This is a genomic window from Syntrophorhabdaceae bacterium, from assembly GCA_036504895.1.
GTDB lineage: Bacteria > Desulfobacterota > Syntrophorhabdia > Syntrophorhabdales > Syntrophorhabdaceae > PNOM01.
Window position 1 is genome coordinate 1 of the sequence record DASXUJ010000111.1, and the last position, 53,114, is coordinate 53,114.

General features: G+C 54.4%; 53 protein-coding genes. 27 read left to right on the forward strand and 26 right to left on the reverse strand.

Annotated elements, in window-relative coordinates:
* The 5 genes from VGJ94_15915 to VGJ94_15935 form a co-directional block, all read left to right on the forward strand.
* The coding region (locus VGJ94_15915) for an adenine deaminase C-terminal domain-containing protein (GenBank protein ID HEY3278103.1) at positions 1–1,362 on the forward strand (1,362 nt) is incomplete at its 5' end.
* 51 nt (positions 1,363–1,413) lie between these two features.
* Positions 1,414–1,908 (forward strand): PEGA domain-containing protein, encoded by a 495-nt coding sequence (locus tag VGJ94_15920; GenBank protein ID HEY3278104.1) that lies wholly within the window; start codon positions 1,414–1,416, stop codon positions 1,906–1,908.
* Between the two features lie 586 nt (positions 1,909–2,494).
* Positions 2,495–3,706, forward strand: coding sequence for a hypothetical protein (locus tag VGJ94_15925; GenBank protein ID HEY3278105.1), 1,212 nt, complete (start codon positions 2,495–2,497; stop codon positions 3,704–3,706).
* Between the two features lie 190 nt (positions 3,707–3,896).
* Positions 3,897–4,160: a GlsB/YeaQ/YmgE family stress response membrane protein gene (locus VGJ94_15930; protein HEY3278106.1), complete on the forward strand. Its 264-nt coding sequence runs from the start codon at positions 3,897–3,899 to the stop codon at positions 4,158–4,160.
* A 115-nt stretch (positions 4,161–4,275) separates the two neighbouring features.
* The gene (locus VGJ94_15935; protein ID HEY3278107.1) at positions 4,276–5,274 is read left to right on the forward strand and encodes a DUF4126 domain-containing protein; all 999 of its coding nucleotides are present in this window, start codon (positions 4,276–4,278) and stop codon (positions 5,272–5,274) included.
* 241 nt (positions 5,275–5,515) lie between these two features.
* On the opposite strand, the gene VGJ94_15940 is transcribed toward VGJ94_15935, so the two are convergent.
* The 5 genes from VGJ94_15940 to VGJ94_15960 all read right to left on the reverse strand — a co-directional run bounded on the left by VGJ94_15940 (position 5,516) and on the right by VGJ94_15960 (position 8,438).
* Entirely contained in the window at positions 5,516–5,812 is a 297-nt protein-coding gene (locus tag VGJ94_15940; protein HEY3278108.1) for a hypothetical protein, read from the reverse strand.
* Positions 5,813–5,881: 69 nt separating this feature from the next.
* On the reverse strand, positions 5,882–6,583 hold the full coding sequence (locus VGJ94_15945) for a helix-hairpin-helix domain-containing protein (GenBank protein HEY3278109.1): 702 nt from the start codon (positions 6,581–6,583) through the stop codon (positions 5,882–5,884).
* Between the two features lie 297 nt (positions 6,584–6,880).
* The gene (locus VGJ94_15950) at positions 6,881–7,231 is read right to left on the reverse strand and encodes a hypothetical protein (protein ID HEY3278110.1); all 351 of its coding nucleotides are present in this window, start codon (positions 7,229–7,231) and stop codon (positions 6,881–6,883) included.
* A 3-nt stretch (positions 7,232–7,234) separates the two neighbouring features.
* Positions 7,235–7,477 (reverse strand): hypothetical protein, encoded by a 243-nt coding sequence (locus tag VGJ94_15955; protein ID HEY3278111.1) that lies wholly within the window; start codon positions 7,475–7,477, stop codon positions 7,235–7,237.
* Positions 7,478–8,060: 583 nt separating this feature from the next.
* Positions 8,061–8,438, reverse strand: coding sequence for a response regulator (locus VGJ94_15960; GenBank protein HEY3278112.1), 378 nt, complete (start codon positions 8,436–8,438; stop codon positions 8,061–8,063).
* 678 nt (positions 8,439–9,116) lie between these two features.
* Between VGJ94_15960 and VGJ94_15965 the strand changes: the two genes are divergently transcribed.
* Positions 9,117–10,310 carry a heparan-alpha-glucosaminide N-acetyltransferase domain-containing protein gene (locus VGJ94_15965; protein ID HEY3278113.1) on the forward strand — a complete coding sequence of 398 codons (1,194 nt, stop codon included), beginning with the start codon at positions 9,117–9,119 and terminating at the stop codon, positions 10,308–10,310.
* Here the strand turns inward: VGJ94_15965 and plsY are convergent.
* A complete protein-coding gene (gene plsY, locus VGJ94_15970) occupies positions 10,285–10,890 on the reverse strand; it encodes a glycerol-3-phosphate 1-O-acyltransferase PlsY (protein HEY3278114.1) in 606 nt (201 codons plus the stop codon). The genes VGJ94_15965 and plsY overlap by 26 nt on opposite strands.
* Positions 10,891–11,052: 162 nt before the next feature.
* Between plsY and VGJ94_15975 the strand changes: the two genes are divergently transcribed.
* On the forward strand, positions 11,053–11,733 hold the full coding sequence (locus VGJ94_15975; protein HEY3278115.1) for a nitroreductase family protein: 681 nt from the start codon (positions 11,053–11,055) through the stop codon (positions 11,731–11,733).
* A 26-nt stretch (positions 11,734–11,759) separates the two neighbouring features.
* Here VGJ94_15975 and cydB read toward each other — a convergent pair whose 3' ends face one another.
* The 3 genes from cydB to VGJ94_15990 all read right to left on the reverse strand — a co-directional run bounded on the left by cydB (position 11,760) and on the right by VGJ94_15990 (position 17,473).
* A complete protein-coding gene (cydB, locus tag VGJ94_15980) occupies positions 11,760–12,755 on the reverse strand; it encodes a cytochrome d ubiquinol oxidase subunit II (protein ID HEY3278116.1) in 996 nt (331 codons plus the stop codon).
* A 6-nt stretch (positions 12,756–12,761) separates the two neighbouring features.
* Positions 12,762–14,162: a cytochrome ubiquinol oxidase subunit I gene (locus VGJ94_15985; GenBank protein ID HEY3278117.1), complete on the reverse strand. Its 1,401-nt coding sequence runs from the start codon at positions 14,160–14,162 to the stop codon at positions 12,762–12,764.
* 137 nt (positions 14,163–14,299) lie between these two features.
* Positions 14,300–17,473 (reverse strand): PAS domain S-box protein, encoded by a 3,174-nt coding sequence (locus VGJ94_15990; GenBank protein ID HEY3278118.1) that lies wholly within the window; start codon positions 17,471–17,473, stop codon positions 14,300–14,302.
* Positions 17,474–17,838: 365 nt separating this feature from the next.
* On the opposite strand from VGJ94_15990, the gene VGJ94_15995 reads away from it, so the two are divergent.
* Both VGJ94_15995 and queC read left to right on the forward strand, forming a co-directional pair.
* Positions 17,839–18,552, forward strand: a complete 714-nt coding sequence (locus tag VGJ94_15995; protein HEY3278119.1) for a queuosine precursor transporter — start codon at positions 17,839–17,841, stop codon at positions 18,550–18,552.
* A 14-nt stretch (positions 18,553–18,566) separates the two neighbouring features.
* Complete coding sequence (queC, locus tag VGJ94_16000) at positions 18,567–19,259, forward strand: 7-cyano-7-deazaguanine synthase QueC (protein HEY3278120.1); 693 nt, start codon at positions 18,567–18,569, stop codon at positions 19,257–19,259.
* Between the two features lie 250 nt (positions 19,260–19,509).
* On the opposite strand, the gene VGJ94_16005 is transcribed toward queC, so the two are convergent.
* Both VGJ94_16005 and VGJ94_16010 read right to left on the reverse strand, forming a co-directional pair.
* On the reverse strand, positions 19,510–21,090 hold the full coding sequence (locus VGJ94_16005) for a sodium:solute symporter family protein (protein ID HEY3278121.1): 1,581 nt from the start codon (positions 21,088–21,090) through the stop codon (positions 19,510–19,512).
* Positions 21,091–21,097: 7 nt separating this feature from the next.
* Positions 21,098–21,280, reverse strand: a complete 183-nt coding sequence (locus VGJ94_16010) for a hypothetical protein (protein HEY3278122.1) — start codon at positions 21,278–21,280, stop codon at positions 21,098–21,100.
* Positions 21,281–21,845: 565 nt separating this feature from the next.
* Between VGJ94_16010 and VGJ94_16015 the strand changes: the two genes are divergently transcribed.
* The 3 genes from VGJ94_16015 (at position 21,846) to VGJ94_16025 (ending at position 24,499) form a co-directional block, all read left to right on the forward strand.
* Positions 21,846–22,652, forward strand: a complete 807-nt coding sequence (locus VGJ94_16015) for an endonuclease/exonuclease/phosphatase family protein (protein HEY3278123.1) — start codon at positions 21,846–21,848, stop codon at positions 22,650–22,652.
* A 15-nt stretch (positions 22,653–22,667) separates the two neighbouring features.
* Positions 22,668–23,099: a hypothetical protein gene (locus VGJ94_16020; GenBank protein ID HEY3278124.1), complete on the forward strand. Its 432-nt coding sequence runs from the start codon at positions 22,668–22,670 to the stop codon at positions 23,097–23,099.
* Positions 23,100–23,986: 887 nt separating this feature from the next.
* A complete protein-coding gene (locus VGJ94_16025) occupies positions 23,987–24,499 on the forward strand; it encodes a response regulator (protein ID HEY3278125.1) in 513 nt (170 codons plus the stop codon).
* Between the two features lie 30 nt (positions 24,500–24,529).
* On the opposite strand, the gene VGJ94_16030 is transcribed toward VGJ94_16025, so the two are convergent.
* From VGJ94_16030 to VGJ94_16085, 12 genes are all read right to left on the reverse strand, one after another.
* Entirely contained in the window at positions 24,530–25,237 is a 708-nt protein-coding gene (locus VGJ94_16030) for a general secretion pathway protein GspB (GenBank protein ID HEY3278126.1), read from the reverse strand.
* A gap of 2 nt (positions 25,238–25,239) precedes the next feature.
* Positions 25,240–26,877 carry an AAA family ATPase gene (locus VGJ94_16035; GenBank protein HEY3278127.1) on the reverse strand — a complete coding sequence of 546 codons (1,638 nt, stop codon included), beginning with the start codon at positions 26,875–26,877 and terminating at the stop codon, positions 25,240–25,242.
* A gap of 276 nt (positions 26,878–27,153) precedes the next feature.
* Positions 27,154–27,561, reverse strand: a complete 408-nt coding sequence (locus VGJ94_16040) for a F0F1 ATP synthase subunit epsilon (GenBank protein HEY3278128.1) — start codon at positions 27,559–27,561, stop codon at positions 27,154–27,156.
* A 2-nt stretch (positions 27,562–27,563) separates the two neighbouring features.
* On the reverse strand, positions 27,564–28,982 hold the full coding sequence (atpD, locus tag VGJ94_16045; GenBank protein ID HEY3278129.1) for a F0F1 ATP synthase subunit beta: 1,419 nt from the start codon (positions 28,980–28,982) through the stop codon (positions 27,564–27,566).
* Positions 28,983–28,997: 15 nt separating this feature from the next.
* Complete coding sequence (atpG, locus tag VGJ94_16050; protein HEY3278130.1) at positions 28,998–29,867, reverse strand: ATP synthase F1 subunit gamma; 870 nt, start codon at positions 29,865–29,867, stop codon at positions 28,998–29,000.
* A 17-nt stretch (positions 29,868–29,884) separates the two neighbouring features.
* Positions 29,885–31,393 (reverse strand): F0F1 ATP synthase subunit alpha, encoded by a 1,509-nt coding sequence (gene atpA / locus VGJ94_16055; GenBank protein ID HEY3278131.1) that lies wholly within the window; start codon positions 31,391–31,393, stop codon positions 29,885–29,887.
* Positions 31,394–31,398: 5 nt separating this feature from the next.
* Entirely contained in the window at positions 31,399–31,941 is a 543-nt protein-coding gene (atpH, locus tag VGJ94_16060; protein ID HEY3278132.1) for an ATP synthase F1 subunit delta, read from the reverse strand.
* On the reverse strand, positions 31,938–32,426 hold the full coding sequence (locus VGJ94_16065; GenBank protein ID HEY3278133.1) for an ATP synthase F0 subunit B: 489 nt from the start codon (positions 32,424–32,426) through the stop codon (positions 31,938–31,940). Before VGJ94_16065 ends, atpH begins: the two co-directional genes overlap by 4 nt.
* 2 nt (positions 32,427–32,428) lie before the next feature.
* Positions 32,429–32,854 (reverse strand): ATP synthase F0 subunit B, encoded by a 426-nt coding sequence (locus VGJ94_16070; GenBank protein ID HEY3278134.1) that lies wholly within the window; start codon positions 32,852–32,854, stop codon positions 32,429–32,431.
* A gap of 85 nt (positions 32,855–32,939) precedes the next feature.
* Complete coding sequence (locus VGJ94_16075) at positions 32,940–33,758, reverse strand: ParB/RepB/Spo0J family partition protein (protein ID HEY3278135.1); 819 nt, start codon at positions 33,756–33,758, stop codon at positions 32,940–32,942.
* Positions 33,759–34,523, reverse strand: a complete 765-nt coding sequence (locus tag VGJ94_16080) for an AAA family ATPase (GenBank protein ID HEY3278136.1) — start codon at positions 34,521–34,523, stop codon at positions 33,759–33,761. It lies immediately after the preceding gene.
* A gap of 158 nt (positions 34,524–34,681) precedes the next feature.
* Positions 34,682–35,317 (reverse strand): RsmG family class I SAM-dependent methyltransferase, encoded by a 636-nt coding sequence (locus VGJ94_16085; GenBank protein HEY3278137.1) that lies wholly within the window; start codon positions 35,315–35,317, stop codon positions 34,682–34,684.
* Positions 35,318–35,346: 29 nt separating this feature from the next.
* Here VGJ94_16085 and lptA point away from each other — a divergent pair, with 29 nt between their 5' ends.
* A complete protein-coding gene (gene lptA / locus VGJ94_16090; protein ID HEY3278138.1) occupies positions 35,347–37,047 on the forward strand; it encodes a lipopolysaccharide transport periplasmic protein LptA in 1,701 nt (566 codons plus the stop codon).
* Between the two features lie 78 nt (positions 37,048–37,125).
* Here lptA and trxA read toward each other — a convergent pair whose 3' ends face one another.
* Both trxA and VGJ94_16100 read right to left on the reverse strand, forming a co-directional pair.
* On the reverse strand, positions 37,126–37,452 hold the full coding sequence (gene trxA, locus VGJ94_16095; GenBank protein HEY3278139.1) for a thioredoxin: 327 nt from the start codon (positions 37,450–37,452) through the stop codon (positions 37,126–37,128).
* 88 nt (positions 37,453–37,540) lie between these two features.
* A complete protein-coding gene (locus VGJ94_16100; protein ID HEY3278140.1) occupies positions 37,541–37,723 on the reverse strand; it encodes an FmdB family zinc ribbon protein in 183 nt (60 codons plus the stop codon).
* Between the two features lie 249 nt (positions 37,724–37,972).
* Between VGJ94_16100 and VGJ94_16105 the strand changes: the two genes are divergently transcribed.
* From VGJ94_16105 to VGJ94_16160, 12 genes are all read left to right on the forward strand, one after another.
* The gene (locus VGJ94_16105; protein ID HEY3278141.1) at positions 37,973–39,010 is read left to right on the forward strand and encodes a LuxR C-terminal-related transcriptional regulator; all 1,038 of its coding nucleotides are present in this window, start codon (positions 37,973–37,975) and stop codon (positions 39,008–39,010) included.
* 234 nt (positions 39,011–39,244) lie between these two features.
* A complete protein-coding gene (locus tag VGJ94_16110) occupies positions 39,245–41,008 on the forward strand; it encodes a methyl-accepting chemotaxis protein (protein ID HEY3278142.1) in 1,764 nt (587 codons plus the stop codon).
* Positions 41,009–41,259: 251 nt separating this feature from the next.
* On the forward strand, positions 41,260–42,045 hold the full coding sequence (locus tag VGJ94_16115) for a class I SAM-dependent methyltransferase (protein HEY3278143.1): 786 nt from the start codon (positions 41,260–41,262) through the stop codon (positions 42,043–42,045).
* A 126-nt stretch (positions 42,046–42,171) separates the two neighbouring features.
* A complete protein-coding gene (locus VGJ94_16120; protein ID HEY3278144.1) occupies positions 42,172–42,354 on the forward strand; it encodes a hypothetical protein in 183 nt (60 codons plus the stop codon).
* A 61-nt stretch (positions 42,355–42,415) separates the two neighbouring features.
* Positions 42,416–42,949: a MerR family transcriptional regulator gene (locus VGJ94_16125; protein HEY3278145.1), complete on the forward strand. Its 534-nt coding sequence runs from the start codon at positions 42,416–42,418 to the stop codon at positions 42,947–42,949.
* 41 nt (positions 42,950–42,990) lie between these two features.
* Positions 42,991–43,911 carry a hypothetical protein gene (locus VGJ94_16130; protein HEY3278146.1) on the forward strand — a complete coding sequence of 307 codons (921 nt, stop codon included), beginning with the start codon at positions 42,991–42,993 and terminating at the stop codon, positions 43,909–43,911.
* Positions 43,912–44,187: 276 nt separating this feature from the next.
* Complete coding sequence (locus tag VGJ94_16135) at positions 44,188–44,448, forward strand: hypothetical protein (GenBank protein HEY3278147.1); 261 nt, start codon at positions 44,188–44,190, stop codon at positions 44,446–44,448.
* 110 nt (positions 44,449–44,558) lie between these two features.
* Positions 44,559–45,449, forward strand: a complete 891-nt coding sequence (locus tag VGJ94_16140; protein ID HEY3278148.1) for a hypothetical protein — start codon at positions 44,559–44,561, stop codon at positions 45,447–45,449.
* A 92-nt stretch (positions 45,450–45,541) separates the two neighbouring features.
* Positions 45,542–45,994 carry a pentapeptide repeat-containing protein gene (locus VGJ94_16145; protein ID HEY3278149.1) on the forward strand — a complete coding sequence of 151 codons (453 nt, stop codon included), beginning with the start codon at positions 45,542–45,544 and terminating at the stop codon, positions 45,992–45,994.
* Positions 45,995–46,091: 97 nt separating this feature from the next.
* Entirely contained in the window at positions 46,092–46,928 is an 837-nt protein-coding gene (locus tag VGJ94_16150) for a heme-binding protein (protein ID HEY3278150.1), read from the forward strand.
* A gap of 109 nt (positions 46,929–47,037) precedes the next feature.
* Positions 47,038–47,310: a hypothetical protein gene (locus tag VGJ94_16155; GenBank protein HEY3278151.1), complete on the forward strand. Its 273-nt coding sequence runs from the start codon at positions 47,038–47,040 to the stop codon at positions 47,308–47,310.
* A gap of 982 nt (positions 47,311–48,292) precedes the next feature.
* Positions 48,293–49,078, forward strand: a complete 786-nt coding sequence (locus tag VGJ94_16160) for a DNA/RNA helicase domain-containing protein (protein HEY3278152.1) — start codon at positions 48,293–48,295, stop codon at positions 49,076–49,078.
* A gap of 65 nt (positions 49,079–49,143) precedes the next feature.
* On the opposite strand, the gene VGJ94_16165 is transcribed toward VGJ94_16160, so the two are convergent.
* The gene (locus VGJ94_16165; protein ID HEY3278153.1) at positions 49,144–50,187 is read right to left on the reverse strand and encodes a CAP domain-containing protein; all 1,044 of its coding nucleotides are present in this window, start codon (positions 50,185–50,187) and stop codon (positions 49,144–49,146) included.
* A 651-nt stretch (positions 50,188–50,838) separates the two neighbouring features.
* Here VGJ94_16165 and VGJ94_16170 point away from each other — a divergent pair.
* Both VGJ94_16170 and VGJ94_16175 read left to right on the forward strand, forming a co-directional pair.
* Positions 50,839–51,693 carry a neutral zinc metallopeptidase gene (locus VGJ94_16170; GenBank protein ID HEY3278154.1) on the forward strand — a complete coding sequence of 285 codons (855 nt, stop codon included), beginning with the start codon at positions 50,839–50,841 and terminating at the stop codon, positions 51,691–51,693.
* 125 nt (positions 51,694–51,818) lie between these two features.
* Positions 51,819–52,310, forward strand: a complete 492-nt coding sequence (locus tag VGJ94_16175) for a hypothetical protein (GenBank protein ID HEY3278155.1) — start codon at positions 51,819–51,821, stop codon at positions 52,308–52,310.
* Positions 52,311–53,114: the final 804 nt, after the last annotated feature.

A 53,114-nucleotide genomic window follows, 5' to 3' on the forward strand; every position in this document is an offset into this window, starting at 1 on the left:
ACGAAAGGCTATCCCCTCAAGTGCTTTTTCGTCGCGCCGCCTTTGACTCCTCCTTTTCCTAAAATGGAGGGAGCGATAGGCATTTCGTTCAAGGATTTCTCCCGTCTTTTAAAACGGGATGATTTTTTGGGTATCGGCGAAGCGTACTGGACACGGGTAGTGGAAGGGGACGACAGGGTCCTCGCGCAAGCGGCCCTGGCCATATCGCTCGGGAAGAATATCGACGGCCATTCCGCCGGCGCCCGGGGCAAGAAGCTCATCGAATACCTGGTTACCGGGGTCACGTCTTGCCATGAATCAATCCAGATGGACGAGGTAATGGAGAAACTCCGGTTCGGCGTCTACAATATGGTAAGAGAAGGCTTCGTCCGCCAGGAGCTGCCCGAGCTTTACAAGATCAAGGACCTTCCGGTGGATATGCGAAGAATAATACTCACCTCAGATTTCTTCGATGCCGTGATGCTCACCGAAGAGGGGTACCTCGATTCGATCGCCCGAAAAGCGATAGGCTATGGATTTTCCCCTATAGAGACAATCAAGACCATGACTATCAATCCTGCCGATTATCTCGGTTTGCGACACGTGGGGGCCATTGCGCCGCTGCGTCACGCGGATATCCTCTTCCTCACCGACCTCGAGAAAATTTCGATAGACCGGGTTATGGCCATGGGTGAGGTGGTGGTGGAAAAAGGAGAATTCATCGGCAAGGCCCCCGAGCACCTTTTCCCTGCCCTCGTAATGAACACGATCAAAACCAGCAAGGTCACAGCGGACGACTTTCGCGTAAAGGCGCGCTCAAAGGACAATACCATCCGGGTGATCCAGGTGGCAAACCCCACCATCACGAGGGAAGTGACCCATCAACCGGAGGTAAGAAACGGGTTTATACAGAAAGACCTGAGAGAAGATATCATCCCAACCGCGGTGATCAACAGGACCAAGCCAAAGCAAATGGGAAAAGGCTTTATCAAAGGCACGGGCATTACGGACGGGGCCGTGGCCACCAGTATTATTTGGGATTCATGTAATATTTTTACCATAGGCAGCGACGAAGAGGACCTGAAGGCCGCGGTAAACCGTCTTATCGAGCTACAGGGAGGAATCGTGATCTCGAAGCACGGCAAAATTATCTTTGAGTTTCCCATGCCCGCCTTCGGCCTCATGCCCCTCATAAGCCTCAAGGAGATTGCGGCGAAAACAAGAGAGCTCCAGGGGAAACTCGAAGAGATCGGCGCCCGCCTGGAAAAACCTTTCCTCACGATCCAGACGATCCCCTTCACGGGCCTGCCGTTCCTAAGGATCACGGACAAGGGTCTGGCGGATATCAAGAGCAGGAAGCTGGTTTCCATATTTGTGAAGTGAGGCGGCCGAGGGAATGCAGGTTCTTTGCCCATGCATGATAGAGGAATTCCCATGATTGCCCGAAACCTTATCCTTCTCCTGTTTTGTGCGGCCCTGGCTGTAGGCTGCGGGACCTCGATCCTCAGGCAGGACATCCCGGTTACGACCAATCCCATGGGAGCGAAGATTTACGCAAACGGCAAGGACATGGGGAAAACTCCCGCCACCGTCTCCCTGGAGAGGACCCGAGAGCATGTCATCACCATCGTCAAGGAAGGATACCGGCAGGAGGACGTGGCAATCCGAAAACAATACCAGTCCGATAAGGTCTTCATGAAAGCCCTCCAGACAGGGTTCAACACCCAGATAGTCTCCAAAGACAACCACATGGCCGTAAACAGCGGATTCAACTCCGTCACCCAGCAGGAGCAGACAGGCGAAGCCTACACCCTGGTCCCGCCCGTAATAAAAATCACCCTCACCCCCAATTCAGCCCCGCCGGCTGTGAACTCCGGGTCCGAGCGAACCTCGCAAATTCTTCCTCCGGAACCTTCACCGCCCGAATGAGACGGGGAGCTACCCTAATCTCAAGTGCGCCTGCCTAAATGACAACTTCACAAGGAGTCCATCACGGTTACCAAAAGTTCGGTGGACTTTGAAGCCGATGCTCACCCGCTCTGTGGGGGAGGTGAGGATATTCGGCCGTTTGTTCGGCGGCAGCACCGGCCTGATAATATCTTTGGCAGGTCACTTTATTTATGGGACTGCACAACCCCGAAGAATAAAGAAAATCAAGCCAACCAGGCATAATCGATAAGCGACTCTCACGGTAATGCCTCCTAATCTCTGGGTGGCTGAAGACGCGCTCTATTTATCGATTATCATTCAAAACCTTGGATGTCCGGAGAAATTCTCACAACTCGGCTTCAGAAGACGTTACGGGAAGGTCCTACAAACCCGATAAGCCAAACCTCGTCTTCTACAGCAAATAGCCCTATTAAATTATTTAGCCGATCTGAAGTTGGCCAGTAAAAACTTCACGCAAGCGGTAACAGGAAATATCCTTTATCGTAGAAATAATCCCTCAGATAATGTAGATTTCATGCTGCACCTCAATATACAACATTGCCTCACCCGAGGGAGGAGTCGAATCATGAAAGCATGGTCCCGAACTATTCCAGCCGTAATCGCGTGCCTGTTGCTGGCGCCTTTGTGTGCATGGTCAGGTGAAACAGACATCAATAATGTAACCAACACGGTTCGCGAAGTCGAACAGTACAACTTCTCCATCCATATCCTGGCCATGCTGCTCGTCGGCTTCGGGTTTCTCATGGTCTTTGTCAGGAAATATGGGTATAGTGCGACTACCGGCACATTCCTCGTGGTGGCCTCGGCCATGCCGGTCTACCTTCTTGTCCGTTCTCTCGGTGTAATCTCCGCCGAAGCCATGCCTGCGACCAGCATTGCCGTCCTCCTTTTGGCCGAATTTGCTGCCGCGTCCGCCCTCATCGCAATGGGCGCCGTTCTTGGGCGTCTCCGGGTCTATCAGTACGCCCTCGTCGGCATTTTTGCCGTTTTGGCCTACATGGTCAATGAATGGCTGGTTCTTGACGGAGGGTTAGGGATTACGAAGGGTTTCGTGGACGCCGCGGGCTCCATAGTGATTCACGCCTTCGGCGCCTATTTCGGAATCGGGCTGACCGTTGCGCTTACCCGTAAGGCAAGCGTGGGAACGGCCATTGAGAGTGATGAAACATCGGACAGGTTTTCCATGCTGGGCTCCATGGTATTATGGATCTTCTGGCCAAGCTTCTGCAGCGCCGTGGTTCCCCACGGACAAATGCCGCTCACCGTTATTAACACGATCATGTCATTGTGCGGCGCTACCCTGATTACGTACCTCGCGAGTGTCCTCCTACGGAAAGGAAAGGTCTCGATTGCCGACATGGCCAACGCTGCGCTGGCAGGAGGAGTGGCCATAGGCGCTATGTGCAACCGTGTCTCCCCAGCCGGCGCCTTCGGCATCGGTCTTTTGGCCGGGGCCATTTGCGTGATAGGCTACGTCGTGATACAGCCGAGGGTGCAATCCCTGTTCAGGATCGTGGATACGTGCGGCGTTCATAATCTGCACGGCATGCCGGGCATCCTTGGAGGCGTCGTCGCCGTATTCGTAATTCCCGGGGTTGCAACGGCACAGCTTGCCGGGATCGTCTTTACCGTATTATTTGCCCTCATTGCCGGGATAGGCTCGGGTTATCTTATCAAGGCCACGGGTTCGAAGATCGCCGAATATGAAGATGCCGATGAGTTTGACGGGATGGAGGCGGATGAGGAAGAGGTCAAAAGATTGCATCTTGCTAAGTAAACGGGTGCGGCTGCGTTTTTTTGAGTGAAGCCCAATGGGACCCGGGAAGGTGCAGGGAGAGTTAGTCATTTAGTAATGCCCATCCTCTTTGTTTCACCGGTAATTTCTCTTGACTGGCAGCGGGAGAGACCTATATTGTCTTCAGCATGTAATTGACCCACTAAACTTCACGCCGGAACAGGAGGGACGAATGCATATTCTGTGGACTATCATTATCGGCTTTCTCGCAGGTGTTGTTGCCAAGTTCCTAATTCCCGGGAAAGATCCGGGTGGATTTATCATCACTACCATCATCGGGATTGTCGGCGCAATCCTCGCAACATATTTGGGACAGGCCATGGGGTGGTACGACGCCGGTCAGAAGGCCGGGTTCATCGGCGCCATCATCGGCGCCATCATACTTCTCCTTCTGTACAGGTTATTCAGACGTTTTTTCGGGACAAGGCAGGCCTGACCGCATTGGCTGAAGGGGATCGCGTGGGCGGGAAAAGAGCAGCTCCCGTCAGCCGCCCGGCCCTGGTATGGGAATAATTCCGCATGGGTAACCGCGTACACGCAGAGCGTGAGTGATGGAAACCATCGCTCTCCTCGGTTCTTTAACAGGTCTCGGTCTGATGGCCGGACTGAGCTTGTACGCGACCATCCTCACCGTGGGCCTGGGCGTTCGCTTCGGCCTTGTCCACCTTGACCCCGGCCTGCAACATCTCGCGGTGCTTGCCGGCACACCCGTTCTCGTGGCAGCAGGCATCGTATATCTCTTCGAATTCTTTGCCGATAAGATTCCCTGGCTGGACAGCATTTGGGATTCCGTTCACACCTTTATCAGGCCCTTTGGGGCCGCCGTGTTGGGGGTCACCGCCATCGGTTCGGTCGATACCGTGACGCAGGTGCTGTCCGTTATCTTGTGCGGAGGTGCAGCCTTGGCTTCTCACTCGGCAAAAGCGGGAACCCGCATAATGGTCAATCACTCGCCGGAGCCCGTCTCGAACGTGAGCCTGAGCCTCTTTGAGGATGGGCTGACATTCCTGGGAACATGGTTTTCCCTGAAGCATCCCCAACTAATGCTTATAATCGCAGGGGTTTTTATGGTAATTATCCTGGCTATCTCGCCACGTATTTTTCGGCTGCTGAAGGTCGAGCTTCTGGCTTTTCACGCAATGATTGACAAATACCTGTCGGGCTCCGGCCGCCTGCCGGCCGGGGAACCGATGCCCGACGGGTACGAACAATACCTTCGGAAGCGATTCGATCCGTCGGCATTTCCAAAGGCGGTTAGGTGCGTCGCATCGAGGGGAGTGGGTGGGTTGCGCCACTCCGTAGGTTATCTCTGCCTTGGCGGGGAAGGGCTATTCTTTCTGACGCGGCGATGGTTTCATTTTTCCCTATGGCAAATGAAGGGCAATTCCATAACAGACCTCAGGCGCACCAAGGGTCTGCTCCTCGATCTCATTTCTTTTTCGGATGGGGAAGGTCCGAGGAGCTTCTACTTTTTCAAGAACCGTTCCGACCGGGGCATGCAGGCCCTTGTGATGATGCAGGATCAGTCCCCGACAAAAGACGTTACTTGACTCGCAGTGTTTCACGGGACACCGCTCTACTACGGGGTATTGGACCTCATGGCGGGGGGAACCGAAGGGGACCACCGGTCGGCTTCGACGACCGCTCTCAAGGAATCAGATTGCGGGGCGATCTGATTCAGGGTGTCCGTCAATATGGCTATCTGCGTAAAAAGCTGGTGCCGCCGCAATGCTCATGGCGGCTCCCGCGGGCAACAAGGGCCGCCATGGTTAACGAAAATAGCTGCTCAGGTCACTTCTTTGCCGGAACAGGCGCCGGCCCTGCCTTCTTGCCTGTGTCCTTGGCCTCAATGGTCGCTGCCTTCATGGTATACTCGATAGTCACCTTGGATCCGACTTTAAGGTCTCCCGTCACCTTGGTGGCAGCATCTTTTGCAATTTCCCATTTCTCCTTGCCCTTCTGCACGGTAATAGTGTCATCTTTCATTTCCAGGACCGGTCCCGTAACCTGATAGGTCTTCGGACCTGCGGCAAAGACCAGCGAAGAAAATAGAATTATTGCGCTCACGACGATCAGAAAACTTTTCATAGAAGCACCCTCCTCTTGATTTAGATTACGCAGTCTTTCGGACTGCCCCACGGGCCGCCTCAGCCCCCGTTAATCCACGCTGATCAAATCCTTGATCTTATCGAAGGTTTTCTCCTTTATCCCCTTGACCCGCATAACATCCTCCGCCTTCTTGTAGGGGCGCCCATCGATAATCGCCTGTGCTTTCACCGGCCCGATTTCAGGGAGGGCTTCCAGCTGCTCCTTTGTCGCGCTATTGATGCTCACCTTCTCGCCGGGAGCCGGCTTCGCAGCAGCCGGAGCAGCAGTTCTTGCCGGGCTCTTCGCTGCCGGCGCCGCGGGGGTCGACGCTGCCGGAGCAGGGATTTCCTTCGCAGGCGGAGTCCCGACCGGCGTTCCTTTGGCCTTCTCCTTCACCGGGACCGGTGACACGGTCGGCTTCGGCGGGGCCGTCGGTTTGGCCTCCACAGCAGGTTTTGCCCGTGCCGGGGCAGCGCCGACCCTCACATAAGGTTTGATGGATTCAATGGTCTTCTCTGGGATACCCGCCTTCTTGAGATCCTCTATCGACCGGTAGGGACGGCCGGCAATGATCTTTTTTGCCGTAGCAGGACCAACGCCCTTAATGGATTCGAGCTCCTTTTCTGAGGCGGTATTCAGGTCCATCACCGTCGTCTTCTGGGGCTGACCGTAGCTCGGGGAGCCCCCCAAAATAAGGGACAATCCTAAAAGGCTTGCCGCAACGAGGAACAAATAAGCTCTAAAGTATTCCGTCTCGGTTTTGGTTGGCATTTCATACCTCCAGTCTCTTGTGGTAAAAATGGTTTTGGAATCACGTCTTCAGTTCAGGCGAGGCATAAGCATGTCTTCAACGATTAGTATGCCCACAGTCATGTCATCCACTTTCCCCTTCATGGGAATCGAACCCTTTAACATCATAGGCCTTTCCTCCCGTGAGATGCATAATACTTGTATAAGAACTAAATTTTGATTGGTCAAGAACCGTACCACGGGGGCTAATGATTTAGTATCAACGGTATAGCGTGATCCCCGGGTGAGATGGGAATAGAGACTAAATGATGAACGAATTTACTTGATGACGAGCTTTGAAGCGTAACAGCACTTTACAAGGTCCTCATATACCCCGGGGTCGACATTGACGCATCCGCCGGTTACCTTATTGCGACGCTTCGCGTCCGGACTCTTCAGCCGAGCGAGTCTTTGTTGACCACGTACATCGATCACCCGATGAATGCAATAGAGATAGTTCTTTGTTTCCATGAATGAGAGGATGTCCCCTCCGTAGCCCGGGTCCGGCGTGGTGTAGTGGGTTAGTTGAAACTCACCGCGGGGAGTGTCAACACCCACCAGCACAGGATGACACGTCCCCGCGAAGCAGATTAATGCCGCTGCGATATCGACGATCACCTCAGGGAACACGGATCAGCCCTTCTTTTTCTTTGCAGGAGCCGGGGCCGGAACCGACGGAGGCAGTACTTCTTTCTTGATCTCCCGTGGAGGCGGAACAGGTATTTCCGTCTTCGTCTCAGGGGGAACCACTTTCGCCATCGGCGGCGGGGGTGAAGCTGTTTCACTCCTCGGAGCCAGAATAGGATATGCGCAACCGCTCAGTGAAAGCCCGATAATAGTGACCAGGATTACGAACCAGAACGATCTTCTTTTCATACTGCAGTCTTCCTTATGATTAGCCTTGCTTGGTAACTCGCCCTCATCCCGGCAAGCTCTCGGGAAGGACTGTTTAGACAATCTCTCCCCTACACAGCAATATCTCAAATAGACAGGATATTGTCAAATCAAAAGATCACCCTCAATGGGAATATAAAATGCTGATGAGTTAGACGGGATGGAGGCGGACGAGGTCAAAAAGATTGCATCTTGCTTAATAAACGGGTACGAACGCGTAGTGAGTGAAGGAAAACCAATTGGGGATAGCGGATAAGTCGGACAAAACCGGCTAAACATATCCCTTGCCCCTACAAAATCCAGGAGCGAGGCTTTGAGGCCTATCAAAGAATGCCGCTCGAAAAGTGCACAGGCATCGTATTCAGCAAAATGTATTACTTGGGCCAATTCAAGAAAGGTGCTTAAAGACGCGACATCAGGCTTTTTGCGTGCTTCTTGGAAATACACGACCGCTATTAATGATGGTGGTTCAATCTTGTTGGCGGCACTCGGAACTGGTTTCAGAAACGATGAGACGCGTCCACGCGTCGTAGATTAAGGCAGTGGCGCAGGTCTGATCCGGAGGTCATCCGACATCTTGAGCCTGCCCTATGAGCGATTCGACCGCGTGGATAAACTCCTTTCGTGTTATCGGTTTTTGAAGCACTATTTTAATGTTGCTCGACAAGTCGTCAGCATCTGGCGGGACCGCGTCCCCTGTGAAGAGGATAATCGGGATGCCCACCGCCGCCTTCATCAACTCCTCACCCAGTTGTACCCCCGTCATACATGGCATGGTAAGATCTGTGATGACAAGGGCTACTTCCTCGCGGTTACCGGTAATGAAATCGAAGGCTTCTTTTGGATCACTGAAAGATTTTTCTCCATAGCCAGCCCTTCTCAGAAATTGCTCAAGATACTCCTCCACGAGTTTGTCATCGTCTATGACCACAAGATATTTCACAGGTCACCTCTCAAGACAATATAAGCATAAATGTTCAATACGGCGTGCGTATAAAACATTTGTTTTTTCCGCACCATTTTGATGCCGCGCAAAGGCCTGATTTTTAAATTATATTCACAAACAGTATTTGATGTGGTTTTTCACCCGCCAAACAAACCGTCCCTTTTTCATGAGGACGGGCGTCTAAGCGCGCCGTGCTCCCGTGAACAGACCATTTCAGGGATAGGGGTTAATTCCGCAGGGCGCAGTACATTATTACCACATGGCATGTTGATATCGTGAAAAATAGGCAAAAACTCTAGTTCGGGAAAACATCAGTACCACGGCGTTATTTTTTCCATCACTACCCCTGAACATCCATAACACCGAGGCCGCCCTCTCTCACCTTACAAACGTTTCACTACCTGCCGATATGTCCTATTAATTGGAAAATTCATAGGATATATCGGCTGCCTGTGGGCGCTGAAAAATGGGGATGGTTCAGACGTGCCGTCAGGTGAGCATTAGAGTGCGGAGCCGTATACATATACGGCGTAGTACCTAAGCGGAAGCTGGCGGTGCGTATGGGCCATCCCCCCTTTTCCAGCGCCCGTCCACGCGTACAAAGCCCCACCCGTTCTCATATTCCCACACACACTTTAAAATCACCCCCAACCATGCCTAGATTGAAATAAGCCCATGACCGACAACTCTCCCGCTCCCTCCTCATCTCGCTCTACTCAGGCACCCTCCCGGTTTGGGGCGCTTGATGCCCAGCGGGGGCTCATCATCATTCTTATGGCGGTCGATCATGCCTCCATGTTCGTCGCCCGGGCACATTCCGTGGAGTTCTGGGGCACCCCTTTGCCCTCTTACCCCGACGCCTTCTGGTTCCTCACCCGCTGGCTCACCCACATGTGCGCTCCGGGCTTCTTCTTCCTTATGGGGATGGGCATGGTCATGTTCGCCGGCTCCCGCCGCCGCGCCGGGTGGAGCGAGGGCAGGATCTTCGGCTTTTTCGCCGCCCGTGGCCTCCTCTTGATCGCCCTTCAGCTTCTCGTCGAAAATCCTGCATGGATGGCAGGCAGCCTTTTCGCCGCCCCAGGCGCAATGGTGATGAGGGGAGGCCCCATACCGGGCGGAGGGACGGGCGGGGCCGTCTACCTCGGGGTACTCTTTGCTCTCGGCTCTGCCATGATATTCTGGGCCTTCATGATACGGCTGCCCTCATGGCTTATCGGCGTAATCAGCCTCGCGGCCGTGGCTTTGACCGAGATTGTCGTGCCCGGACCAGGCGAGGTGAATACGCTCTACCCTCCCCTTCTCAGGGTGCTCCTCATTCCCGGGCATACTGACCCGGTGGTGGTCTTCTATCCGATCATCCCGTGGCTTGCCCCGTGCGGGCTGGGCCTTATCTTCGGGAGGGCCGTGCTCCGCGACACTCCGACTGCCAGGCGGTGGGCCTTGTGGACCGGCATCGTCCTCGCTATCATTTTTCTTTTGCTCCGCATTCACGGAGGATTCGGCAATCTGAATGAGGTCCCGCCGGGCTGGATGGGCTTCCTGAACGTGGTGAAATATCCGCCGAGCCTCTCCTTCCTGGCCCTTGCGCTCGCGATCAACCTCCTTCTCATGGCTTCGTGGAGAAAGATCGAGCCTTTTTTTCAGAATCGGCGCCACCCCCTGCTCGTCTTCGGCAGGGCTCCTCTCTTCTTTTATCTCCTTCACCTCTGGCTATACGCCCTGCTCGGCGTGTTCTTTCCCCGGGGAAACGGACTCCCCGCTCTCTATGCGATCTGGCTCCTGGGGCTTGCGGTCCTCTACCCCCTGTGTCTCCTTTACGTTGAATTTAAAGCGAAAAAACCCGTTAGTTCCCTGTGGCGATTTTTTTAGATGAGCCCAGCTTATGCTCCGTCCCGGCCGCGAGTCTCCTGATGTTTCCCCGGTGTTTGACCACGATCATCACGGTCACGACAATGGAGAGGTAAAGGTACATAGCGGGGGCCTTGAGGGCTATCAGGAGGAAAGGCATGGCCACGGTGCCCGCGATGGAACCCGCGGAGACATACCTCCATTTGAGAAGGACGATGAGAAAGACAATGAAACTTCCGAGAATTGCGAGAGGGTTCAGTGCGAGATAGACGCCCAGGGCAGTGGCAACGCCCTTGCCGCCCTTGAAGCCGAGAAAGAGAGGAAAGAGGTGTCCCAGGAATGCGGCCAGACCGACGGCGGCAATAATATATTCGGGCAATCCGTAGTGTATGGCGCAAAAGGTGGGGATATAGCCTTTCAGGGCGTCCCCGATAAGGGTGATGATGCCGAGCGCCTTTCCTGCGGTCCTCATCACATTGGTGGCACCGATGTTCCCGCTCCCCACCGAGCGTGGGTCCTTTCCCTTCATCTTCGAAAGTATCACACCCACGGGTATGGAGCCGATCAGATATGCGGCGATGATGAAGAGAAGGGAGCGCATATGGTTAAGAATAGGGGAAAGGAGGAGGGATTGTCAACGAATTTACGTCCCATAGTCTGTAATTCCCCCCTTCGCTTGCAATTCTCCCTTCCTTGTCGCAAAATAAAGGAAAAACCATACCAGGAGCCTATTTCAAGCCACCGGCCCCGCGAAAGGAGATATATGACAAAATTACCTTGGAAATACGGTACCAGTTTACTGACAGTCATTTCTGTAACGGCATTGATCTTTCTCGCGGGGATTGCCCTCGCTGCCGACGCCCAGGCTCCGGCAGCACCGTCCATGCCTTTGAATTCTCCTGAGGCGAAGACCCCTCTGCCCGCACCGTCGGGCATGGATACTCTCTCTGCCATTTTCACGCGGCGGAGCATCCGCAAGTACACCGCCGCTCCCGTTTCCGATGAGACGGTCAAAATCCTCCTTCGTGCCGCCATGGCCGCCCCCTCCGCGAGAAACGAGCAATCATGGGAGTTTGTGGTGATCAGGGACAGGAACACTTTAAAGGAGCTTCCTAATATCAGCCCCTTTGCCGCACACGTCCCCTCTGCCCAGGTGGCGATTCTCGTGGTGGGGAACAGGAAACTGGAGGCCGTGCCCGGTCTCTGGGTCCCGGACTGCTCGAACGCGACGATGAATATCCTTCTTGCCGCCCATTCCATGGGACTCGGCGCGGTCTGGACGACCTTATATCCTTACGAAGAGAGAATGGCGGGCATGAGGAAACTGGTCCTTCTGCCCGACCATGTCGTGCCCCTCGCCATCATTCCCCTGGGATACCCGGCAGAGAAGAAGCACCGGGAGGACAGGTTCAAGCCGGAAAAGATCCACTACGAGAAGTGGTAAGGTGGGAACGGCGCGGCGACCCTTATTTATTCGTAGGAGCGCCCTGCGCCTACTTTGCCCCGAAATACCGCATAGCTGTAGACCACGTAGCCGATCACCACGGGCAGGACTATTGCCGCGCCCCAGAGGGTAAAACGGAGCGTCTCCGGTTGGGCCGCCGCCTCGGTAAAGGTGAGGGTCGGCGGGATCGCGTAGGGGTAGAGAGAAGTGATAAGGCCCAGGTAGCCCGAGAGGAAAAGGCCGAAGGCGCATAACAGGGGCGCCGGCTCGCGCCGCTCGTGGAGGGCTTTCAGGAGCAGGTACGCGGATATCAGCCCCAGGAGCGGAAAAGACCAGACGAAATGGATCCTGGGGGCGGAAAACCAATGCTGCCATACCAGGGGATAATGATAGGGCGTCCACACGGTCACCACCGCCATAAAAAAGAGCACAAGCAAGGTCGAGGGCAGGGCATAGCGGTAGCCGAGCTCCTGTACCTCCCCTTCGGTCTTGAGGATAAGATAGCATGAGGCGAGCATCACATATCCCGGTATGAGGGAGAAGCCGACAAGGAGGGAAAAGGTATTGAGCCAGTCCATGGCCCCGCCCGAAAAAACATCCTGTGAGATTGAAATACCTGAAAGGATCCCGCCCAGCATGAAGCCCTGGGAGAGGACCGCGACAAGGCTCCCGAAGAAGAACGCCCTGTCCCATGCACCTTTTTTCTTTGCATTCGTCCTGAATTCAAAGGTCACGCCCCGGAAGATGAGTCCCATCACGAAGGCCATAAGGGGAATGTAGAGGGCGCTCGAAAGTATCGCGTAGACGGAGGGGAAGGCCGCGAAAATGGCCGCTGCCCCGAAGACGAGCCACGTTTGGTTCGTATCCCACACAGGGGCGATGCTCTCGGTCATGATTGCCCGCTTCTTGGGGTCGGCGGCGAGGGGAAAGAGGAGCGCCATTCCGAGGCTGATACCGTCGAGGATAATGTAGAGGATCATGGCAAGGCCGATAATCCCGGCCCAAAGGTGGATCAGAACCATTCTCCTTTACCCCTCCTCTCCCGGCGATGAAGAAGATCCAAAAGATCTCATGCCCGCGGGTCTCTCGACGTGGGGGATAGGGCCCGTCAGGTCCGGTCCTCCCTTGAGCATGGTGAAGATATAGTAAAAGTAGCTGCTCCCGACGACGATAAAGATTACGATGAAGAGGGCGAGCGACCAGATTGCGCTTGCCGCCGGAATAGGAGAAAGGCCGTCCGGGGTCCTGACCAGGTTATAGACCAGCCAGGGCTGCCGTCCCACCTCGGTCGTGACCCATCCCGTCTCCGTGGCAAGCCATCCCAGGGGCTGAATGAATATAAGGGCCCGGAGAAATAACCTATTTTCGAATAGATTGCCCCTCAGCCGCAGTATGCCCGCCCAGACCATGACGAATAAGAAGACAAAACCGATACCCGCCATAACCCGGAAATTCCAGAAGAGGACCAATGAATTAGGACGGTCGCCTCGGGGAAACTCCTTGAGACCCTGCACCCTGCCTTCGAGAGTGTGGGTGATGAGCATGCTCAACCCATCCGGCACCGATATCTGGGCAAAATTCGTCTCCCTTTCCATGTCGGGAATGGCAAAGAGATGAAGAGGCGCGCCTCCCCGGATATTCGTCTCCCAGTGAGCCTCGATGGCTGCGAGCTTGGCCGGCTGGCTGGAAGCGACCGCACGGCCGTTCACGTCCCCGAGAAAGACCTGAAGGGGGGCGAAGAGGGCCGCCATAATGAGCGCCATGCCCATGGAGCGACGGGAGAAGGGGACGTAGCTTCCTCTGAGCAGGAAAAAGGCGCTGATTCCGGCAACGGCGAAGACGGAGGTTTCGAAGGAGGCGATCAGCATATGGCTGAAGGTGATGGGGAAGGAAGGGTTGAAAATCGCTTCCCAAAAGTTGGTTACCATGAACTTCCCGTTCGACATGGTGAACCCGCTCGGCGTCTGCATCCAAGAATTGCCCGCCAGAATCCAGAAGGCGGAAAGGATCGAGCCCGCCGACACCATGCACGTGGCGAGAAAATGGACCCCCGGACGCACCCGCTTCCATCCGAAGAGCATAATGCTCAAGAAGCCTGCCTCGAGGAAAAAGGCGACCATCACTTCGTAATAAAGGAGGGGAGAAAACACATTGGCCGTGATGGTCGCGAACCGTGACCAGTTGGTGCCGAACTGAAATTCCATCACGATACCCGAGACCACGCCTACGCCGAAATTGATGGCGAAGATCCTGGCCCAGAAGCGATACATGCGGTAATAGATCTCTTCTTTTGTCGCGAGCCAGAACGCCTCCACAACCACGAGATAGAATCCAAGGCCGATGGTGAGCGTCGGAAAGAGCATATGAAACATGATAGTGAGGGCAAATTGCAACCGCGAAAGAAAAAGAGGCTCTGTCAGGATGTCCATTCTTCAGCCCCCCAATCGGCCTCGAGAGCCACGCACCCGGTTCCGCAGGGATGATGGAAAGAGACGAAAGGGCGCCATACCCACACAATAGTTCGCCGCCCCGCTCATGTCAATAAAAAAGGCAGGCGCTCCCGCGGTTATATCTCCGGATTGAAAAGGATTTTGAATTCGGTGCCTTTACTATTCATGAGCTCGATGGCGCCGTCAAGCTGCTCTACCAGGGTCACGACAAGCTGCATCCCCATAGAAGCCGTATTCCTGAAATCGATCCCTTCGGGGAAGCCGATCCCTGAATCCGTAATGGTAAGGGCCATCCGGCCGTCTTCCCTTGCCAGAGCGATGGAGATTACCCCCTCCCTGGCGCCACGAAAGGCGTGCTTGAGGGCATTGGAAAGGAGCTCGTTCATGATAAGGCCCAGCGGTATGGCAACATCTATATTGAACCACACGGGGTCTACGTCCATATTGAGTGTTATCGCCTTTCCCATGGAATAGGTACTGACGAGGTCGTGGGCGAGGTCTCCCACATATCCCGGGAAATAGATGCGCGAGAGGGCTTCGGACCGGTAAAGTCTGTCGTGGATGAGGGCCATGGTCTTGATGCGGTCCATGCTCATCCTCAGGGCGTTGCGGGCCTGCGGGTCATTGAGATGGTGGGCCTGAAGGTTAAGGAGACTCGACATCACCTGAAGGTTGTTCTTGACCCGGTGGTGGATCTCTTTCAGGAGGATCTCCTTTTCCTTGAGGGAAGCCTTGACCGTCTCCTCTTCGACCTTACGGGACGTGATGTCCCATAAAATACCGTAAATATTGAGAGGCTTTCCGGTATCGTCACAAAACGGCTGTCCCCGCGCCGCAAGATAATGAACGGTTCCATCGGGCCAGACCACACGATAATCGGATTCATAGGGCTCGCTCTGCTCCACGGTCGCGGCCATTGCCGATTTTACCCTTTCCCGGTCATCAGGGTGGATGGTACAAAAGAAATCCTCTGCAACGCCCGTGAATACGGTTGGGTCGATCCCCATGAGACGGCACGTCTGCTCGTCGAAATCTCGCTGGTTTTGTGCCCCATCCCAGCTCCATGCCCCCATGCGGGCCGACCGGAGCGCGAGGTCGAGGCGCGCCTTATGCTCGTAAAGCCCATCCTCGGCGAGTTTCCGGGCGGTAATATCTTCAACGAAGCCTTCTATAATCTGTTCCCCTTTATCATTGCGGGCAGGCCATGCGTGAAGGTTGCCTATAAAGGTGCTCCCGTCTTTTCGTCTGTAAAGGTTTTCGACCTGGACCGGCCCCTCGGCCCGTTCTATCATTTCCATAATGGGCGGCCGGGCGGCCGGGTCCGCATAAAGGTCCCGGGCGGCGTCCGATACGAGGGCAATCAGTTCTTCGGGCGAGGAATAGCCGAACATGCGGGCATGGGCAGGATTGTTGGCAATGATCTTCCCTTCCCGTGTGGACTGAAATACTCCAAGAACGGCGTCGTCGAAGAGGCGACGATATTTTTCCTCGCTTTGGCGAAGGGCTTCCTGGATTCTCTTCTGCTCGCTCACGTTGCGGATGGTGCCGACAAAGGCCTTGACGGAGCCGTCTTCGGCTTTTATCGCCGCGGCGGTGACAAGGGTATCCATGATCGTCCCGTCCTTTTGCTTCAGCCGAAGGGGGTGTTCCTTCACATGCCCTTTTTCCTGGATAAGGCGATGCAGCGGTGCGCGCTCTTCCGGGTTTTCATAGAAACCCGCGACTGGCGCCTCGAGGAATTCATTTCTGCTCTCATATCCGAAAAGTTCCAGGGCCGCATCATTACAATCGATCCATTGCCCGTAAGGACGGGAGATGAAGACACAGTCACGGGAGGTGGTGAAGAATTCCCGGTATTTTTCTTCGCTCTCCTGAAGCGTCCTCTCCAGCGTCCTCTCCCTGGTCTGGTCCCTGAATACCAGCACCACGCCCATGATCACACCACGCTCGTCACGGATCGGGGCGCCGCTGTCCGCAATGGGCCGCTCCGCGCCATCACGTGCAATGAGAAGGGTATGATTTGCGAGCCCCACTACCCGGCCTTCTCTCAGCACGCGCTCAACCGGGTTCTCCACAACTCTTCGGCTCTTCTCGTTGATAATGCGGAATACTTCCTCGAGGGGTTTCCCCTGGGCATCTGCCTCGTTTTGACCGGTAAGCTCCTCTGCCACGAGGTTCATGTGTCTTATAAGACCGAGGGCATCGGTGGTGATAACCCCGTCACCGATGCTGTAAAGGGTAGTTCGGAACAGCTCCTGGGACTCGCGCTCGGTCCGCTCGAGATGGTACAATGACCGATAGAGGCCCGCCTGGCGGTGACGGAAGATATAGGCGGTCACCGCCGCTGCACAGCCAATGAGGAGGAGGACCGTACACGTGATGACCCCGGCTCGAAAGCGGGCCTCGGCGAGAATCTCGTGAGCGTTCACCTTCGCCACCATAAACCAGGGTGATTCGGTAATGGGGCGCAAATCGGCAAGCACTTGCTTCCCCCGGTAATCCTTCCCGAGGTACATGCCTTGCTTTCCTAAAACCGCCTGCACCGCGGGCATATCGGTTCCGGTGAGGGGCAGGCGCAATCTGAGCGCGGTTCCGGACATGTGACGAAGGGTGTTCAGGAAAAGGACATCGCTCCCGTCCCGGCCCACGAGAAGGGTTTCTGCGGTTCGACTGGGGGTTGGCCAGGATTCGATAAGAGGGTAGAGAAAAGTCGCCGCGTCAGTCCGAAAAGCCAGAACTGCAATGGCCTTGCCGTCAGCGCCTTTTATGGCCCCTATGGGATCCATATAGATTTTGCCGTTTTTGGCTCGGTAGAGGTCGCTTAAGACCGGGACCCCGGAACGCACGCTTTGCCGTATCGCAAGGGTCTCCTCAGGCTCGACGGGTTCCGGCTGCTCGCTTGTGGAGAATATAATGCGTCGGCCGTCCGGTGCAACGAGAAGGACATCCGCATACACGGCATGCTCCAGATACGCCCTGAGTTGCAGCCGTAGCTTCTCTTTCAGCCGTCCATTGCCGGAATTTCGACAAAAGATATTCACCGCTTCGGTGAGAAACGGACTTTGCAGGTCCCTCGAGATATCGGCAAGCCGATCCTTCCTCCATTCCCCTATCTGGGAACCCTTAAGTGCCGAGATGATTTTCAGCTCGTGATATTTTTCCAGTCTGATACGATCCGCCTCTGTGCGATAGAAGAAGAATCCTCCTACGATAAGGAGCAGGGACAGGAGGACAAAAAAACCTACCCAATATCGCCGTTGGTCCAGGAGCGATGCCTTTTGTTCTTCCATAAGACTCCTTTATGTCCCATGCTGAAAAGAGGGCCACACCACGCACGCCCCCGTTGTTCGTCTGCCCTTACCCGGGAGAAGATCGGGAGCTCGACAAAAAAAACGTTCACACCACGACGTGTGGTCTGAACGCCTTGTTCAAACACCGTAACCTCACCACTTCCCTTACGATATGAGGCTTATATAGTATCATTTCTATCTATTTTTGTAAAACCTGGACGCGGGGGCGGCCATTAGACCCACCCGGGGTCAGCCGGCCCGTCTTCGCCAGTCACCTGACCAGACACGGTGTTCTCTTCGTCTGCACCACCCCGGTTTAAAATCCTGTCCAAACCTGCTATATTATATCTTTATCCGGAGGAGATATGGGCGAGACCCGACAGGAAAAACAAGCACCCGGCGGCCCCCAGGGCTATTCTTTATGGTTCATACTCGTGGTCGCCGTCTTTTTGACCTGTCTTATCGCCTCCAACATAATCGCCGCCAAACTGATCTTTGTCTTCGGCCTACCTCTCACCGCGGCTATCGTGATCTTCCCCTTGAGCTATGTCTTCGGGGACGTGCTCACGGAAGTGTATGGGTATAGAACGGCGCGCCGGGTGATCTGGCTTGGATTCCTTTGTAATCTTATAGTAGTGGTGGCCATATGGATCGGGCAGGTCCTGCCTGCCGCGCCTTTCTGGGACGGTCAGGCGGCGTACGAGAGAATCCTGGGCTATACCCCCCGCATCCTCGGGGCCTCTTTTATCGCCTATCTCGTGGGGGAGTTTGCCAACTCCCTCATCCTTGCAAAAATGAAGATCGCCACCCGCGGGCGCTGGCTGTGGACCCGGACCATCGGCTCCACCGTGGTGGGGGAGGGCCTCGATTCCCTCGTCTTCATGACCCTTGCCTTTGTGGGACACATGCCCGCTTCGGCCCTGGCCTCCGCCATATTGGCCCAATGGCTTGTAAAATCCGCCTATGAAGCGGCGGTTACCCCCTTGACGTACAAGGTGGTGAGATTTCTGAAGGAAAAGGAAGGGGTGGACGCCTACGATTACGATACCCGCTTCAATCCCTTCCTCGTAGCCGACTGAATAGAGGTATTCTCATGCACACGCCTGATATCGCGCAAAACTGCCTGGTAGTCCTGAGCGGCGGTCAGGATTCGACCACCTGCCTCTACTGGGCCAAAGAACACTTCACCCATATCCACGCAGTCACCTTCGATTACGGGCAGCGCCATAGAAGGGAGATCGATGCGGCGGAAGCCATCGCACGTCTTGCCGGAGTAAAGGAGTTCGAGGTCATCGATATGAAAGGACTCATGGAGAGCACGAGCCCTCTTATCGATACCGGGCGCCCGGTGGAACATTATGAGAGTGCGGAAGAGCTCCCCGGCGGCATCGAAGATACCTTTATCCCCTGCCGTAATATCCTTTTTCTGACGGTTGCGGCAAACCGCGCCTTCGTGAGGGGAATCGAAGACCTCGTGATCGGGGTATCCGCCGTCGACTACGGCGGGTATCCGGATTGCAGACCCGAGTTTATCCGTCTCATGGAAGAGACCCTGCGCCAGGGTCTCGAGGGGAAAATCACAATCCATGCCCCTCTCATCTCCATGAGCAAGAAAGAGACGGTCCTCCTCGCCCTCTCCCTGCCCGGATGCATGGAGGCTCTCGGCTTGAGCCACACCTGCTACGAGGGGATGTCTCCCCCCTGCGGCAAGTGCCACGCCTGTCTCCTCAGAAAAAAAGGGTTCGAGGAAGCAGGGGTGAAAGACCCTATTTTAATGGGCAGATAGACCGCACATACTCCAACTCTAAGTGCTGTTGAATGGGACTCACGTCGCCCCCTCTCTCAGCAAAGCTGAGCGAGCCTCCCCCCGCCTAAGGCGCCTACTGTTGGTCGCGCTCGCTGTGCGAGCTACATCACGCGATTCAATTGGGAAGGCCCCCATTATGCAGATTCCCTCTATCAAGATGATTTCGAGGCGGCAAGAAGGAACATACTGGAGGCGTACTCAAAGAGAACGCTTTGAGTTAGAGTTGGACCTAGATGTGCCGGAAAGCGGCGCGTATCGTCTCTTCCTTTACCGGGCGGGTGGAAAGGGATACCGCCACAAAGACGATCATTGCGATAGGAAGGGCGATAACCTGGGGATCGATCATGGACCATGGAAGTCCGGCGAGCGTCTCTTTTCCGAAAAAAGCCCTGCTCAGGCCCAGCCACTTCGCCTCGTTTTCATGAAAAAAAACCATCCATATAAGAGATGAGCAGAAGCCGCTCACGATGCTCGCCTTGGCGGCCGCCTTGGTGCCCCTCTTCCAATAAAGGGCGAAGAGATAGGCGGGGATAAAGGTGGAGCCCGAAAGGCTGAAGAAGAGCGCGGTTGCCATGGCGACGCTGCCTTCAGGGAGGATGAGCCCGAGAATCAGGGTGGCAAAGATGCTGAAGACAATGCCGATCCTCGTGACGATGGTGGTCTCCGCCACCGATTTTCCTTTCAGAAGGGCCTGCTCGAAAATATCCCTCGAGAGGCACGTGCCGAGGGTGTGGAACTGGCTGCTGTTTGCGCTCATGGCCGCGGCCATGAGGGTGACGAGAAAGAGGGCGACGAACCAGGGGGGATAGAAGCGCTCGATAAAAAGAGGGATGATCTTGTCTACATTCCCCTGCACTTCCTGGATGGCCAGGCCGAGGTAATTATTGTAGAAGCTCACGTTCGTGAGGGCCCCGACCATGAAGGCAATGCCCGTCGAAAGAAGAATGAAGAAGGCGGTAAAGGGGATCGCCCGGTTAAGCTCCCGGTCGCTTTTCAATGTCATGAACCGTATGTTGAGCTGGGGCTGGCCTATCACCCCTACGCCCACGCCCATGATCATGGTGGTGACGACGTACCACCACAGCGGCGACCCCCATGCGGGCATGGCCGTGAAACCCCTGTGGCCTGATTCGATGAGGGCTGCCGGCACCAGCGGGGCAAGGCTCGTGAGCGACCGGTGGGCGTCGATGATTCCCCCTGCAGCCGCATAAGTCGTGATTCCGATGGCCATCATCATGGCGATCATGATGAGTCCCTGGAATGCCGAGGTATAGAGGACCCCTTTCAAGCCGCCCCATATCACGTAACATGCGGTAATGAGGAGAAATACCAGATAGGCGGTGGCGAAGGGCACATTGAGGTAGACCTCGACGAATCGGGCGATGCCGGTAAGGATGGCAGCCGAATAGAGGGGCATGAATATGAGGATCACGAGGGCCGAGAAGCCCTGGACGAAGCGCGAATCGTACCTTCTCCCCAGGAGCTCGGGGAAGGTGTGGGCGTCCAAAGATTTGCTCATCTTTCTCGTCCTCTTCCCGAAGACCACGAAGGCAACAAATACGCCTACCATTATATTGAGAAAGGCGAGCCACATCATGCTGAAGCCGTAGAGGGCGCTTATCCCGCCGAAACCGATGATCGCCGAGGTGGAGATATAGGTGGAGCCGTAGGAAAGAGCCATGGTCACGGGATGGACACTCCTTCCCGCAAGGAGGTAATCGGATACGGTGGTGGTCCTCCGGTACCCCACATACCCCAAATAGATGGTCACCACGAGATAGAGGATGATGAAGGTGATAAGGTAGGCCACGGGCGCCTTAAGGGAGCTTTTCGATCAAGTCGATTTCTTCACGCTCCCAGCGGATCTCCTCGCGGTAATCCCCGTCCTTCTCCTCCGTGCCCTTGTGCCGGCAGACGATGCCGTAGACAAGGCAAAAAAGCACGGAGCCCAAGGTAGCGCAGTATCCCAAAACAACCCATATATCCGCAAAACCGAGCATAATCTATGAGTACACTCTATTTTCTTGCGCGGTCAATGTCAATTAAAAAGGTAATGAGGGCATAAGGACATACTGCTTGCAATGGTACTAGCCCAATGTGAAGCCGGTTGGGAGACCACGGGGCCGGGAGGGCTCCATACTCCCCGCTTCGGCTGCGCCTGTTACCCACTAAGGTTCGTCGAGCACTCGGTCACCCAACTCGTCGTACCTCCTCAGACATGAGTGACCGTCCTTCGGAACGTTCCTCCTCACCAAGTGGGTGACCCAACAGTGCTCGCAAGGCGCGGTGAGTATGAAACCCTCCCGTCCCCGTGAACTGAATCTGGGGAACTGCTCTTTTCACCGATGAGACATTCTAACTTCCTGTAGTCGTGGCTCTGGCACCGGCGGGCTGGTATGCCGCTTTCATGCAGCATACAACAGCAGCCACCAATTTTGCTTGAAATTTTGATCGGAATGGACCACAATAGACGAATACTTATATGAAAGGGGCATAATGCGGTTGTACTGGGGAGTACCAAATGTCACATTACACGATCGTCCCCCGTATCCTAGTGTAAACTGAATGTTAACCTTTCTTTTCTGGAATTTAAACAGGAAGCCTATTCAGCAAAAAGTTGTCAATATTTGCATAAATTTTGATATTGATGTAATGATGCTTATCGAATCCACGATTGATGATAGCGTCTTACTATATAAGTTAAATACTGCGGGTGACAACGGGTATTATTTTTCGGATGGCATTGGATGCAAAGACATTAAGATTTTTTCAAGGTTCAGCGGGGATTATCTGCAACCATTTTTCGAGTCTGAGCGGCTGACCATAAGAAAAGTCAATTTACCCGGATGCACAGAGTTCTTGCTGGCTGTGAACCATTTTCCGAGCAGACTTCATTGGAGCGGAGAAAGCCAAGCGTTTGAAAGCACCCGCTTATCGTCACAGATAAAGAGGGCCGAGAAAGACGCAGGACATAAACGAACAGTTTTGGTTGGTGATCTTAATATGAACCCGTTTCATGATGGCTTGGTAAGCGCGAACGGCCTGCACGGTGTCATGAGCAGTAAAATAGCCCGAAGGATTGCCAGAACTGTTCAGGGAGAAGATTATCCTTTTTTCTACAATCCAATGTGGAATTTTTTTGGAGACCGGACGCCTGGTCCGCCGGGTACCTATTACTACAACAATGCGGAGCATAAAGTGTTCTTTTGGAATATATTTGATCAGGTGTTGATTAGGCCTGAGTTGTTGGACAATTTCATAGCGGATGAACTTAGGATTTTGGAGTCGGACGGCGCGCACTCGCTCCTTTCGGAAACCGGATTACCTAAGGGGTCTGATCACTTGCCAATCCTGTTCAAACTTGACATTTAATTAGGAGGTATCAGAATGAAAGACCTTTGGCCCGAAAGCCTCACTGATGTTTCGGATCTCAGAGCCCCGGTGACGGTGCTCAGAGAACAAGCTTCTCTCTTGGGACAAAAAACAAGAAACCTTCTGACTGGCGAAGTTGCGAGGCCCAAGGTGCCTACCGATAAATTCGTGTATCAGTTTATCATTCACAGTCGAACCATTGAATACTCGTACCACCTTTTGACTATCACCAATGATATGAACCTCTACCCTGTGACAATAACGGTAAGCGAAGAGACGCGCAAGCATGTTTTAAGTGAAATAGGCAATCCTCTCGTGGACGATCCCCCTAGGGGTCTAATCGCTGGCGATGAAGAGGAGTTTCTAAATATTCTGGAACAAGTGCTCGGTGCCCCGCAAACGGTGAAAGTGGTGAAGAGTATATTAGCCCAAATCAAAAGGCCGTAAAGAACACTGAAGGTGCCACGAAATGGGGAGCACAAGGGAACGGGCATAATTATATAACTACCTCGGGGCTTCTCAGCGTCAGGTCTTGTTTTTTTCATAAATAGCAGCCGGATCAAAAGAATCAAAATTTCTCCCCATAATTTGTAATCATGGCCAAAAGGCCATAAGCTGGACATGTATGTGCAAGAGTGATTTCCCACATTGTCGCTACTCCCCAAAACTTCCAGATGGTCGGGCTGCGGGGGGTGTTCCTGGAGCGACTTGTGGAGGGCCTGAGGGACCCTGCAGCGGAGGGCTCCGGTGGCGGCGTAGCCGGCACGCGCGCCGGATAGGTGGATCGGGTCCGGCAAGACCAGTCGGTTTGCGGACGACCAAAGCGCCCTGCCCCAAAAACAAACTGCGCACTGAGCGCGAGGAGCCCGGGAGCGTGTTGGGTCCAGGACCGGAGCAGGCGGAGCGGAAGGAACAATCCCCGCAGCCCGACCATACCCCCCCCAACCGGCTTCACCTCTTGGTTTTAAGGTGTGTTAAGCGTTTAGGACCGAGGGAGAACGTAGTTGCGTACGTCACAATGGTCTCCCCAAACTCCCCTATGCAGATAGTTATGTAGCGTACAGGCTCCGATGGACTGAAATAGTTTTTCACAAGGTAAATCTGGGGCATCGTTGTTTCGCCTGTTGCTTCAATGACATAGGCCGGTATTGGGCAAACCGTTTTGGACTCTTTTAAGAACAAAGGGGTTATGGCCCTTGCATTTTTTCTTCTCCTGTGTTTCATTTTGAATGTGGCCTTTGCGTGTCCGTCGTCGGACGTTATGCCGGCGCCGGAGCAAGGGTTGAGAAGCGAATAGTGAGAGCGGACGTTCTTTCGTAAAAAGGAGGAAACAAATGAGCGATTCTATTCTGGATGGGAAAAGGATTCTGGCAGTAGACGACGAGCCCGATGTGCTGAACGTTCTCAACGAGGAAATCATGTTTGCGTGCCCTCATGCGACCTTTGAAAAGGCCACGAACTACGAGGACGCGGCGAAGCTCCTCAAGTCCAAAGAGTATGATGTGGTAGTCCTCGACATCATGGGCGTGCGGGGGTTCGACCTTCTTGATATTGCGGTGAAACGGGGATTCAGGGTGGCCATGCTCACCGCTCACGCCTTGTCGCCCGAGGCGTTGAAACGCTCTATCGATCTTAAGGCGCGGGCATACATCCCGAAGGAGAAGCTCGGCGAGATCGTCCCCTTTCTCGAAGATCTCCTTAAGTTTGACTACGAGTCGGGCTGGGTCCGTCTTATGGAGAAGCTTTACGGCTTTTTTGCCGCAAACTTTGAGACAGACTGGGAAAAGAACACCGGCGGCTCCACATGGCGGGAATGGGTAGGCGTGAACAGGGAGGAGAAGCGGTAGAGGGAAATCAAGCCTCCGCTCTCCCGGATTTCAGGGGACGGCTATGGGAACGAGAAACCGCCACCCTTTGTAATTCATTATGGCGCCGGAGCGGGTGACCTCGTCCAGTTTAAGGCTTTCATTTAAATATTGGCCCTCCTTAAGGGTCACATCATTGATTCTCGCGAAGCGTGAACGGGGCTCGGCGATATAATAGTGGAGCGACATCCTGAGCTCCGGCAGGGTGCCCCCCACCATTGAGGGAAGTTCGGAAAGGGTGAATACTTTCCCTCCGGGAGGCGGTTTGGGCTCCACCCCCGTAGACGCCTCGTTGAGCGCGAGAGGAGGGGATTGCCGGCTCGCCTCTGACGGGCGCTTCGCTTCGGGAATCGGGGGAGAAGGCGTTGCCCTGGACGAAGCTTGTGCGGTACGGCTCTCCTTCGAGGGCGCAAGACGGCTTGGGACTTCTTTCCCATTGATCCGCGTGACCCCTTCTTCAGTCCCTTTTACAGGACCGGGCGAACTATCCACGGCAATTTTGACGCCGGCCCCTTGGGAGCCTGCCCTCCAGGGACCGATCCACCATGCGAAAAATCCCATATTAAGTACGAGTATTGTGGAAAGAATGTAAAGCCAGACCCGTGGTCTCCGAGATTCCTTACGGTATGGGTGTCCCTGGAAACTTATCGCGACGCGGCCGTGCTCCTCGTGCCGCTGTGTCTGTTCCAGCTTCTTTAATGCTTCGAGGATATATGACATTTTTACCTGGTCGTCCTCCGCGCACCGAGAGAAGGTCCTCCGGCTCCGGCCGCATCCATAAGGCACAGGATGGTCTTGGCCCCTGCGACACCGTCGGCCGTAAGCCCGACCGTGGTTTGAAACTTCGTCACCTGTCTTTCCATCTCCTTATCATACACGGGTTCGCGACCGGGGCGTACCGTCCGCCCCTCAAGAAGCGCCAATTGCCGGTCGATCCATGCCACCAGGGGCCCGCTGCTGCCTTTCGCCACATCGGCTTCGTAGCCTGAGGGTGGTCGCCAGAGGATGAGATATTGACCGCTCCACCGGGGCAGGAGCTCATTCAAATGAACCTCTCCGCTGTCGTTGCCCACCCTGACGTCGGCAGTCTCACCTTTGAGCGCAGTGACGAGGACCTCGTACTCACCGCCCCCTTTCCCATTGCGGAGGGTGAGGAGCGCGGGCCTGTTAAACCTGCGCAGGCTGCTCAATGTCCCTCTCTCCTCGGTACACCTGATTCCCTGTGAACTCGCCTGCCGGCAGACCGAGCGGCTGTCGCCGGCGTCGTAGGAGATTTCCCACATCCCGAACAGGGCCTGACGGACCACATGGCCTGCCTGTGCACCCGTAAGGGTGGGTGGTATTTCAAGGCTGAAGGGCTTTGGAACAGGAGCGGCTGTCGCGGGCGCTGCCTTTGCCGGGGACGACGATACCGCCGGGGACGCGGTCGGGGCAGAAATGGTATTTTTCGATGAGACGTAGAATGCGCCTACGCCCAGGATCACGAGAATGGCGGCATACATGAATCCGGTCTTCCAATGAGTCCGGAACAGGGGCCGCCACCACAGATTTTCGCCGGAAACCTCCCGTGCCGCCCTGAGAAGGATCTTTTTGTCCACCTTATCCTTGTCCTCTACATAGGCGCCGGTCAGGGCCCGGTCACAAATCACGTTGATCAGCCTGGGGATCCCGCCGCTCACACGGCAGAGAAGTCCCATGGCCTTCTCGGTAAAGAGGGTGCCCCTTGTCATTCCCGCCACCTTAAGCCGGTGCCGTACGTACTTCGATATCTCCTTTTTTGCTAGGGGGCCCATATGGTACCGCGCGGTAATCCGCTGGGAGAGCTGTCTCAGCTCGGGCCGGGCCAGCATGTCACGAAGCTCGGTCTGACCGAGCATGATGAGCTGGAGAAGCTTGCGTTCGTTCGTCTCGAGATTGGTGAGCAGCCGCACCTGCTCCAGGACTTCTACGCTCAGGTTCTGAGCCTCCTCCACGATCAGGATCGCCCGCCGCCCCCTGGCGTTCGTTTCCAGGAGATAGCTGTAGATGCCGTCGATGAATACCTTGTTGCTGACTGTTCCTTCAGGATAGGCTATCCCGAATTCATCGCACATGGTGGCAAGGAGCTCGGGGACTGTCAGCTTGGGATTGAGAATGAAAGCAATGTCGCTATTATCCGGCATCTGCTCTAGGAGACAGCGACAGACCATGGTCTTTCCCGTCCCCACCTCTCCGGTGAGCAGGATAAAGCCCCCGTCGCTTTCGATCCCGTAGACGAGATGGGCCAAGGCCTCCCGGTGCCCCTCGCTCAGATAAAAATAGTGGGGGTCCGGAGCAATGGAAAAGGGATTCTCCTTGAGGCCGAAATATTCTCTATACATTTTATAATTAATCAATGCTAGCAGATGAGACCGAACCTAGTCAAGAGCCCGAAGGAGAGAACGCGGGAAACCCGACGGCCCGATCCTTTCTTAACTTAAGCGTTTCTGCGGAGATTTTCACTATATCCGATGAAAAATAACTGAAATGATTTTTCAATCGTGAAGCGCACTTCCGAGGGGCCGGAGAGAAATAACGGCGGAGGTGAATCGCCTCCGCCGTTCCATTCGCTCGTTATGACCGTTATAATCGGTCCTTCCCCCGGGACAACGGAAGGACTACTGGTTCCCGGATGCCGCGCTGATCCTTGCGATCGCCCTCATGAGGGCCAACTCGTGCCTCCGGTACTCCTCTTCTTCCTGGGAAAGCTCCTTCAGTGCCGACTCGGCCCGGCTGAGGGCCTTTTTCGCCCGATCAACATCGATCTCATGGGCGAATTCAGCGGTATCGACAAGAAGCGTCACTTTGTCGTCATGGACTTCACAGAATCCGCCGCTTGTGGCGAGGCTTTTTACCACCCCGTCTTTCACGTATCGTATTTCGCCTATTTCGATCGTGGTGAGGAACTGAATATGTCCCGCAAGAATTCCGAAGTCACCGAGTGCGCCGCGGGCCTCTACAATTTCCGCCTCATCTCTCACCACGACCCTTTCAGGAGTTATCACTTCAAGGCTGAGACTGTTCACTATTATGCCCCCATAAGGGTTTTTGCCTGCTCGACCGCTTCCTCGATGGTTCCGACCATGTAAAAAGCCTGCTCAGGCAGATCGTCATGCTTTCCTTCCGCGATCTCCTTGAAGCCGCGGATCGTATCTTTCAGGGCCACGTATTTGCCGGGCGTACCGGTAAACTGCTCGGCAACAAAGAAGGGCTGGGACAGGAATCTCTGGATCCTTCTGGCCCTTGCTACTACGAGTTTGTCTTCCTCCGACAGCTCGTCCATACCGAGGATGGCGATGATGTCCTGAAGATCTTTATATTTCTGGAGGATCCTCTGCACTTCACGGGCCACCGCATAGTGCTCCTCGCCTACGATCAGGGGATCGAGAATACGGCTTGTCGAGTCGAGGGGGTCGACTGCGGGATAGATGCCGAGCTCCGAGATCTGACGGGAAAGAACCGTGGTCGCGTCAAGATGGGCGAATGTCGTTGCCGGCGCAGGGTCGGTAAGGTCATCTGCAGGCACGTAGATCGCCTGAACCGATGTGATCGATCCTTTGAGCGTCGAGGTGATCCTCTCCTCGAGCTCGCCAAGGTCGGTTGCCAGCGTGGGCTGGTAACCCACGGCCGACGGCATTCTTCCCAGAAGGGCCGATACCTCGGAGTTTGCCTGGGTGAATCTGAATATGTTGTCGATGAAGAGGAGCACGTCCTGTCCTTCCTCATCCCTGAAATATTCCGCTGCGGTCAGAGCGGTGAGCCCGATCCTCGCCCTTGCGCCCGGGACTTCCGTCATCTGTCCGTAGATAAGGGCTGTCTTGTCGAGAACGCCTGAGCCTTTCATCTCGAGCCAGAGGTCATTACCTTCCCTCGTTCTCTCACCCACGCCGCCAAATACCGAGATGCCGCCGTGGTGCATGGCGATGTTATGGATCATCTCCATGATAACGACTGTCTTGCCCACGCCGGCGCCGCCGAAGAGGCCGACTTTTCCGCCCTTGGAATAGGGTTCGAGGAGGTCGATAACCTTCACGCCCGTCTCGAGGAGCTCGACTTTCGTGTTCTGCTGGGTGAGAATCGGTGCGGCCCTATGGATCGGATAGGTCATGGCGGTTTTCACCTCGCCCTGGCCATCCACGGGATTACCGATGACATTGAGCACCCGGCCCAGGATCTCTTTCCCCACGGGGATCGTAATCTGGGTTCCCTTGTATGTCGCCTGCTGACTGCGGAGCAGCCCGTCAGTAGTCTCCATGGCGATGCACCGAACCACGCTGTCGCCCACATGCTGGGCTATTTCCAGAACAAGGTTATCGGGCTTATCGTTAATTGTCGGATTGGTGATATATACAGCACCATATATGGGTGGAAGGTTGTCGGCTGGAAATCTGATATCGACGACCGTTCCTATTACCTGGACAACCTTTCCCTGTACCTCCGTGCTCATATGCCGTCCTCCTTATTAAGTTCCTCTCAAGGCTTCCGCACCGCCAACGATGTCCATCATTTCGCTGGTTATGCTCTCTTGTCTTCTCTTGTTATAGACGAGGGTGAGATATTTCACTATCTCGCCGCAGTTGCTCGTCGCATTCTCCATGGACGCCATTCGCGCCGCGTGTTCCGACGTCTGAGATTCGATCAGGGCGTAATAGATCTTCGTGCTGATGTATTTCGGAATAAGGGCCTCTACGATCCCTTCCCGCGACGGCTCATAGAGGTAATCCCCCGTGTCGTCGCCCTGGGCGGCCTCACCCATGCTCAACGGGATGAACTCGTCGAACATGATTTCCTGCTTGATAGGGGTGATGAACCGCGTATAGGAGAGGTAGACCTTATCGAACTCTCCACCGAGATAAAGATCGATAAGCTCGGTCCCAAGGGTATCCACCAGGCCCTGGTCCACCTTCTTGATGTCGGTCAGCTCTTTTGCGATGTCGACCTTCCTTCTCTGAAGGTAGTCCTTCGCCTTTCTTCCTATGACGTAGACCGCGATGCGATCGTACTTGTCTTTGTTCTGAAGGGCGAAATTCTGGGCGGCCAGGCTGACATTCGTATTGAAGCCGCCGGCCAGCCCCCTGTCGGAGGCGATCGAGACGATGAGCACCTTGTTGATGATTTCTCTCGGAGTGAGCAGCGGATGACTACCCGCGGGAAGCTTCTGGGCCACCCTCCTCACGAGGTCTTCCATCTTGAGCGCATAGGCTCTCGTCTTCTCGAGCTCCGCCTGCGCTCTGCGCAGCTTGGATGCCGAAACCATCTTCATGGTCCGTGTGATAGTCTGGGTGCTGTCGATACTGCTTATTTTTCTCTTAATATCCCTTAGAGTTGCCATCTCGCGTCCCTAATGATTTAGTAGGTAAAGACCGCTTTAAAGGCGTTAAGCGCTTTCTCCAGTTTCTCCTCGATCGCGGACGTGATCTCTTTCTTCTCGCGGATATCCTTGAGGAGTCCGGAATGCTCTTTTTCCACGAAGGCCTTTAACTGATCTTCATATTTTCTGAGAGCAGTCTCAGGATAGAGGTCGATGAAGCCGTTCGCCGCTGCATAGAGGAGGACCACCTGGTTTTCGACGGGAATCGGCGAGTACTGGCCCTGCTTCAGAAGGTCCGTGAGTCTGGAGCCCCTGGCGAGCAGCGCCTGGGTCGATTTGTCGAGGTCGCTTCCGAACTTCGCGAAGGCAGCCATCTCGCGGTACTGGGCGAGGTCGAGGCGAAGTCTTCCGGCCACCTGCTTCATGGCCTTGATCTGGGCGTTGCCGCCGACCCTCGATACGGAAATACCCACGTTGATCGCAGGTCTTACTCCGGCATAGAAAAGCTCGGGCTCAAGGTAGATCTGGCCGTCCGTAATGGAGATGACGTTCGTGGGAATATATGCGGATACGTCGCCGGCCTGGGTTTCGATAATGGGAAGGGCCGTAAGAGAGCCGCCGCCATGGGCGTCGTCCCACTTGGCCGACCTTTCAAGCAGCCTCGAATGGAGATAGAAGATGTCGCCCGGGTAGGCCTCTCTCGCAGGCGGACGCCTCAGCAGCAGGGACAACTGCCGGTATGCCACGGCGTGCTTTGAAAGATCATCGTAGACGATGAGGGCATGCCTTCCCGAGTCACGGAAATATTCGCCCATGGAAGTACCTGCGAAGGGCGCCAGGTACTGAAGGGGAGCGGAGTCGCTCGCGGTTGCCGCCACTACTGTCGTATATTCCATGGCGCCGTATTTAGTGAGAAGGTCGACGGTCCGTGCCACGGAGGAGCGCTTCTGTCCGATGGCCACATAGATGCAGAAGACATTGTTGCCCTTCTGGTTGATGATCGTATCGATGGCGATGACCGTTTTTCCCGTACCACGGTCGCCGATGATCAGCTCCCTCTGGCCCCTTCCTATGGGGATCATGGAGTCGATGGCCTTGATGCCTGTCTGGATCGGCTCCTTCACGGGCTGGCGCACTACGACGCCCGGTGCGGTCTGCTCGACGTTCCGGTATTCCTGCGCCTCGATGGGACCCTTGCCGTCAATGGGCACTCCGAGGCCGTCCACCACCCTGCCCACGAGGGCTTCGCCCACGGGCACCTGGGCGATCCTTCCGGTCCTCTTGGCCAGGTCGCCTTCCTTGATCTTATAGTCTTCTCCAAAAATGACGGCGCCTATATTATCCTCTTCGAGGTTGAGCACCATCCCTGTAATGCCGTGAGGAAATTCCAGCAGCTCGCCGGCCATGGCATTCTCGAGACCATATATTCTGGCGATACCGTCACCTATAGAGATGATCACGCCGGTTTCCTGAAGATCCACTTCTCTCTCGAAACCCGAAATCTTCTGCTCAATGATCCTGCTAATCTCGTCTGCTTTGATCTCCATCGAATTTACTCCTTCAGAATATTTTCCTTCAATGTCTCAAGCTGCCTTTTGACGCTGCCGTCTATGATAGTGCCGTTCACGTTGATCTTTATGCCTCCGAGGAGGCTTTTATCTTCCACCGGATTGAGGATTACCGTCTTCTGCCACTTTTCTTTGAGGACCTCTGCGATCCGGGCCAGCATCGCGCTGTCCAGGGGGAAGGCGGACCATATGGTGCCCTTCACCTTTCCTTCCTTCTCGTCCACGAGATCGGAATAGGCTTCTTTCATCATGGGCAGATAGGTCATCCTGTTCCTCTCCATGAGCATGGCGAGTATATTGGAGACCGGCGCGGAAATGCCCATAGCCCTCACGACGTCGGAGAGGAGCTCTTTCCTCTTTTCCACTTCGAGGATAGGCAGCATGAGCGCCCTCCCGAGCTTCTCTTCTTTCTGGAAAAGGGTCACGATCGAGGTGAGCTCTTCAAGATAATCCCTGAACTTCCCGTCCTTTTCTCCTACATTGAAAAGGCCCCGTGCATATTTCCTGGCGATGGACTGGTGTATCAATTTAAACTCCTTAGCTTTTCTATGAACTCTTCGACCATCTTATCGTTGTCGCCTTTGCCGAATCGTTCCGTCACGAGGGTTTCCGCCTTCTCCATCACGAGTTTCGCGATCTCCCCTTTTACTTTGCCCGCGACCTCTCTCAGCTCCTGCTCGTAGGTCATTCTCGCCTGCTCCTGAATCCTGGCGGCAAAGGCGCGGCCCTCTTCGAGGAGTTTCTGGCTTTCCCTGGCAGTCTCTTCGGCTACTTTTGCCTTGAATGCGTCGATTTCAGAATCGAGCCTGGCAAGCCTCGCCTCGTACTCGCTTTTCATTGCGGAGGCTTCGCTCACGAGCCGGTCGGCTTCTTCCAATTGCTCCTTGACCCTGTTATGTCTGTTCAGAAAGAATTCCTTGAAGGGTTTTGCGCCGAACTTCACGAGTAATCCCACGAGAATGAGAAAATTGGCGATCTGGAAGGTCCATTTCAACGGTTCCGAGAGATGCATGGTTAGACGCTCCTTTTCAGAATCTTTTGCGCTGCCTCGCCCGCGAGCTTTTCCACGTCCGCCATGAGGGCGCCACGGAGCCTCGTGGTCTCTCCGCCTATCTCCGCCTTAAAACGCGCAAGCTCATCGGCCAGGTTTTTTCTCGCCTTGTCGATGATCGCCTGAGACACGTTATGGGCCTCGGCCATGGAGGTGTCGCGAACTTCGAGGATCGGTTTTCGCCGCTCCTTCGTCTCTTCATCATAGGTCTTTTCCAGCTTGACCGTTTCCTGCTTCACGTCGCCGGCTTTCTCGAAAAGGGAGCTTATAGTCTTTCGCCTTTTTTCGATAGCCTTGAGTACAGGTTTGAAGAGAAAAAAGTTCAGGATTACCATCACCACGAGGATGTTCGCAAACTGAACGAGTAGAGTCGAGTCGAACTTTATCATTGGACCACTCCGTTCTTTGACCTAAAAGAATATTTTCACAAGTGCATTAAACTTGTATCACAAAAATTGATCTTATGCAATTTATTTATTGTCTGGGGGAGGAAAAAAATTCAATTAATTTTTCGAGCTCTTCTTCAGAGAAAAACTCAATGATTATCTTACCCTTGTTCTTCTTGTGCGTGACCGTCACCCGGGTGCCGAGGATATCGGTGAGGCTCTCCTCCATATCCGCGTACCTGGACCGTTCGGGACCGGGCTTCTTCCTCGCCGCCCTCTCGAGGTCGCGCACGGAGGCCCCCTCTTGCAGGACCCTGTCTACGAATTTTTTTTGCTCTTTTTCATTTTTAAGGCCGAGGAGCGTCCTCGCATGCCCCTGGGTAAGCTTCCCCTCCGAGACTAAATGGCGCACCCATTCCGGAAGCTTGAGAAGCCTTAAATAGTTGGTGACCGAGCTCCTGTTCACCCCGATCCTTTTTGCAAGGTCCTGGTGAGTATAACTGAATTCGTCCACGAATTTCTGGTAGGTCACCGCGATCTCCACGGCATTCAAATCTTCGCGCTGCAGGTTTTCGATGAGGGCGATCTCCAGGGCCTCCCGGTCGTCCACGTCCTTTATCACGGCAGCCACTTCGGAAAGTCCCGCCATGACCGCGGCACGGTACCTGCGCTCACCCGCGATAATATCGTAGCCCTTTTCTCTCTTCTTCAGTATGATCGGCTGGAGGAGCCCTTTTTCCCTGATGGATTGGGCAAGCTCCAGAAGGCTTTCTTCTTTTATTGAAAGTCTCGGCTGGGTGGCGCCGGGGGTTATCTGGTCAATGGCGATGAGCTTGCTGCCGCCCCTTTCCTCCACGTCCTTCAGTATGGCGGAAAGGCCCCGCCCCAGTGGATCTTTTTTTGCCATTTAACGTCCTCCCAATATCTCGGATGCAAGGTCGAGGTAGCTTTCCGCTCCCTTCGATGTGATGTCATAGAGGAGCACGGGCTTCCCGTGGCTCGGAGACTCGCTCAATTTCACATTGCGCGGTATCACGGTCTTGAAGACGCCGTGGTTGAAGCATTTGTTTACCTCTTCCCATACCCTGAAAGAGAGGTTGTTCCTCTTGTCGAACATGGTGAGAAGGATCCCCAGGATGTCGAGATCGGGATTGAGCCGCTTCTTAATAATGGTGATCGTCCTCTGCAGCCCCGCGAGACCTTCCAGGGCAAAATATTCGCACTGAAGGGGGATGATCACCGAATCGGAGGCGGCGAGCGCATTTATGGTGAGGAGCCCGAGAGAGGGAGGACAGTCGATGAATATGTACTCATATTCCTCCTTCAGGGAAACAAGGGCCTTGCGGAGCACGAATTCCCGCTCCTCCATGTCGAGGATCTCCACTTCCGCACCGATGAGGTCGGGGTGCGCCGGGGCGATATCGAGGTAGGGCACCTGGGTCTTGCGGATGATCTCCTTCATCTGCTTAAGGCCGATGAGGACATGATAAATGTGGGCATAAAGGCCGCTATAGTTGATGCCGAAGCCGGAGGTGGTATTGCACTGAGGGTCAAGGTCGATGATGAGGGTCTTCCTCTCGGCCACGGCGATCGATGCGGCGAGATTTACCGCAGTCGTGGTTTTGCCGACCCCTCCTTTTTGATTTGCCAATGCGATGATCATGACTTGCATTACCTTACCATAAAAAAGGTTTGATTGTGAATAATTCGAAAAAGGGCCGGGCCGGCAGGGATGGTCCCTTCCCGCTTTCGCGGGTGCGGTGGACAGGAAGAGGCGGGGGAGATCGAAAAAAGTAAAATGGGGGCAGGCAGAAGAGAGAACGGTCGCGGTCAGGCGGCCTGTTTGAGATATATATAAAGACGATAACTCCTGTCGGCAGAGAACAGGCGGTAGGGCACCGTCTCTTTCAGCGTGAAGCCGGGGACTTCCGCTGCCTCCTCATTCATGCCCTTCATGATATAGGCCTTGCCGCCTTCCCGCAAATGGGCGCCGCCGAGGCTTAATATTTTAGGGATGGGGCCGAAGGCCTTGGCCACCAGCGTGTCCACTCCAATGGGGTCGAGGGATTCTATTCTTCCATGGATCGGATGGAACTTCTCGAGGGGCACGTTTCGGGAGATATGGCGCTGGAACTGGACCTTCCGGAGGCTGCTGTCTATGGCAAAGACTTCCATTTCAGGGTTCAGGATCTTGAGCGGGATGGCGACGATCCCGGAGCCGGACCCGACGTCGAGGGTACTTCCCAGGGGTCCTCTTTGGGTGTGAAGGAAGAAGGTGTCGTAGAGGAGGACCTCCACGATCGAACGGATGTCTTTGAAGCCGGTGAGATTTACCCGGTCGTTCCATTTCGAAAGCTCTTTTATATAAAAGGAGAGCTTTCCCACCACAGGCTCCCCGGCGGGAATGTGGAACAGGTGTAAACCCCTCTCGATCAAATCTTCTATGCGCACCATTAAGCGTAGCATAAAAATCCCCATTCTGTTATAATGTGGCCATGAAAAAAGTACTTGTAGTTCTCATAGCATGTCTCATTCTCGCCTCGTGCGCGAGCGAGCCCGTCAAGAAGCAGGGACCCGGGGACCTCTACGTGGACGGCGTGAACCTGATGAAGGAAAAGAAGTTCGATAAGGCAATAATGAAGTTTTCCCAGATTACGGAAAATTATCCCTTCGACCCTCTCGCACTGGTAGCGGCGGTCAAGCTGGGAGACGCCCATTTCGACAAAAAAGATTACGTGCTGGCAGCCACTATCTATGAAGGCTTCATTGCAGCCCATCCCGAAGACGAAAATGCTCCCTACGTCCTGCTGAGGCTTGGAGAGGCATACGAGAGGCTTTCCCTGTCCATCGACCGGGATCAGGGCAATACCCTGAAGGCAATCGAGAAATATACCCTCCTTAAGAACCGTTATCCGAAAAACCAGTATATCAAGCTCGTGGATGAGCGTCTTAAAGACCTGGAGCAGAAGCTTACCGACCGGGAGCTGTACGTGGGCGAGTTCTATTACAGAACGAACCAGTATAACGCCGCGATCGTGCGCCTCGAGTATTTTCTGAAAAAGTATCCTAATGCCCCGGGAACGGACAAAGCCCTCTTTTATCTGGCCATGTCGTACAAGGAGCTCGCCTTTGCCGAAAAGAGCGACCTTTATTCGGATAGATTGAAAGCCGAATACCCCCGGAGCATCTATGCCCGCTCTACCATCCGGGAGAGGAAAACTCTCCGGTTGGCCGGCGGTCCGGATGACGAGGAAGGCATCAAGCGGAAGCGCCTGAACCCGGAGGTCCGGGCAGAGGCAACCCAAGCCGCGAGTCAGCCGGCCGCGCCCGGCTCAAAGGCCCCCGCGCCCGCTCAGGCAGCCATGGCGGCCGCACCCTCCGGACAACCGGCAGTCCCGGCCACCAAACCTGATGCCCAGGTGACCAACGAGATAGAGGCCGCCCTGCTCGAACAGCCCGATCCCGACAAGAGGGAATCCCTCATCTTCGAAGAAGACCTGGTGCCCCAGCCTTCGGTCTCTCATGACACCGCGCTTCCAAGACGGCAGGCCGCGGTTGGACAGGCCGGGGAGAAGCCGCAGCAGACCGTCCCCGAGACGGTCTACACCACGGACACCACGAAAAAGCGCACCATCGACCTAACGCCGGGCATGTATCAGGACCAGAAGGCCATGAGCGCCGCCGTAAAGGGCGAGGCAGGCAAGGCGCCGGATGAAGGTGCGGGAAAGGCGACCCCAAAGACGGCGGAGAAGGACAAGAAGAAGGACCTCGATTTCTTCGATAAATCCAAGCCCATCGATATCGTCTCCGATTCCATGGAGGGCTTCGACAAAGAAAAATATGTGGTCTTCAAGGGTAATGTGATCGCCAAGCAGGCGGACCTCTTTATATTCGCAGACCTCATGGAGGCCTATTTGAACGATCAATCAAATGAGATCGACAAGGCGTATGCGAAGAACAACGTGAAGATCGTAAAACAGGAGCGGACCGCCACTTCAAACGAAGCAATCTTCGACAACAGGAAAGGTGAGATCGTACTGAAAGGTAATGTCGTCGTCTTTCAGGGCAAGGATAAGCTGACCGGCGACGTGGTCACCTATTATGTGAACGAGGATAAGGCCGTGGTCGAGGGGGACAAGTTCAAGAGGGCGAGGGTCACCCTTACCCCCACGAAAGAGAAGGAAAAAGGAAAATAAACGGAAAAGGGCGGAGCGATCAGGCGGGCGATAATCCCTCTTGACCGCTCCGCCCTTTTTTTGCATTTTATGACGGGATTAGCCGGTTACTTTCTTGAGCAGGGTGTCTACTGCGTTTTTAGGCTGGGCGCCGATGATCCGGTCGACCACTTCACCCTTATTAAAGAGGATGAGAGTGGGAATGCCCCTCACTCCATATTTTGAGGGAGTAACCGGGTTTTCATCCACGTTCAGCTTCAGCACTTTTATTTTACCCTCATATTCTCCTGCAACCGTATCGACCACAGGTCCCATTACCTGGCACGGCCCGCACCAGGTCGCCCAGAAATCGACGACCACGGGAATCTGGGACTCGATCACTTCCTTGGCGAACTCCGCATCGCCCACCGCTTTCGCATTGCTCATATTGACCTCCTTAAAGTTTTCTTTATCTTTATAGAGCGGGTCCCTTCATTTTCTCTATAAGGCAGCGCCGCCGCCTTGCATCTTATCTTCACCTGAAAGGGCTCTTTCGGGGCCCGGAGCAGCCGCCCTTTTCGGGCGCCTCGGTTTTGAGATCGGCTCTCTCGACCTCGTCGCTCGTGCATGAAGGACAGATGATCTCTTTCCCCTCGGTGTGCCCCACATCCTTAAATGTATGGCCGCAGGCTTTGCATTTATATTCGTAAATAGACATACCACATCCCCCGTCTCTTAATAGATATGTATTCTCACTCCGTTTGTCAAATAGGGGGGCCTTCACCTCAAAAACAGTCAAAATAAAATTATTACTCCTGATCTTTTATCTTGACAGAATCCCGGAGATATCTAACAATTAGGTGAAGTCCTTGTTGAACCGGGGGCAGGCAGTCTGCTTTTTTTTCAATCCAAAAGGCGCCGGCACGCGGCTCCGACAAATTCTGATTTTCCGGGGGGGGGAAGTCACATGGAAGGGGAAAAGGACTCTAAGACGCGAGTTCTCGATCGACTTGAAAAGGCGGTTTTGAGGGTAGCGGAGATCGAGGCGCCTCTTGCCCGGAGCGAGCCACCGTCCGGGGAGCGCGGTATCGTGAAGCAGCAGACCGCGGAGGAAGCACTGGCGAAGAGCGAATCCCTCCTGGAAGCCATCGTCAATAGCTCACCCATCCCTCAGTTCGTTATCGACAAAAATCATAAGATCCTATTCTGGAACAAGGCGCTGGAGCAGTTGACCGGCCTTGGGAGCTCGGAGATGATCGGCACCGACAATCATCTGAGGCTCTTTCGGTGCATGGAGAGACCCTGTCTCGTAGACCTCGTGGTGGATGCCGATACGGAGGAGATTTACCGGTGGTACCAGTCCGACGTCGGCAAATCCGCCCTTACTGATGGAGCTTATGAGGCAACGGATTTTCTGAAGTTTCCGGGGAAAGGAGAGCGTTGGCTTCATCTTACGGCGGCCCTGATCAGGGGTTTGGACGGTGCTGTCATCGGGGCCGCGGAAACCATTCAGGACATTAGCGAACAAGCTTCTATGCTGGAGACCCTGAAGAGGAGGGAGCACGACCTCCAGATGAAATCGATCAATCTCGAGGAGGCGTATACGGCGCTTAAAGTGCTGCTTCAGCGGAAGGAGGCGGACAGGGAGAGCCTCGAAAATTCGATCCTCACTAATGTGAGGCAGTTAATATCCCCTTTCCTCGATAAGCTGGAAGATACCCGCCTTGCCGATAACCAAAGGCTTTACCTCAACATAATTCGATCCAGCCTGGAAGATATCATATCTCCTTTTATCACTACAATTGCGGCATTAGCCTCACAGCTGACCCCGATGGAACTTAAGGTGGCATCCTTGATCAGAGCAGGGAAATCCACGAAAGAAATCGCCGAAATCTTGAGCGTAGGGGCGGGAACTGTTGAAACACACAGAAAGAGCATCCGGAGTAAACTGGGGCTCAATGGAAGAAAAGTAAACCTCCATTCCTATCTAAGCTCCCTCACATGAGAACCGGGGAGAAAGCCTCCCCAATAAACACCCTGTAACTATCCTTCAGCCCGTCATTGTTCATCCGATACCATAATTAGTTATCGGCAGCGCGGGAAAAACCGCTTGGGAGAAGCGGCCCCGGGCGATCACGTGTCTCAATTTGAGCAGCCGGCGGGAGAGAAGGTATATCGGGCCGCTCTCAAGATATTGCATGAAGCGGAAATTCAGATAAATTCTGAGGGGGAAAGGAACATGTCTCTAAAAAATGTGAGTCTCACAAAGCAGTTTACAATTTTCGGCTCTCTTCTCGCCATAATCTGCATTGCAGTGACTGCCGTCGCCTGTTTATGGGAGATACGAACCGACTTTGTCAAGAAAGCGAATATCGAGCTGGATAACCGGCTGAAGGTCTTTTGGGAGATGGTATTGTCGAAGGATGCCTCCATGGCTCGCAGCAAGATGAAGATCGGAGAAAAGATAAAGGCGGCAAATATGGAAATTCGGGATGGAAAATTGGTCTTGAATGCTTCATCCCGCGGCTCCGGCAAGGAACCGGCCGACAACACCTCCTATGTGTTCAATGATGACGAACTTGTAGTCGACCGGATCAAGGACCTCTACGGCGGGACCGCAACCATTTTTATGAAGGATACACGCATTTCAACCAATGTGTTGAATAACGACGGGACTCGTGCGGTGGGCACAAAGCTGCAGGGTGCGGCCCATGAGGCGATTTTCAAAAAAGGCCTCCCCTACCGGGGCGAAGCCCTGATCCTGGGGAATGAGTATTTCACTGCCTATGATCCTATCCGAAGCAAAAACGGCGATGTGGTGGGCGTACTGTATGTGGGCGTACCGAAGAGTGATTATTTTGCGGCATTGAACCGTATGATGCTCGTTACCGGTGGCATCGCCCTTGCCTTGATTGTGGTCGTCAACCTCCTGCTCATCGCTTTCGTCCGGAGACTCATGAGACCTATCGTCGATTTGGTGCCTATCGCGAACCATCTCGCAGAGGGGGACCTTTTCATGAGCATCGAGACGGAACGGAAAGACGAGATCGGTCAGGTGCGCAATGCCATGAATCACATGGCGCAAAAACTGCGTACCATCATAATAGAGGTAAAATCGGCATCCGACAAGGTGGCGGCGGGCAGCAAACAGATGAGCGCCACCTCGGAAGAGATATCTCAGGGAGCGGCGGAGCAGGCGGCATCGGCGGAACAAGTCTCCTCATCGATGGAGGAGATGGTCTCGAATATCAGGCAAAATGCCGATAATGCCCAGCAGACGGAGAAGATCGCATTGAAAGCAGCCGAGGATGCGCGTGATGGGGGGAAAGCAGTATCGGAAACGGTCTCTGCCATGAAACAAATCGCGGGCAAGATCTCGATCATCGAAGAAATCGCCCGTCAGACCAACCTTCTGGCACTGAACGCAGCAATCGAAGCGGCCCGGGCCGGTGAACACGGGAGAGGGTTTGCCGTGGTGGCTTCGGAGGTGCGTAAGCTCGCAGAGAGAAGCCAGGTGGCCGCGGGAGAGATAAGTACTCTCTCCGTTAGCAGTGTAGAAGTGGCGGAAAAGGCCGGTGAGATGCTCGCCCGTATCGTCCCGGATATTCAGAGGACCGCCGAGCTTGTGAGCGAGATCAATGCGGCAAGCAATGAGCAGAATTCAGGCGCCGAACAGATCAATGGTGCCATCCAGCAGCTCGATCGGGTAATTCAGCAGAACGCCTCGGGCACGGAGGAGATCGCATCGACTGCCGAAGAGCTCTCGAGCCAGGCGGAACAGCTTCAGGAAACGGTCTCCTTCTTCAAGGTGGAAGATCGCACCGAGGTCGGGCACCCGAGGGTCTCAGAGCCGCGGGTGAACGCGGGAAAAAGACCCGGAGCCATCCCGGAGCACCCTGCCCTCGCTAAAAGAGTTTCGAAAAAAGGCAAGGAGAGTAAATTCGCCGGGGTCGACCTTAAGCTGGACAAAGGCAATCTCGACGATGAATTCGAGAGATTTTAGGGGCAGTCGATTAGTTAGAGGCAGTCGCTAGTCGCTAGTGAAAAAAAGGGGGGGCCTAGAGGCTGTCGATAGTGTTAGTCGATAGCCTCTAGCCGTCGGTGAAAGAGGAGGCTGATTGGGATGTGGTCTCGAAACGAGTCCCTTGCTTTCGTCTTTACTAACGACTAGAGACTAGAGACTAACGACTGCCTTTTCTGCTTCTTGCTTTCGCTGCCTGGAAATGTTCATATATCCTGGAGGCCTGGGGGTTTATGAGCGATCAGATCGACATAGAGAAAAGTTTTCATGGCATCGTCTGGAACCGGGTACACGACGGGTATTTCTCCGATCCCTGTATCGCCGGGCCTTTGGTCGAAAAAGTCCGGGATTTCGCCTGTACATCACGGGCGACAAAAATCATCGACCTTGGCGGCGGCACCGGGTCCCTGCTCTCCTGCATTCGTTCGGCCGGCATCGGGCCGGACGTATCCCTTCTCAATCTCGATGATTCGCCCGTGCAACTCGATGCCGCGAGGTCCGCGGGTTTTACACTGCTTCGCGCTTCGGTGGACTCCTTTTCCCGACATGAGATCGACCCGGAAGGGGGACGGTGCCTCTTCGTCATGCGCTCGGTCCTGCACTATTTCGGAAAGGAGGGTCTGCGCCCTGTCCTGCGCCACATACTCGCCCAAACCGGGCCCGGGGAATACTTCATTCATCAGAGCGCATCCTTCACGCACGCGCGGGATGCAAATTGCGCCAATACCCTCTACGGGATGATGGGGACAAAGAAGTGGTACCCCACTGTCGCCTTTCTCCGTAAATGCCTTCGGGAGGAGGGGTGGAGGGTGCGGGCGGTGCTTCCCGCCCCTCCCTTGCGGCTCAGGGATACGGACCTGATGGAGCGGTATAACCTCGACCGGACCGCCATTCACCGGATTCGTGAACGCTTGTCCAGGAACCGCGCAGTGCCGGAGGACGTCTTCGTGAGAACAGAGACCGGCTTCTCAGCCTTTCTCCATTATTCGATCTATATCTGCACCCCGAATACGGGATAGAGCTTCAAAAATCAAAATGAGTATGGGCAATTTTCTCGATTTTCTTCTTGACCCGTCTACTACTTCACGCTGTAGCCTTTCTTTGTCATGGCCATGACGAAAAAATACAGACGAAAGGAAGAGACTATGAAAAACAAGGTAACGGTAGAGGAATGGGTCAAAAGGTTCGGCGCCGTCGGAATGGATGAGGCAGCAATACAGAAGTGGCACACCCTGTTCGAGAGCGAAAACCCCGAAGGCCACCAGAATTTCCTTGAATGGCTCGGATTGTCCGCTGAAAAAATAACTCAGATCAGAGGCCTGGCCTGAGGCGAACTGCCCCCGGTATGGTGCCGGGGGCAGTTCCTTTATACACAGAACGAGGATAGAGATGGTACTCATTACCGATGCAGCACGGAGGTTCGGCCTTTCCCGCAGCACTTTACTCTATTATGATCGCATCGACTTGTTAAAACCGTCGGAACGCACCGGCGCAGGCTATCGGGTCTATTCGCCTGACGATCTGGAAAGGTTGTCCGCAATCTGCAGCTTTCGCCGGGCAGGACTGACTATAGAGGATATCCGTCACGTCCTGTCGGTGAAAGAGGATGCCCATGGAGCGATAGTAAGGCGGCGCATGGACGAGATCGGAAAGGAGATCCTCGTCCTCCAGGCCCAGCAGCGCCTGCTCGGGAAAATGCAGAAAATTCAATCGTGCCCGGCACTGCCGAATGCAATCGACAAACAGGCCTGGGTTGAAATGCTTCGGGTCGCGGGAATGGATGAAGCGGCCATGAAGACGTGGCACCTCGAATTCGAGCGTCGCTCCCCGGAAGGCCACCACCGGTTCCTACTCGCCCTGGGGATATCGAAAGAGGAAGCCGAGTCTATCAGGTCCGCGGCCGGGTGGGAACCCCGGATGTAAACATGTTGATAAGGTGCGCGTTCTGATGGTATTCCATAGTAATGCGCGCGCCGGTCCGTCTCAAAGATATTCTGCTGGTCATCGTGGTTATCTCTTCCATGGCCACGTCCATCATTTTCCCTGACTTCGGTTCCCGTTTCAGCGCCCTGCCTTTCTACTCCCTCATGATCAATTTCTTTCTCAGTTACCTCTCCATCGACCTCGCCTCCGTCTGGAAAGCGCTCAAGGGCCACAGTGTGGAGATTTTTCTTTTCACCCTGATGAAACTGGCCGTGCTGCCCGTGGTCATCTATTTTGCCTTCTCCTTGTTCGCACCCGATTATGCCCTTTCCGCCCTGCTTTTGACGGGAGTTTCCACGGGTGTCGTCGCGCCTATGATTTCCAATATGGTGCGGGGGAACAGCGCCCTGGTCCTGGTCGTGGTGGTGATTACCTCGGCGCTGGCGCCTTTTACGTTACCGGCCCTCATCAAGGTAGTGGTCGCGAAGGAAGTGGCGATTTCTTTCGTGTCCATGCTGCGGATGCTGGCTACCGTGGTTTTTATTCCTATTGTGGTTGTTGAAATCATCCGATACCTGCTGCCCCGGCTTGTGGCGCCGATCCTGAAAGTCCAGTTTCCCGTCTCTCTTTTTCTCTTCGCCTTGATCAATCTGGGGGTTTTCTACCGCTACGCCCCTTTCTTCAGAAAAGAGCCGTCGGTGATCATCATGGCGACGGTCGTGGCCTTCATCCTGGGGGCAATTTATTGCGTCGTCGGTATACTATTTTTCCACAAGGGACCGGTGGAGAATCAGGTGGCCGGCGCGGTCATGCTGGGTAACCTCAACAACGTGCTGGTGATCGTCTTCTCGTCTGAGTTTTTCGGCCCCGTGGAACCGCTGGTCGCCGCAATGTACATGATCCCCTTCTTTGTCATCGTGATCCCCCTTCGCTACTACCGCCATCGAAAAGAAACCGCCTAATTTGGGGTGAGGCATGAAGGCCAGGGCTTGAAATCGGAGCACGATTGAAAGATAATATTTTGGCACAAAAACCGATTAATTATGGAGTCTAAATCCCGAGGACCCGGCGCATCCGGGATCACACAAATAAACGGCTACCCCGAGACCGATATGTGCGCGCGCTGCTTAGGGGAGTGCTGCCGCCGCCAGCCCGGCCATTGTCTGCCTTCGGAGTTTGGATCGACCGAGGATCTCAGAGCGGCCTTACTCAGCGGCAGGTATGCGATAATTCTACTCATGGACTCCCACATCACGGCACGGGTAATCCGGCCCCACTACAAAGAGCCCGACCGGCAAAAGGGCTGCACCTTTCATCATGCGAAGGGCTGCGAGCTGCCGCTACCGGACCGGCCCTACGGGTGCCGGATGCTGCTGCCGAGAGAGCGTGACGACGGCCATTGCGAGCCGAAAGGGGTCTCCATCGAGGAGGCGGCACGGATGTGGGAGGAAAGCGGATACCTGCCCCCTTTATGGGCCGGTATGGGCCCGGGCCGGTGAGCCATACGGTAAAGGGAAGTTGCGATAGATACGCAAAGAGGTCGTTTCGCGGTATTAAAGTGGCGATGGGTTTACCTGGAGGCGGTTTAAAACAACTGGGAGGAAAAAACATGGTTAATCGTAATGCAGGAAAAAGACTTGTGGTACTCATGGCGATTCTGCTCCTTCAATTGGTTTTGGCAGGAATGCTGACGGCAGCGGAGCCGGCGAAGATTGTCCAGAGCGGAGCGATTCTGACGGTAGCCGATTCCAAAAGGCTGATCGCCAAGGGCGTGGCACAGATGCCGATCGTCAGGAATGCCCTTGCCAACGGTATGGTCATTATCATCAAGGGGACGACCAATGCCTACGTGGCGGAGGAGATCACCGGACAGAAAGTCTCCCACACCGCGTATGTGACGGGAAGGATTGAACCCGAAAAAGGAGCCAAAAAACTGCTCAAAGGGCAAACCGTGAACCACATAGTTCTGGAGAAAGGCAAGGTAGTCGATATCCCCCTTGCTGATGCCGTGAAAAAGTTGAAAGCAGGGGACGTGGTCATGAAGGGGGCGAACGCCCTGGACTATAGGAACAAGCTCGCGGCAGTCAATATTCTCGACCCGGCAGGGGGAACGACAGGGATCACAATGCCCTACATAATCGGACGCAAGGCTCACCTCGTCATTCCGGTCGGCCTCGAAAAGCTGGTCGCAGGGGATATAGTGGACCTGACCTTGAAGATGCGCGAGCCGATGGAATCCTTGCCCGCCCCCTCCGGCCCTTCGTCGACGCCCTTTCCCGGTCACGTTCTTCCCTCCCTGTGGCTCCTCACGGGCGAGATCGTCACGGAGCTGGAGGCCATTAAAATACTGACGGGAGCAACCGCCTTTCAGTCGAGTGCAGGGGGCGTCAGCGGCGCGGAAGGAGGAGTATGGCTCGTGTTCAGAGGAACGAGGGAGCAGGTGTCAAATGCCCTCAAGCTGGTTCGCTCAATCCAGGGCGAGCCGCCATATACGGAGTAACCCGGTAGCGACGTCCGAACACCGCAAGCCTCCGGCGCCCGCATGGTGCGATAAAGGATGGGGACGGAAAATCCTTTTAGAACAGGGAGTCCATGAAAGAAGGAAAACTTGTATTCGTGTTATGTGCCGTTCTTTGCGCCGTCTGGTTTTCAAGCGCACCATTGCGAGCCTTCAAGGCGGCGGACAGGGACAAGCTCCTGAAAACGGGGCAGTGCCAATGGTGCGACCTTGGCAAAGCGGATTTGGCAGGCGCAAAATTGAAGGGAGCCGACCTCTCGGGGGCGAACCTCTCCGAGGCCGTCCTCACCGGCGCTGATCTCTCGAAGGCGGACCTGTCGAGCGCGTACATGCACAACTCGAACCTCTCCGACGCAAATCTGGCGGATGCCTTTTTCGCCGGTGCGAACCTGCAGGGAGCCAAATTGTCCGGCGCCGACCTCACCGGCGCGGACCTGTCGGGCGCTACCTGGACGGACGGGACCAAATGCGACAAGGGCTCGATAGGAAAATGCAATGTCCCCAATCTTCTCGGACAGTATGAATAGGAATAGGACTGTGCTGCACCGATATTGACCATACCACCTCTCGACGGACTTGCGTTTCTGTCTTACCTTCCCTCTATGATAAATTGAGGAGGCGGAGATGAAAAAATCGATAGGATTGACCGCACTTGGCATTGCCGTTGGAGGGGCTTTGGCGGCAAAGTCTTACGTGAGACGGCCGGGAAAGAGTGATTCCGGGCTTCCCGATCACGCTTCGCTGACCTCGGCGTTAAAAAGTGTCGTAAAGGTTGGAGACCCGAAGGCGAACGGAGGATTGGCGCTCAATATGTGGGCGGCGATCGTGGGTCGGGATGGATTGGTACATGCCGTGACCTTTACGGGCGATCACTTCGGCGATCAATGGCCGGGCAGCAGAGTAATCGCGGCACAGAAGGCGAACACCGCCAATGCCTTCAGCCTCCCGGCTCTTGCCTTGTCTACCGCCAATATCTATGCGGGCACCCAGCCCGGCGGATTTCTCTATGGCATTCAGTTCAGCAATCCCGTGAATCCTGCAGTAGCGTATGCAGGCGATGCAGACCGTTTCGGGCAGGAAAGAGACCCGATGGTCGGGAAGGTCCTCGGCGGCATTTGCGTCTTCGGTGGAGGCCTGGCCCTTTACAACTCCGAAGGACGGATCGTAGGAGCCCTTGGGGTGAGCGGAGACACCTCGTGCGCCGATCATAATATCGCCTGGAAGTTGCGCCACGCCCTCGGCCTCGATTATGTCCCGGCGGGGGTAAATAAAAACAGCTCCAACCCGCAAGGCGACGACAACGCGATCTATGATGTGACGGACGGCAAGAGCGTGAGCGGCTATGGCCATGCCGACTGTGGCCTTGGAGAAAAAGCGATCGCCGAAGCGTTCAAAACGACATGTCCCGTGAGGATTCCGAAGGCTCACCGGCCACCAGGCGAAAATGCAGCCCTGTTATAGTATAGCTTCCTGAATCAGACGATTGACAGGCCCGAGTATGGGACATAGGTTCCTGCCAGAAAGTGGAGCGGCAAGACGGTGTCGCACACGCGAGAAAGGAGGGCATGCCATGGAGGAAAGTATTTTGGTACAGCGAGCGTACACGGCTGTTCTGGACCACTTCATAAAGACCGGCCGGGCGCCTCATTATACGGAACTTGCAGCCACTCTCGGATTGGGGCCCGAAGAAGCCAGACAGGTGCAACACAAGGCAGCCGATTCGGCAATAGCCTGCTGGTTTGTGACAGGCACGGATTATGTCGAGTCCTGGGCGCCCTTTTCCAATGTACCGACCCATTATCTGGTGACGATAGAGGGGGATCAGAAGTGGTACGGCCAGTGAGGGATAGAATCGCTGGCCGTGCGCTGGCTCTTTCCCGGCAAGGAGATCCGCATCGACGCTCGTTGTCTCGATTGCGGCGAACCCATCCTCGTTCGTATGCGGGATGAAAAGATACTGGAGATAACCCCCGCGACGACAGTGGGACATATGAATCTCCCTTTTGCGAAGGCTTTGACTGGAGATGTATCATGGGGTATGGCCTGAAGCCGCATGAACCTCTTCCGGTCGGAAGAACACGCAAAAAACTGGCCCTCCTATGATCCCATCTCCGCGGAATCGATTATGCCCTTAGCCGATTGGGCGCAGGTTTTCAGCGGACCTTTGCACAGGAATCGGATGGAGCCAGGCTATCTTTCGCGAATACACGAATACGCACCGAAATTGTTCCAGTCGTTAAAGGAACTGGGAAAGGAGGGCAGGTTCTGGACCCCTGAGTGAGCATCATCATGGACACTTGCATAGGCTGAACGCACTCGATCGGCGGCTTTCTACCGGCAATCATATAGCTAGGTTTCGGTTTTCGTATAGCGCGTAAGACAGCACACTTGAATCGCTTGTCTTCTTGGTCTATCAGTACGGGCCGCTGTAAATCCTCGCCGATTCACTGGCCGAGGCTCGAGAGCGCCTGACGGAGCGGCTCGCTGGAAATCAGAATGATTCCCTCATACGGTTGGTCCAACTCCAAGATGAGAAGCAATGAACCCGCAGCCTACAAGAAACAGATGGCAAAAACAATAACGACCACTGCATTGCGCGGGGAGGACAGACCAAAGCCAGGAAGCTAGTCTGCAAGTGGTTGTCCTAAGTCCTAAGTAATTAAGCACCATTCCCTATCATTTGTTCTGTCTTCAAAAAGCCTCCAGGGAACGGCCCGGCAAAGACGGGTCCGGATCCTTTTCACAGAGAATGATGCAGAAAATACAAATTAAGGATATAATCAATTTGACACCAAACATCGCGCAAACGGACAGTCACTTGACTCTTGAAACGGTCCTTTCCTGAATGGACTATTTACTTGTCAAGCAAACTTACCGATCACGAATACACGCAAGGTCGCCCGCTTTTCGACGATGGCGACATGGCATCTGGAAGAATCTTTATAGACGATGACCTTCATTTATCGGTGTCTGTAAGATCGTTCAGATCGGAAAATGTTGCGGCATTTGTGAAATCAATGCTTGATGTAGATGAGCCCACGGCAACCAGATTATACGAAACCCTTATCAAAACTTACCCGATATATTTGACTCGTGATTTATCTAAAGCAAAAGAGTGGTTACGCTCAATAGCACGTGGTTCCGAACGGTATGGAGTAGTTGCATCCTCGGGAGCCCTGAGACTTAAGCCTTATGGCTTCAATGTCAAAGCCTCTATCGAGCCCAAGAATTGGTTCCTTAATGACAAAAACGACATTAGATCTTCCTATTACATGGAGGACGTAGCTTCGGAGTTTGATATACAAGGTTTAGAGCTTGATTGGACTTGTGTGGCATGGGACGCTGATTTGCGTTTTAATGGAAACGACTGGATTCTTAAGTCATTTCGGGGCACTTCGTGGCAAGACGTTAATGATGCCGATGCCAGGTATTATTTGAAGAATGCATACCGAGTCCTACTTACCAGAGCGCGCCAAGGAATGGTGATATTTATCCCACATGGAGATGGGATAGACCCAACGAGGCATCCTGATTTCTACGATAAGACATATGAATACTTGCTCTCGGTCGGAATTCGGGAATTGGCGCGCAATGAGGACGGGCGTCACTAAATAACTGACTATCCCCGCGTCTCCACTTAGCGTAGTTTGCTATATGTCAATCGAACACTAAGTGATTAATCTGATACGCTGCAATGACGATAATTTTCCAGGGCCCTATTGTATTCATCAACCATAGATTGGAGGATGGGAGATTTGGCCTTAACTTCGGCTAAGACTTTGTTGTGCCACTGGCTTTTCTCGTTATAGGCGTTGACCTTGACCTCTAGGTTATGGCCTTTCTCTGAGCCGACCCGCGTGCCTCTCTCAGCTTCAATGAAGTCTTTTTCCACATCGAGCTCTCGTCTCAGCCTGGCAATCTGGTCATTCAAATTGGTTATTTCGTTTTTCTTGAGTTCGATTTGGGCCAGAAGACTTTGGGGGGGAGCGATACATGTCTGCTGCGGAACCGGCGGCGATTGAAGCCCGAAAATCTGAACTGCTATGTAGGTTTCCAGCCCATCCATCTTTCCCTTCACCACCGCAACACCAATGTCTTCGATCTTCGGCGAGAGGATATTCTTCCTGTGTCCCGGACTCTGCATCCAATTATCAATGACCCTCTGGTTGGTGGAAAACAAACCGCTGCCGATATTTTCAGATAAGATCTTATACCGATATCCTACTTTCTGCGCAACATCGGAGGCCCCTTGACCGTCGGGGGAGACATGTGCAAAATACTGTTTCTTAAACATGTCATCGGCTCTTGACTCCGCGATTGCAACGAGGAGCGTGTTTTCTTTCAAAGGGGGAAGGTGGTCGAGCGCGCGGGCTTTGTTGGTAAGGTCGACGATGGCATCTTTGCCGAGGATTTCTCGAGACGGGTAGTTTTTATAACCGGATGGACACTCTTGTTTGTAAACAATAACGCAAATGATGACGACCACGAGAGCAATCGCCACACCATACTTCCTGAGAAATTGTAATTGTTTCTGCTTGGATTCCTCTTCCGCGTTGATTTCGGCAAACATAGGCACGTCCTCTAAGGACTTCCAGGGCGTGTTGGTCCCATACCGGGCTTGCGTCTTGCCGTTGATCTCGCCCCTCTGGAACAGTTGCCGCATCTGACTGGTCGTAAACGGTCCACACATACAGCTGGTGCCGCGCCAGTTGCGGCCCATATAGTACCAATCTCGTAGATGATCTGTCATATCGTAATCAGCGCATGCTTGGGGGGATATAACAGTGGGTCATAACAATAATAGCCAGAACGTTGCGCCCCTAAGAACGTCCTCCACACTATTGCTTACATTGCATAGTTTCCTGTCCGCGTAAACCCCAGTTCTCAATATCAGAAAATTATAAGCTCATCGAGAAGCTGAAAACAGTGATCATAGTCAATAAATGAAAGAATATCTCGCAGAGGACAAAGAACGTTTCTATCGAGCATAGCATAGTCCGTGAAGGTTGAAAATGATTAAGGGCAGGGCGCGAGGTCCCTTCTCCAGTGATACTTTCCTTCGTGAGTTACCTTGACATCCGTTCGAATGGTACCTACAAACTTTTTTAGGGAGGCCGAGGAATGTCCCTACTGTTTTTCGGCTATCCCGTCAAGGCGACGCGCTGTCCTCAGTGCACGTCTGAGTTGATGGCCGCGTAAAGGGGCATACCGCCTGGTCACGACTGAGGAATGGGAGGCGAAGTGAACCGCCGACCAGCGTATACTTCGTGCTTGGATCTTCGTTCTGATCTGCGGTCACTATGGTCGATAAAACGAGGCACCCGTGTTTTCCATAACGACGGGGAACCGATAGACAGAGAGGGCAGACAACATGCGATGGAGGGACGGTCGAGAAAGCGATAATATTGAAGACCGTCGCGGGATGTCTCGTGGCGCCAAGATAGGTGGTGTAAGTGGCCTGGGTCTCGTGGCAGTCGTGTTGATCAGCTTGTTTTTAGGTATTGACCCGACTGTTCTTTTGCAAGGAGGACCGGATCAGGCTCCTTCCGTTTCTGCTCCGCGAAGTGGCGGGCCGGCCGTAAAGGATGACCTACGCAACTTTGTGGCTGTGGTGCTGGGCGACACTGAGGACGTCTGGAACGAGGCCTTCCGCAGGATGGGACGGACGTATCAGGCTCCAAGGCTGGTTCTTTTTTCAGGGGCTGTGGAGTCTGCGTGCGGAATGGCTGGTTCGGCAACGGGGCCGTTTTATTGTCCGTCCGATCACAAGGTCTACCTGGACTTAAGCTTCTTCGAAGACCTACGCTCGCGGTTCGGCGCTCCAGGTGACTTTGCCCGGGCCTACGTCATTGCCCATGAGGTTGGCCATCATGTACAAACCCTTCTTGGTATCTCCCAAAAGGTGAACCAGCTCCAGTCGCGGGCAAACCCTTCAGAAAGAAACAAATTATCCGTGAGGATGGAATTGCAGGCTGATTGCTTCGCAGGGGCGTGGGCCCAGCAAGCTGATAAGAGCCGCCATATCCTTGAGGCCGGAGACGTCGAGGAAGGGCTGAACGCAGCCAGCGCGATTGGAGATGATAGGATCCAGCGGAAAATTCAGGGTTACGTGGTCCCGGACGCTTTTACCCATGGAAGTGCAGCGCAGCGGGTGCGCTGGTTCAAGCTTGGATTCCAAAGCGGCAATATCCAGGCCTGTGATACCTTCGGCACTGATCGGCTTTGAGGCCATGCTGTTATGGAAACAGCTCTTAACATTGCCACGCGTCCGTTTAGGATGAAGAGGCAACGCCCTTCCAGAGGCAATCCAGGGGCGTATGGGCTGCAATATCACATAAAAGGAGGCATAGTATGGGCCTGTTAGACATGTTAATGGGAAGCAGTAAGACTCGAGAGGGATTCCAGGATTTCCTTAATAGGTTCCAGGAAGGCCCTCCCTCGGAAGGTTATAGTGACCAGGAAGTTCTGGACCGTTACGGCCAAGTGGCACACGAGGCAGCTCCCTCGGATTATGAGGCGGCAGCCCGTGATGCCTTTGGACACCTCTCCCAGACAGATCGGGAGCAATTCGGCCGGATGCTGGCGGGTCAAGCGCAAAGCAGGGGGCTTAACCTTCCCGGGCTCACCCCGGCTCAGGGCCCGGGCTTTGGAGATGTGGACTGGCTTTCGAATATTACCAGTCAGATCCATCAGCAACCGGGCATGCTACGCGACATCTTGGGTGGACTTAGTGGAGGTGGCGGACCGAGCAGTTCGGGAGGCATCTTGAGCAGCCCCCTTGCGAAGGCGGCTTTGGCCGGCATTGCTGCCATGCTCGTGAAAAGGGTGTTGGGCGGCAGGTAATTCCAGAGAGTGGAGTTCTAAACGAGGATGGAAATTCGAAGAATAGAAAGGAGGCGAAGAAACGTGGCTGACGACGGAACGAAGGAGTCGGGTGGGACTGACCAATGGGACGCTACACAATACCATGAAGTCAAAGCGGGAGATACCCCGACAAAAATAGGGCGTAACGGGGACGGGCATCACTAAATAACTGACTATCCCCGCGTCTCCACGAACCTATGAGGTCCGTGTCTAAGATGCAGTTCCTCCTACTATTAATTCCTGTATAACATCTAAGGAACAAAGGGTCAGCCCGTAAGGGTGTGTTGACGAAACTCGATCTGCGGCACCCTGGATGCGCTCGCAGCCTCAACGTACAGATGTACGCCTCCGGCAGCGATGCTCCAATGGCGCCACATCTGGAGCTTTCTATACGTTGCTATAGATATTTATGTGATGAGCAAATAAACGGCTCCGTCTTTCATAAATACCCGCTCCTCTCCCCAAACGTTTTCTCGCGTCGCTCCGAATGGTCACTCCTCCTCAATTTAGCCCGCGGGGCCTTTCCCCGGCACCTTATTATTCATTTCAATAGTGCCGGGCGGCACTGGCCGGTGAATCGGGGGCCGAAGGCGCGTAGCGGAATCGTTCAGATTCGTCGTCTGGGGAGGATCAGAGGGCGGAGGCGTAGAACGTGTGAAATAATCCCTCCATTCCCCTCTTTTCCCTGGACCCTCTTCACGCCATGTGGTACAATAAGCCTGTAAATACAGTCACTTGAGAGGGTTTACGTGGACAATGAAACACTCTTCCCCTGCAGTGCCT

Bases quoted from the DNA above. Each gene is read 5' to 3' on its own strand.
- VGJ94_15920 (HEY3278104.1), top strand. From the start codon at position 1,414: ATGATTGCCCGAAACCTTATCCTTCTCCTGTTTTGTGCGGCCCTGGCT.
- VGJ94_15925 (HEY3278105.1), top strand. From the start codon at position 2,495: ATGAAAGCATGGTCCCGAACTATTCCAGCCGTAATCGCGTGCCTGTTG.
- VGJ94_15930 (HEY3278106.1), top strand. From the start codon at position 3,897: ATGCATATTCTGTGGACTATCATTATCGGCTTTCTCGCAGGTGTTGTT.
- VGJ94_15935 (HEY3278107.1), top strand. From the start codon at position 4,276: ATGGAAACCATCGCTCTCCTCGGTTCTTTAACAGGTCTCGGTCTGATG.
- VGJ94_15940 (HEY3278108.1), bottom strand. From the start codon at position 5,812: ATGAAAAGTTTTCTGATCGTCGTGAGCGCAATAATTCTATTTTCTTCG.
- VGJ94_15945 (HEY3278109.1), bottom strand. From the start codon at position 6,583: ATGCCAACCAAAACCGAGACGGAATACTTTAGAGCTTATTTGTTCCTC.
- VGJ94_15955 (HEY3278111.1), bottom strand. From the start codon at position 7,477: ATGAAAAGAAGATCGTTCTGGTTCGTAATCCTGGTCACTATTATCGGG.
- VGJ94_15965 (HEY3278113.1), top strand. From the start codon at position 9,117: ATGACCGACAACTCTCCCGCTCCCTCCTCATCTCGCTCTACTCAGGCA.
- plsY (HEY3278114.1), bottom strand. From the start codon at position 10,890: ATGCGCTCCCTTCTCTTCATCATCGCCGCATATCTGATCGGCTCCATA.
- VGJ94_15975 (HEY3278115.1), top strand. From the start codon at position 11,053: ATGACAAAATTACCTTGGAAATACGGTACCAGTTTACTGACAGTCATT.
- cydB (HEY3278116.1), bottom strand. From the start codon at position 12,755: ATGGTTCTGATCCACCTTTGGGCCGGGATTATCGGCCTTGCCATGATC.
- VGJ94_15985 (HEY3278117.1), bottom strand. From the start codon at position 14,162: ATGGACATCCTGACAGAGCCTCTTTTTCTTTCGCGGTTGCAATTTGCC.
- VGJ94_15990 (HEY3278118.1), bottom strand. From the start codon at position 17,473: ATGGAAGAACAAAAGGCATCGCTCCTGGACCAACGGCGATATTGGGTA.
- VGJ94_15995 (HEY3278119.1), top strand. From the start codon at position 17,839: ATGGGCGAGACCCGACAGGAAAAACAAGCACCCGGCGGCCCCCAGGGC.
- queC (HEY3278120.1), top strand. From the start codon at position 18,567: ATGCACACGCCTGATATCGCGCAAAACTGCCTGGTAGTCCTGAGCGGC.
- VGJ94_16010 (HEY3278122.1), bottom strand. From the start codon at position 21,280: ATGCTCGGTTTTGCGGATATATGGGTTGTTTTGGGATACTGCGCTACC.
- VGJ94_16015 (HEY3278123.1), top strand. From the start codon at position 21,846: ATGTTAACCTTTCTTTTCTGGAATTTAAACAGGAAGCCTATTCAGCAA.
- VGJ94_16020 (HEY3278124.1), top strand. From the start codon at position 22,668: ATGAAAGACCTTTGGCCCGAAAGCCTCACTGATGTTTCGGATCTCAGA.
- VGJ94_16025 (HEY3278125.1), top strand. From the start codon at position 23,987: ATGAGCGATTCTATTCTGGATGGGAAAAGGATTCTGGCAGTAGACGAC.
- VGJ94_16030 (HEY3278126.1), bottom strand. From the start codon at position 25,237: ATGTCATATATCCTCGAAGCATTAAAGAAGCTGGAACAGACACAGCGG.
- VGJ94_16035 (HEY3278127.1), bottom strand. From the start codon at position 26,877: ATGTATAGAGAATATTTCGGCCTCAAGGAGAATCCCTTTTCCATTGCT.
- atpD (HEY3278129.1), bottom strand. From the start codon at position 28,982: ATGAGCACGGAGGTACAGGGAAAGGTTGTCCAGGTAATAGGAACGGTC.
- atpG (HEY3278130.1), bottom strand. From the start codon at position 29,867: ATGGCAACTCTAAGGGATATTAAGAGAAAAATAAGCAGTATCGACAGC.
- atpA (HEY3278131.1), bottom strand. From the start codon at position 31,393: ATGGAGATCAAAGCAGACGAGATTAGCAGGATCATTGAGCAGAAGATT.
- VGJ94_16065 (HEY3278133.1), bottom strand. From the start codon at position 32,426: ATGCATCTCTCGGAACCGTTGAAATGGACCTTCCAGATCGCCAATTTT.
- VGJ94_16070 (HEY3278134.1), bottom strand. From the start codon at position 32,854: ATGATAAAGTTCGACTCGACTCTACTCGTTCAGTTTGCGAACATCCTC.
- VGJ94_16075 (HEY3278135.1), bottom strand. From the start codon at position 33,758: ATGGCAAAAAAAGATCCACTGGGGCGGGGCCTTTCCGCCATACTGAAG.
- VGJ94_16080 (HEY3278136.1), bottom strand. From the start codon at position 34,523: ATGCAAGTCATGATCATCGCATTGGCAAATCAAAAAGGAGGGGTCGGC.
- VGJ94_16085 (HEY3278137.1), bottom strand. From the start codon at position 35,317: ATGCTACGCTTAATGGTGCGCATAGAAGATTTGATCGAGAGGGGTTTA.
- lptA (HEY3278138.1), top strand. From the start codon at position 35,347: ATGAAAAAAGTACTTGTAGTTCTCATAGCATGTCTCATTCTCGCCTCG.
- trxA (HEY3278139.1), bottom strand. From the start codon at position 37,452: ATGAGCAATGCGAAAGCGGTGGGCGATGCGGAGTTCGCCAAGGAAGTG.
- VGJ94_16100 (HEY3278140.1), bottom strand. From the start codon at position 37,723: ATGTCTATTTACGAATATAAATGCAAAGCCTGCGGCCATACATTTAAG.
- VGJ94_16105 (HEY3278141.1), top strand. From the start codon at position 37,973: ATGGAAGGGGAAAAGGACTCTAAGACGCGAGTTCTCGATCGACTTGAA.
- VGJ94_16110 (HEY3278142.1), top strand. From the start codon at position 39,245: ATGTCTCTAAAAAATGTGAGTCTCACAAAGCAGTTTACAATTTTCGGC.
- VGJ94_16115 (HEY3278143.1), top strand. From the start codon at position 41,260: ATGAGCGATCAGATCGACATAGAGAAAAGTTTTCATGGCATCGTCTGG.
- VGJ94_16120 (HEY3278144.1), top strand. From the start codon at position 42,172: ATGAAAAACAAGGTAACGGTAGAGGAATGGGTCAAAAGGTTCGGCGCC.
- VGJ94_16125 (HEY3278145.1), top strand. From the start codon at position 42,416: ATGGTACTCATTACCGATGCAGCACGGAGGTTCGGCCTTTCCCGCAGC.
- VGJ94_16130 (HEY3278146.1), top strand. From the start codon at position 42,991: ATGCGCGCGCCGGTCCGTCTCAAAGATATTCTGCTGGTCATCGTGGTT.
- VGJ94_16135 (HEY3278147.1), top strand. From the start codon at position 44,188: ATGGACTCCCACATCACGGCACGGGTAATCCGGCCCCACTACAAAGAG.
- VGJ94_16140 (HEY3278148.1), top strand. From the start codon at position 44,559: ATGGTTAATCGTAATGCAGGAAAAAGACTTGTGGTACTCATGGCGATT.
- VGJ94_16145 (HEY3278149.1), top strand. From the start codon at position 45,542: ATGAAAGAAGGAAAACTTGTATTCGTGTTATGTGCCGTTCTTTGCGCC.
- VGJ94_16150 (HEY3278150.1), top strand. From the start codon at position 46,092: ATGAAAAAATCGATAGGATTGACCGCACTTGGCATTGCCGTTGGAGGG.
- VGJ94_16155 (HEY3278151.1), top strand. From the start codon at position 47,038: ATGGAGGAAAGTATTTTGGTACAGCGAGCGTACACGGCTGTTCTGGAC.
- VGJ94_16165 (HEY3278153.1), bottom strand. From the start codon at position 50,187: ATGGGCCGCAACTGGCGCGGCACCAGCTGTATGTGTGGACCGTTTACG.
- VGJ94_16170 (HEY3278154.1), top strand. From the start codon at position 50,839: ATGCGATGGAGGGACGGTCGAGAAAGCGATAATATTGAAGACCGTCGC.
- VGJ94_16175 (HEY3278155.1), top strand. From the start codon at position 51,819: ATGGGCCTGTTAGACATGTTAATGGGAAGCAGTAAGACTCGAGAGGGA.